Below are 57,671 nucleotides of genomic sequence, written 5' to 3' on the forward strand. Positions count from 1 at the left end.
GGCTAAGACAACTTTAGCCCCTTCTTTCGCATACAATATTGAAGTAGCACGGCCCATGCCAGAACCAGCTCCGGTAACAATTGCAACTTTGCCTTCTAATTTACCCAAAATGAATTCCTCCAAAAATCCATAATAATTTTATTGACTCACATTGCATTAATTAAATATTGTCTCTTCGAAATTAGTTTTCTGAAAAATCACTAATTTCAAGAAAACCATTACTAGTACAAAACCTACGCTCCGTTTGGCTAACATATATGAGGAAGCTAAACGGAGCGTAGGTTTCTATAGTTTACAGATTTTAGGAGTCGATAAGTAGTTTTAGAAATTGTAATGCTGCTTCCACTCTAAATCTATTGATAAGTTAGATTTATACCAGTTATGAAATGCTAGATTCCATTTTCAATAATTTTTAAATCCTCAGCAGAAAGACCTAAATATTTAGCTGGGTTTTCAAATAATATTTTTCTCTTGAGATCAGGAGGAAGTTTATTAAAAGCTGACGTTGGAGAATCAAACTCCCAATGCGGATAATCACTTGTGAAAATCAACCGATCCGTTCCAACCATTTCAATTAATTGAAGGATATTGTTATGGTCCTGTACTGACTCGATAAATGGTTGTGTTCCAAACCAAAAATGTTCGCGAACATATTCACTTGGATAACGTTTCACCCATGGTGTTTCTAGGCGTAAAGCCTTCCAATGAGTATCCATTGTATACATCATATTAGGTGCCCAGCCAAAACCGCCTTCAACAAAAGCGACTTTAAGATCTGGAAACTTTTCAAAAACTCCTCCAAAAATCATACTCGCCATTTGAGCCTGATACGTTAAGCAATTAAGAGATTGATATTCACCGTAGTACTTCTGTGCACCCGTAGCATGATACTTATTTTGCCCACCAGGAAGTGACACATGGAAAGTACACACTAAGTTGTTACGGACTGCAGCTTCCCAAATCGGATCATAAAATTCATCTCCATATCCTCTGTGAGGTGAGTGAATAGCTAGACCGACTTGAACCATTTGAGGATGCCCTCCAACGCGATCAATTTCACGTGCGGCAGCCTTTGGATCGGCAGCAGCAATCGAAACTGACCCCTTGAAACGAGGATCCTTTGATAACCATTGGTCAATTAACCAATCATTTAACGCAGCTCCAATTGCAGAAGCCCAATGGTCCTGAGGTAAACTGTTAAGGCAAAAAGTACTATTCGGGTATAATACAGCCATATTTATACGGTGTTCTTCCATCAGTTGTTTCTGCAAAAATTCAATAGACGTTCCTGGATAACCACCATCTGGAGTCCAAGAATCTTTTCTTACTCCTCCATTTGCCACAATTGCATAACTGATATTCATAATTTGTCTAAATTGAGAGGCAGAGTGCGCAAAATTTTTCCAGTGTGGATCCATATATTCAATCAATTCATCAAAAGAACGTTCTTGAACATGAACATCACAATCAATCACTTTTAATGAATTACGCTTATTAGTTAATTGTTCTTCTACCATTTCCATAATATAACCTCCTAATTTGTATAAATATATAAATATGATTAGCCATTAATCTAAAAACAAATTACTTTTACTTTAGTTGTGAATATTTCTTGGTTTCTGCTAAATTAGTTAAATATCAATTAATACATCTTCTTCTGAAACTTCAATAGTATAAGTTTTTAATTTATATTTAGAATCAAATAGCGATTCACCAGTTGTTACATCAAACTCATAATGATGCCAAGGACAAGTGATTATCTGGCTATCTTTCCCATAACAATAATGACCTACTTCCGCTGTTGTTAAATTGGTTCCCTTTAGTGTTCCTTCACCCATTAATGCTGCTTGATGTGGACAGATGCCACTCACCGCATGAAAATCATCCCCATTTCTAACCAAAACAATTTGCCGATTTTTAATTTTAAACGTTTTCATTTCTCCCGATTCCAGGTTATCTACCTTACAAACCCATTGTTTCATTCTTGAATTACACCCCTTTATGGCAAAGCCATCAATTTTAGAAAAACGAGTTCCATACCAAAGTCAACAAACTCGTTTTTTATAATTCTCCAAATACTACTTAAATTCAGGTGGCTTTCCCCACCCATTTACCTCGATTATACTTCTAACAATCGCTCTGCTGCCAGGGTCACACAAATACCCGACAACATCTGCAACATCTTTAGGATGCATCCAATCTGTTGTGTCAGCTTCGCTTCCGCTTGCTAAATCTGTGAGAATGTTGCCTGGACATAGTGCTATAACTCGAATCCGGTATGGGTGACATTCATCAGCCAAACATTTGCTCATTCCAACAAGTGCGTGTTTAGTAGCTGCATAAGCTGAACGTCCACTGGTACCTCGTAATCCCCAAATTGAGGCGATATTAACAATAAGCCCATTATGATTCTCCATCATATTAGGGAGTACCTTTTGGCTTAATAAAAAGGCACCTCGGACATTAACCGCAAATGTTTGGTCCCATTCAGATATGCTGTAGTCTACGAAGGATTTTAATTTACCAATGCCAGCATTGTTAACCAGTACATCGATTGCACCTAGTTTACTAGATATGGCTTCGTATGCTCGGATCACATCCTCCTCTTTAGAAATATCCGCTACTTCTGCAGCACATAAAACGCCTAATCCTTGAATTTCTTTACAGGTTTTGTGAACATCTGGTGAGATATCACATAATCCTACAGCAATCCCTCTTTCGGCAAGAGTTAGGGCAATTTCACGCCCGATACCTCTAGCAGCACCAGTCACTAGTGCAACTTTATATATACTTTTTTCATTAGTTGACATAATTTCTTTCTCACCTCCTTGAAATACGAAACTTAATTCTGAAGTGCTATTGAGTATTTTTGAAAAAATCATAATATTTCGAAAATATTAAAGAGAGGAATACAATAGTTGGTTGACGATAAATATAAATTACTATATTTTTAGGAGCATGTATGTTTCAAAACTTAGTGAAAAGTAGGATTTATTGATCATTCTACATGTAAAGTAATCTTCATTTTTTATTGTAAGTTGAATCACTTTTCACTTAACATTTTTAAAAAATGCCTTTTACTCAACAATATAAAAGGTTTAATATAGCGCTTTCATAATCTTTGTAAAGATTAATTTATGAATTGACCTTCAACTATATTTTATTACAAAACTTTATGCAGTGTCAATTTTTACCAAGAAAATTTAAAATTATCTAAAAATACACAATATACCAACTAAGAATAAAGACCGGTGTTGTTTTTGCTAATCCAAAATTGCAGAAGTTGACGTTATTACCTGTCCGGAAATTGCCAAGTATAATGACCTCGTATATTAACTCCGTTGTCAAAGTATACCTAACTAACATATTTTAAAAAGGAAATCTTCGTAGAAGATTCCCTCCACTTTATTACCTCTTTTAATTATTTTGTCCATTTCAAAGTGCGTAGTTTGTTAAATAACCGCTTTTTTAGTTGGTATATTTAGTATATAAAATTCTATTTTTTCTTGCTTGATAATCAGAATGAACGGTAGTATTTTATTCCATTTTTTTTCATTTCAACAATCTCTCTACGGTGTAAAAGTAAGTCTAAATGCCCCGCTGTTTCATACACAACTAGGATTAATTGCTCTTTAACGGTTTTAGTAGAAAATAATTCGTTTACTATGTCAAAACCGCTTTTGTCGTTATCTTTTATAATATCTTTAATACGGGCTGCACGATCGTCGATATCGCTTAAACGCTCACTGACAAGTTCGGGTAAATTCGTTACTATAGAACCGTGGCCAGTTAGTACCGTACTGGTTAGGATATTAGCACATTTTTTTAAATTATCCATGTACTGGATCAATGGTTTTACCCTTTCTTGATTCCGGGAGAGTGGCGGTTCAATGGATGCGTTAGAAGAAATGTGTTTAATGATATGGTCTCCTGCAATCCATAATTGATCTTTTTTGCGGTAGAGAGAAATATGGCTTTGTGCATGACCTTTTGTTTCAATGATTTGCCACTCGGACAATCCTGGAATGCTATCTCCTTCATTTAGTTCCAAAGTCAGTTCTACGTTATGACATGATAATGGCTGCAAATTATCGAAAAACTCTTTACCTGCTCCGCACAATTCAGCCGGTACACCAAATTCGCTGAGAAATTGCTGAAAAAATTCATGATGCCATTCCACAAACTGTATATCTGGCAACAACCATGGCCTGTTATTTGGATGACCCAATACAGGAACGGGATGCAATTCTAAAATTCGGTCTAATAGCCCAACATGATCAACATGATGATGTGTTAGCAATACCTGTTCAATATCATAAATTGTTAATTGACGTTCTTCTAAGGCTTTTATCAAGAGTTCCCAGTTTTTTTCTAAATTTGCCCCGGTATCAATGAGAGTTAGTTTTTCACCAAAAACTAAATACGTATTAACCCCGCCAACGGGTGAGCCTGTATCAAGTTCGATAAGATCAACACCCTGGTTGGTTATTTTGAACACATTAAGCCCTCCTATAGAAATAGTAAATGGGTAATCCTTATCATAATTATCGAAAAAGAAAAAATTAGGAGTTGTAGCTATAAAAACCCTTACCTGTTTTACAATTGCAGTTGTTCCATTCTTTAACGTCACTTCTAATGGCATGACTTCTTTATCCAATCGTCCTTCTTCTTGAGCTTTAAGTGCACGATTATGGTCTCTAATGAAAATTCATCTAACTGCCTACGGGTAAAGCCCCAGTTTTCTGCAATTCTTTCAGCAGATAGGCCTTGGTTGATAATTTCATAACGGGAGGTTAAGGTTTTATTCCAATCAACGTCTTGAAGAGATGATCCCATTGGAACACGGGTCATACTTTCAACTCCGCCCAGCAATCACAATATCCATGTCACACTCATAATTTTGCCTGAGCTGCAAAATGAATTGCCTGCTGCTGGCCAGAGCCACATTTGGCAATCTATTGTTGTTCCCGGAACATATGAATAGGGAAATCTGCTGTTAGAGCCAATATTATAAGTTTGTTCCCCAATGTGTGAGACACAACCTAATATTACATCTTGAACTAGACCTGAATCTATTCCGGCGCGATTCACTTATTCTCTTAGAACTTTAGCTTCTAAATCTTCCGGATGGAAAGTAAGAACTCCTTTTCGCTTTCCAACCGGTCTAACACCCGACAATTACAACTTCACGCATTTTGCTTCTTCCTAGTCTTCAGAACATTTTTAATGATGAGGGTATATAAGCTAAAGGAGTCATAGTATAGACTGCCAGAGAATTATTAAAGATTTTATAGTCCTATTCTCTTCGCAATAATTGTTTTCATAATTTCATTTGTTCCTGCATAAATAGAAAGTGCTTGAACGTCTCTAAATCTTCTTGCAATCTCATACTCTTCCATAAATCCATATCCGCCATGGAGTTGTAAACACCGAGCTGCTACTTTTTTCGTCAGATCCGTTGTCCACCACTTTGCCATAGATACTTGAGTCACTACATCTTTTTTCTCCATATGGTTAACAATTAAATCATCGACAAATGTTCTAGCAATTTGGATTTCTGTAGCCATTTCAGCAATTTTAAATTGGGTATTTTGAAGCTTGCTGATCGTTTTACCGAAAGCTTCTCTTTGTGTTACATAATCAATGGTAATTTCCAGCATTTTTTCAGATGTTGCAACAGCACCGACAGCTACAAGCAAGCGCTCCTGTTGTAGCTTTTCCATTAAATAGTAGAAGCCTTTTCCTTCCTCACCTAATAAATTTGCAGCTGGTACGCGCGCATCTTCAAAAATGAGTTCAGATGTATCAGAAGAATGCTGACCTACCTTTTCTAACTGTCTTCCTTTCTTAAATCCAGGAGTATCTTTTTCTACTACAATTAAACTAATTCCCTTATGAACCGGATCAGCTTTTAGATCCGTTTTACATGCAACAATAAACAAATCTCCAATAACACCACTAGTGATGAACGTTTTTTCGCCGTTTAAGATGTAGTAATCTCCATCTCTAACAGCTGTTGTTCTTAGGCTTGCAAGGTCAGAACCTCCGCCTGGTTCCGTCATGGCAATTCCTGTAATAATGTCCCCAGTTAAACAGCCAGGAATCCAGCGTTGCTTTTGTTCCTCATTTCCAAATGTATTGATGTATGGAACAACAATATCGTTATGGTTATTAATTCCTACTAGGCCTCCGCCCACTCTTTCTAATTCTTCGTTAATAATAACAGAAAAACCAAAATCAGCATTGACACCGCCGTATTTTTCATCAACCCATGGAGCAAGGAATCCTTGTTCACCCATTTTATTCCAAAAAGAACGCGGTACAAGTTTGTCTCTTTCCCACTGTTCAAAATTTGGTAAAGCTTCCTTTTCTAAAAACTTTCTTAATGCACTTCTGAAAATATTATGATCTTCTGTTAAGTATGACCGACTCATTATTCTACTCATTATTCCACTCCTTATCATTTTTTATGTTCTTAATCTATGACTCTATCTCTTTAGAATTGTTACACAAGAGTTTCCACCAGCACCTTCACTATGGCTAAGGGCAACCTTTGCTCCTTCTACTTGATTCGGACCGGACATTCCTCTTAACTGACGTGTAATTTCACAAATTTGGCCAAGAGAGGATGCTCCCACAGGTTCACCTCTTGAAAGGATTCCCCCACTCACATTTATCGGAATTCTACCGTCGATTGATGTTTCACCTTTTTGGGCACGTGAGCCGCCTTCGCCAATTGGGCAGAAACCAAGACGCTCAGAATAAATGATTTCTGATCCTGCATCTACATCTTGAATTTCAGCAACATCAATGTCTTCAGGTCCTACCCCGGCCATCTTGTAGGCAGATTGTGCAGCCCGTTCAGCTAGTGTTGGATAAGATGTTTTTGTTGGTGCTGATAAAGCGGGAACGAACATATCCCCTCTTTTTCTAGTTTCCAAGACTGAAGCGGCAATCGTGACATAATTTTTTGTGAATTTTTTAGCCGTTTTCTCACTACAAATAACAGCCGCTGCTCCTCCATCATTAGGCGCACATAGCATATAAAGCGTTAAAGGATCCGAAACCATTCTGGCATTTAATATTTCTTCAATCGATAGTTCCTTTCTATACATCGCAAATGGATTGTGGACAGCATATTTATGACTTTTATAAGTTATGTGAGCCAATTGCTCACGAGTTGTGCCATATTCAACCATGTGTTCATGAATGCTTAACGCAAAATACAATGGGTTTACTCCTAATCCAGTTGATTCCTGCCAAGGGTGCCATCCAGCTCCATGGAGGAAACCTCTTGGACTTTTTTCAAAGCCCACAACAAGAACAATATCGTAAACTTCTGATTTGACGGCTTGGTAGGCAAGGCGTAGGGCTGATGCACCGCTTGCACAGGCATTTTCTACATTAACAATCGGGATTCCCGGTAAGCCCAGCCTTTCCAACACGTTGTGACCAGATGATGAAACCTCATAAACATTGGCACAAAAGGCTGCCTGGACATCTTTGATTGTCATGTTGGCATCTTTCAAAGCACGCATTGCAGCTACAGCACCTAAGTCTCGGTAACTCTTATCATTAAATCTGCCAAACTCATGCATACCGATTCCGGCAATAGCGACCTCATCCATTAAATTCCCTCCTTTTATTTTGACGGTTTATATTTGTAGGTTACATATTCTTTTTCATCATCAGCGAAGGCTGTATTAATAATTACTTCTACTTCCATATTAGGAACCAAGCTCTCAACCGTATTCTCAGTTGTTAATCCTATAATTCTAATCCCTTCAGGAAATTCTACGATTCCAACTGTATATGGGATAGTCCCTTTAAAGCCCGGCGGTGGTGCAGTGATCTCTGTAAAACTTTTTAATTTTCCTTTCGAGGTAAGAGTGGTTGTTTCCATTGTTTCTGTACAGCATTCTGGGCAGTAGTCTTGCGTTGGGAAAACCAATTCTCCGCAAGTTGAACATTTAGAAACAATCAAACCATGAGGTTCTTCCGGCCAATTAAAGAGACCTGCTTGAACAGGTACCCTTTCATTAGAGTTCTCCAAGTTTCATTCCTCCCTTTAAGAATTTTGTAATGAATACGAACATACGTAAATGATTAGGGTCTGTCATATTCATATGTCTACTCAATAAGTGAATCACCTTTCAACTATAACAATAAAGATATTTAAAATATTTATCAATTTAATTATTTAATTTGACAGATAATTTGACAGAATAGAAGAGAGGAAACTCTCATTGCCTGCTCTTCTACTTTTAAATTTGTAAAAGTTAGTCGTTTTTAACGAATATTTCTTACATATTATATGGCAGCCATAGTGCAATCGAAGGAAACATAACCAAGAGGACTAGCAAGACCAATATTGGGACAATAAAACGCGCTGCACCTTTAAAAATATCCTCTAATTTCAAGTCAGGGACAGCACCCTTTAAAACAAAGCAATTCATTCCAACTGGAGGTGTAATGAGGGCCAACTCAATAATAACTACGATCCAAACTCCGAACCAAATTAAATCAAACCCTAATGCTTGGATGATTGGGGAAATAATCGGAATTGTTATAACAATCATTGCCAAGGAATCCATAACAGCTCCCAGTATAAAATACATAATTAAAATCATTAACATGATGACCCACCAAGGAACATCCAAAGATGAAATAAAAGATGCTAATACTTCTGGCAAGCCTGTTAATGCAAGAAAATAATTGAGAACAAAGGCCCCGATGATAATCGCAAAGATAAATCCAGTTGTTTTTACTGTTCTCTCTAATGCAAGAACCAATGTCTTAAAGGTTAACTTTCTTTTGATAAAAGCAAGAATTACTGAAACAGCTGCTCCAATTCCGGCCGCTTCAGTAGGGCTAAACCATCCTGCATACATACCGCCAATTACGATTGCAAATAAAACGATAATCCATATGGTTGATTTTATAGACAAGAATCTCTCTTTCCAGCTATATTTAATTGGATTATCTGGGGCTAAGGCAGGCTGAAACCTAACCGAAATATAAATCGTTATAATGAATAGCAAGGTTAAGATAATCCCTGGCATAATTCCAGCAATCAGCAACTTTCCGATGGATTGTTCCGTTAAAATTCCATAGATAATGAAGGCTCCACTAGGAGGTATTAATATACCAAGTGTTCCACCTGCAGCAATGGTACCGCTGCTAAATTTGTCATTATAGCCTGAACTTCTCATTTCTTTGGAAGCAATAACACCCATTGTGCCAGTAGATGCAACGCTTGATCCTGAAGCTGCTGCAAATAAGGCCGAAGCTCCGATGGTGGAGGTTGCTAAGCCTCCTTTAAAATGTCCAAGCCATTTTCTAAATGTATCATATAAATCTGTACTGATACCCGAAATAAACAACAGTTCACCCATTAATAGAAACATTGGGATAGTACTAAACGTGTAACTGAAGCTGTGTGTCCAAATGATTGATTCCAAGGCTGCTTCTATTGAGGCCCAACCACGGATGTATAGTACCCCTAAAAGCCCTGGTACTATAAGAGAAATGGCAATTGGAACTCTTAGAAACATCAATACAAACATTAATATAATTCCTAAAAGTCCTAAAACCTCAACTGACATTTTTGTCACTCCCTTCACTTTGTTGGTATATTTTCCCTGAAAACAATTCAATACTGCTATAGATAATTTTTAAAATGGACTCTAATCCCCACATATAAAATCCAATTCCTAATAAGAACTGAAATGGGTAGTGAGGGATGTGCAGTATAGATGTACTAACTAAAAATGTTGAGAGAGCATTTAGACCAGCGTTAAATTGTATTGTTCCAACTACGATACAGATTGTTGCAACTAGAATGTAGGATAAAATACCCAACAATGTTTGTGTTTTTCTGCTAAAACGTTCCACCAACAAATCAACTTTCACATGTGCATCAACCCGTTCTGAATAACCAAATCCTAATGCAACCAAGACAACCATCATTAATTGTACTAATTCATAATCGCCTACGATTGGTGTATTAAAAACACCTCTGGATATTACGGTAAAGGCAACTACCACCATCATGAGGAAAAGGGTGATAAGCGCCCCCCATTTTGTAATAGTTGTAAGCCCTTTTATTATCTTAGCTAGATATTGCATTTTCCCACCTCTATTCAATAAATGGTCATTCTCTTGAATTTTTCACTACAAGAAATTGCTTATAGGTTTTTTGATTCATATTCCTCAAGGCAAAAGATTGTGCCTTTAATCTAAAAAATCAATTCAAATGACTACACTTCGGACGGAGGTTCAACTCCTTCTTCTTCCATTATGCGCAGGAAACCATCCATTAGTTTTTTGCGGTTATAGCTTTTTTGTTTGCTTCTTCAATCCATTACTTCCAGACATCCTTAGCAGGTTCCATAAACCTTTTTACTTCATCTTCAGAAGGCTGGATGATTTCACCTTTACCTGCATCTTCTTGACCGTTTCCACCCAAAGTTAAGCTGCAAGTTTATTAATTGGATGTGCAGCAGGGACCGCCCTTCAAGATTAAATCAAAAGTTTCTTGTGCTGATTGCTTCCCACTGTCTGTTCCATTGCCGCTATTTGTTGTTTCATTCCCTCCGCAAATAGTAGGTTGGGTTTTTCGGCTCTATTTATTATTTATTGCCATTGTTTTTCACTAGAATAATTAAATATCAAATGGAGGCTCAACGCCCTCTTCTTCCATGATTTTTAGGAATCCATCCATTAATGCTTGACCGTCATAGCCTTTGCTATTAGCTTCTTCGATCCATTGCTTCCAAACACCTTCTGCAGGTGCCATAAAGCTTTCAACAGCATCAGCGGTGGGATCGATGACTTCTCCTTTTCCTTTAATTTCTGCAGCAAGCTTGTCTACTGCATCATTCATGGTGCTGAGGAAGCTTCCTTGCCATAATTCCATTAGCTTTGGAGCATACTCCTCATCTATTCTCTTCTGTAATTCTGGGGATAAGCTATTGTATTTATCAATGTTCATCATTGCAATCGCAGAAACGCCTGATATTGGAATGTTTGTAAAATATGGTGCAGGCTCGTAAATCTTTGTAGAATATGCACCTGCAGTCGCATATAAACTTACATCTAATGTACCTCGGTCAAGAGAAGTGTATAGATCTTCAATTGTTACTGAAACTGGTATGCCGCCCCATTCTTTAATAATTGGGGCCCAGTTAGCTCCTTGTTGGAGAATTTTCTTGCCCTTTAAGTCTTCAGCTGATTTAATTGGCTCTGTACTAAAAATTGCTAATGGGTCGCTGGAATAGACCCCCAGTAGTTTTATGCCCATTTTTCCAAATTCATCTTTTACAAATTCATCAACAAAACGTTGTGCAACTTTCACCTTTTTTTCGTAATGGTCCTCTGCGTTTACAAAGGCAAATGGTAAATCAAGTACTGTCATTTTGAACAATGGAGTATCAGGATAGTATTGAGCAACCGTGTACCCAATATCATACACTCCTCCACTAACATCTTGAAGTGTTGACTGTGATCCTCCTAACACTGATCCACCCTGAACAGCAACCTTTATAAGACCTTCAGTCTCTTCTTCAACTAATTTTGCCCAAGGCTCAAATGCATTGATTTGAGTATGGTGAGTCTCTGGTGTCCAAGAACCAAACTTTAATTCCACGGGCTTTTGCTCTTCAGTTGCTTGATTTTTGCTGCTGGTTGTCTCGTTTCCACCGCATGCCGCTAAAGCAAAGGACATGATGACTATCGTATTAATTGAAAAAAATGATTTAAGTTTCTTCTTCATATTGTGTTTTCCCCCCTTAATAACTCCATAAAATCTTGTATTTCTTCCTCTGAAGGATTGATAACTTCACCTTTACCTTCAACCTCTTTTGTAATTTTTTCGATGCTTAATTCTCTTGAATTTGCAAAACTGACGTTAACTAATCCAGATATTTTAGGTTAAAGTTTTCTGCTTGAAAATCAGGTAATAGACTATTAAATTTTTCTAGATTTATCATCAAATAAGAGGTGAGTCCAGAGATTGGGGGATTTGTAATATATGGTGCAGGTTCAGGCAGCTTTTGTCGCAATTGTAAAATAACATAGAAGTATTTTAAGGTTCTATTTCATAAAATGTCCTCCCAGTTTATTTGAATTTTGGTATGGTAGTTTTCCAAGCCAATTACCTCAATAGTGGTTCCAACAATTGCCTTACATTCAGTTATATAGTTACCTACAACATCTGTAGTTTCTTTAGGGGACAGTAAGATGGACTGCTGATATCCTTGTAAGTTTGTAAAAACAATTCAGGAAGTGTGCTTTACACTTTTTAACTGACAACATGATTGTTTTAATAAACCCTTGATCTTAGGTAGCGAGTGCACCTCCATCAATGGCTAGGGCATGTCCTGTAATATGGGTTGCAAAATCAGATCCAAGAAAAAGAACATTTTGTGCAATCTCTTGTACTTCAGCATACCTTCCATCCGGAATCGCCTTTGCTCGTTCTGAAACGACTGCTTCGGGATTGGATGAAGAAATTCCTTTTTCAATTGAGCGCATCATGCGGGTATTTACTGCACCAGGACAAATTGCATTAACCCGTATTCTTTTACGGGCTACCTCCAGGGCAGCTGTTTTTGTCATTCCGATTACGGCATGCTTGCTTGCTGTATATGCAATAAATCCAGGGGCACCTATTTTTCCTGCAACAGATGCAGTGTTTATGATCGCTCCGAATCCTTGTCTGACCATTTCTGGTAAAACAAACTTTAGTCCTAAAAAGACTCCTTTAACATTTATATCCATCACTTTATCAAAAACATCCTCTGGATAATCGGATATAGGTGTAACGACCCCCTCCCAACCTGCGTTATTAGCAAAGACATCAATCCTGCCAAACCGGGTCATTGATTGCTTAACATAGTTTTCTACATCAGAAGCAATAGAAACATCTGCATGGATAAAAATGCTTTTAGCTCCTTCTTTATTAACCAAAGATATGGTTTCTTCACCTGCATTTTGATCAATATCTACGCAAACGACAGAAGCACCTGCTTTCGCAAACTCTAAGCATATTGCACGACCAATTCCAGATCCCCCTCCGGTGACTAACGCCACTTTACCTGTAAAATCAATTTTCACTAGAATGCCTCCCTTTCTTAAAAAGAATTTTAACCACTATCTAGATTATTTCTATAAAATAGCGAATCATCAAATCAGCTAGTTTTGTGGTGGCTGAATGTGTCGGATATAGTCGATCACCCTCGTTTTTAAGATTAATAAACTAGTGTAGAATGCTGTTTAAGCACTATAACCACCGTCTACATTAATAATTTGACCACTTACATAGCTAGATGCATCAGATACAAGGAAATCCACTACATCTGCAATTTCTCGCGGCAATCCTCTTCGGGATAATGGAGTTTGTTCGAGATAGCTTGTAACTAAATTTCGTGTGATGTCATCAATGTCATAATTTTTATGTATACTGTAAGATTCGATAACCCCTGGTGCTACTCCATTGACCCGAATTCCATCAGGACCAAATTCACGTGCAGCCATACGAAGGAGACCTTCAACAGCCATTTTTGGTATTGATGACATTCCATCATATTCAATTGTTCGGTTGATCGCACTTGTAAGGAAAAGGACCACCGATCCTCCGCCCTGTTCCTGGAGCATTGGAATTCCACGCTTTAAAATATTAAAGCTGCCTATCGCATCTGTTTCCATAATGTAGCGAACAGCATGATCATCCATGTCTGTAATTTTTTTAATTCTAAAAGCAGTACCAGTAGCAGATACGATGGAATCAATTCCGCCCCATTGCTCTTTTACTAAGGAGAAAAATGAGCTGACTGATTCACCATCGGTGATATCCACATGGCCAATTTCAGCTCTACCGCCTGCATCACGGATTGCTTTGGCGGTTGCCTCTGCTTTTTCCTGATTGCTTCTAAACCCAATGGTAATGGCAGCATTCTCTGCAAGCTTCAACGAAATGGTATCGCCAAGCGCACCGCTTCCTCCAAAAATTGCAATCCGTTTTTGTTTTTTACTATCTTCCATGTGTTCTTTCATTTCTACTTCACCTCTAAATATGTTTTAAATAAATTTAATTTTCAGTAAATTATTTTCACATTTCTATTTTAAGAAATAAGCTGAATTGGATAGATAGTAAATTATTAAAATACGAACAGAAAGATACGAAGGATCAGAAATCATTAAACAGCTCAAGAAGCGACCTAGAGGAAATCCAGGTTATGGAAACAGCTTTATTCCTCTAGCATCTATTTAAGTTTAACGCTTCATAATACCGAATTTAATGAAATCCATTAACTCATCGATTAATTCGTCATCAACTTCCCTTTTATCCCATATCACCCATTTTAATCCGATGTAATTCGTAATCCCCATGAAACAATAGACTAACATTTCAGCGTCAAGCTTTCTAATTTCACCCTTTTCTATTGATTCCTCAAGACGTGATATATATGACTTTGTGAATTTTTCAAATATTTGGCGGTGGAGCTTTTTATCTACAAATTCAGCCTGAGGAAATAAACTATACCAGTAGGGCCGCTCTTTGAGGAATTCGAATAGTGCCTTTATTCCCTCTCTTTCCATTTGGATTCTGTCCGAGATTTCGGAGGTGCGTTTTTTAAGTAGACCGGTAAGTTCACTTTGCATATCCCAAAGCAGCGCTTCAAATATTTGATATTTGGATTCAAAGTAGGTATAAAAATTCCCTAGCGATACCCCTGCGTTTTGGGTGATTTCGACTATACTGCTTTGATGGTACCCGTTTTTTCCAAATATATATTCCGCAGAACGCAGGAGCTTATTCCTGGTTTGAATACCTCTGTTTGTTTTTGGCATTAAATGGTCGTTCGACATTTAAGGTCACTCCTTAAAATTCAAAAATTATAAATGAATCATGTTTCAATTATAATTATAGAGAAATGCCCCAAACAACTCAACAAAAAGATCATTAAGCGCTTTCATAAATCCAGAAAAATGATATTTGAATTGCTTTTTATCTTTGATTTTATTGTGAAAATTCAAAATCGTTTAAAACCTTAATAGTCTTCATTAAAAGTTTACTTTGTTTTAAGGTGTCCTTTACCATCTAGTTAATCTATAAAAATATATGATTAAGGAAAATCCGAACTTTAGAGGACCGCTTTTCAAACAACAACTTGTCCCCCTTTGTTCGGATTTAAAACTTTTTCATAAAATTTAGCGATGTGCTTTATATCCAACTAGCTCACGATCCCAAGTATCCGGAGTGATGCCTTCTTCGCGAAGTTTGTATTTTTGAACTCTTTGAGAAGGCGTCCGTGGAAACCTTTTTACGAATCTTACAAATCGCGGTAGAGCAAAGTATGCCATTCGCGGTTGACAGTAGTCTAGCAGTTCTCCTGGTGTCAGCTCTTCCCCTTCTTTTACAATAATAACAACCATAACTTCTTCTTCACCCAGCTCTGATGGAACGCCAACTGCTGCTGAATCAAGAACCTTTGGGTGTTCATTAATAACGACTTCCACTTCAAATGAGGAGATGTTTTCACCGCGTCTTCTGATGGCATCTTTTTTCCGGTCCATAAAATAAAAATACCCATCTTCATCCATGCGACCCCGGTCTCCTGTATGGAACCATAAATTTTGCCAGGTTTTAAGTGTTGCTTCCGGCATTCCGTAATATTCCGTGAACATGATGCCCGGGTCTTTTGGTCTGACTACAATTTCACCAGCCACACCTGGTAGGCATGGATTATCTTCTTCATCATGAATCTCTACTTCATAAAAGGAAGCAGCTTTTCCGCAAGAGCCTTTACGGAATGACTCAGCAGGGTTGTTGGTTACAGTTCCAAGCTCTGTTAAACCATATATTTCACTAATCTGAACACCGAATCGGTGTTGGAAATCATCATATAGGTCAAGTGGAGTTGGTCCCCCAAACGCTTTACGAACCAAATGATCTTTATCATTTGAACGTTCTGGCTGCTTCATAAGGATCGTGATAACTGAGCCCATAAAGTTAAATGCGGTTATTTTTTCCTCACGGCAAATATCCCAGAATCTTGATGCGGAGAACTTATCATGTAAAACTACATCGCAATCAGTTAATAGAGCAGAAAGAACTGTTGTATAGCGGGCATTTGCATGAAATAATGGAAACACTGTAAATAATCGGTCATTTGGACCATACTTCATTACATCACAGCAGTTTGATGCATTCTTAAAATTGGAACGATGTGTAAGTACAACACCTTTAGACGGCCCTGTAGTTCCTGAAGTAAAAAGGATTAGGGATGGATCAGTTGGTTTGATTTCAACATTTACAGGTGCATCACTAACGGTATCGAGAATATATTCAAAGAAATGAGTAGTTAATAGACTGGGAATTGCTTTATAATCATCTCCTACCACTATGACATGCCGAAGATGTGTTAGATCCCCTAGTATATCTAATAAACGATCAACCCATTGTGAAGAAATAACAATTGCTTGGCACTCAGCTTTATTAAGAATATATGTCAGTAGGTGTCCACGGAAAGCAACGTTAATAGGAACCTCAATTACACCAACCTTCGCCAAACCCAACCATGTATATAAAAATTCTGGACTATTTGGCAACATTACAGCACAGGTTGAGCCTTTTGTGAGTCCTAATTCGGTTATATAATTAGCAACCTTATTTCCATTACAATTAAATTGTTTATAGGTGACATCCGTATTTTCAAAACGGATAAATCTTGTGTAGGGTTTGGCTGCAGCGCGATGTTCAACTACTTTTCCAAATGTTTCTACTCCACTGTACATAGTTCTACTCCTTTTGTATTTTTTCTCTATATAATAATAACGTCTATTATTTTGTAACTATGTTTAATAGTCTAAGCCTTCGAAAATCCTAAGAAAGTTTGAGAACCTTTTTTATAGTAGGTAGCTTTAACAGGTATATCCGCATATAAATTTTTACTATCTTCACTAGGAATTAACTTTCCTAAAATTCTCGGACCTTCATCTAACTGAACGGTTAGGATTGTGTACGGAACATCGTCCGCAAATGAAGGATCAAAGGCACGGTGTATACCTACCCAAGAATAGACTTTTCCTAAGCCAGATACCTTCTTCCAATTCCAGTTTGTACTTGCACAGTAAGGACAACGGTGCACGGTTGGAAACCAATTCTTGTCGCATTCATTACATGCCTGTATATGAAGCTCGTGGTTATTAATTCCTTCCCACCAAAATTCACTTTCCGGAGTTTTTTCGATGGAAATTTCCATGTTTTCTATGCTTTGTTGTTGAGTCATCTTTAATCCCTCCTTAATAGTAATGCCGAACCGTCAACTTGATTTCCACTTGTTACAACGCCGATATTCGCTTTCGGAACTTGACGATCACCGCCACGTCCTTGAATTTGCAGGACTGCTTCGGCCAACGTATTCATACCGTGTACATATCCTTCACATAGAAGTCCACCGTGTGTGTTGACTGGAAGACGTCCATCAATGCCTGTCTCTCCCGCTCTAATGAGAGCACCTGCTTCCCCACGTCCAACAAGACCTAGTCCTTCCAAAGCAATTAAGACCGCACTAGAAAAACAATCATATAGTTCTGCAAAATCTACATCACTTGGTTTAAGTCCGGCGCTTTCAAATAATGGTTTGGATAAGATACTTGTGTAGTTTCTGGTAAGATCACCCCATAGTAAACTATCATTCATATCAAGACCGGATCCTGATCCGCAAATATAGGCGGCACCCTCAATAACTGCTGGTGTATGATTTAACTGGCGTGCATTCTTTAGTGAAGTTACTAACATTGCACAAGCGCCATCAACCTCAGGGGTACAATCTACTTTTCTGAATGGGTCTGCAATCATTGGACTGTCTAAGTAATCCTCGAATGTCAGAAGTTTTTTAATAATGGCTCGGTCATTTAGCATTGCGTATTTACGCTGTGCAATAGGAACAGCTGCGATGTCCTCTATTGTTGCCCCGGTTTCAATCATGTAACGTCTTGCCCACATAGCCGAATAAGCAGCCTGCCCGATGTAACCGATTGGATCACGGAATTGTGCTGCCTCCCCCGCAACATGCATGCCTCCGATCCTTTTACCACTTCTTCCATTAAGGGCTCGAAAAACTAATATATTTTCTGCCAATCCTGCTTCGATTGCCATCGCTGCCAGCATGACAGTATATGCCGGAGCCTGGCCGCCTGTATTTAAATTAAGAATATAATTTTGTTTTGGCAAACCTAGTGCTGTAGCGACTGATTCACTAGGTACGGAATCTCCTAGCACACTAAAACTGACAACTCCATCGATATCTTTCAGCTCCATCCCAGCATCGAACACTGCCTTTGAGCATGCTTCTGATGCCAAATCAAGCACCGATCTTCCCGATTGTCTTAAGAATTCTGTGTATCCTACCCCAACGATTGCTGTATTGCCTAAATAATCTAGTCGTTTTTTTGTCAAACAAGATTCCTCCAAACAGGATATTATAAGAAAGTGTTAGATTAAAATTTATTAAATATTCAATTAATTACAACTGTAAATATAGATTAAGTTACTTCAATTTTATTCTTCTAGCTTATTTCTTGTTTAAATACCTCTATCTGTCTTTAGGTTTATATTTGTCGTCGACAATTATTAGCCTCCTTATTAATCATTCACTTCCTTATTTTGTTGTTTATGATGAATTGTTAAGTTATAGCAAGAATTTTCTCTCAAAATGTATCAATGCTCATTCTGCTGTTACCCCGCCATCAATACAGATTGTTTGACCAGTTATAAAGTTAGATGCATCAGATGCCAAGAATAGGGACATAGTTGCGATGTCGGATGGTTGACCTAGACGTCTAAGTGGAATCATGTTCAGCATCTTTCCTACTAGCTCCTCATCTCCGATTTGTTCTGTATTAATATCAGTACTAATTAGTCCTGGAGCAATTCCATTAACCAAAATTCCATATCGTGCCCATTCAGAAGCAAGGGATTTCGTTAAATGAATAACTGCTGCTTTACTAGCTCCATATGGTGCGATACGTTTGAATGTCTTAATTCCACCCGCTGAAGAAATATTTATGATCTTTCCTTGCTTTTGCTCTTTCATAATCTTAGCAGCTTCCTGACAAGCAAAGAACAAGCCCTTGATATTAATATCAAACTGCATATCCCAATTTTCACCAGTAACTTCAAGTGAAGGTTTTGTGATACTTACACCAGCATTGTTAACCAGAATATCAAGCTTACCGAATGTGTCCATGATGACTTTGAACAGATTTGTAACGTCATCTAAATTAGCCATGTCACATCTTAAAGCCATTGCTTTTCCGTCCTCTTGAGTAATTTCATGGGCCACTTTTTTACAATCATCAAGATTTCGGCTGGCAATTACAACTGTAGCTCCTTGTGCAGCATAGGTTTTAACAATCTCTTTTCCTATACCACGGCTTCCTCCTGTAATTAATGCAATTTTCCCAGTTAAGTCCAAAAGTTCCAATTAAGTTACCTCCTTCAAATTGCAAAGCACAACTTAATATTCATTTCTATGTCATTCTTTGTATATAAATAGTTTCTTTATACTCTGCTTGTACGTTACTCAATTATATGATCTTACCCCAATACTATGGTAAAGTCTCAAAAACAATGTTTCATAACTTAACCTAGTAGTGGGTTCTTGCAAGAAACTATGAAAGAGCGATATTCCGTAGTTTAGAACTTCTTTGTCTCAATGATTTCATTTGAATATTCCATTAAACTTTTTATGGATTGATCAAGTGTCGCAAACCGGCTATCTTTTGTTTGCCCATTGAACCATCGATAATAGATTTGTTGCATCACAACCGCAATTTTAAAATAAGTAAACGCCATATAGAAATGAAGTGGAGGGATATCTTGTCCGGTCTTTAAAGAGTATCGGTGTATATATTCATCGCGAGTGATAAATCCAGGTGAGGTCGTCAAGGATGGTAAACTCTGTTTAACAGATTCCCAATCATTCGATTGGGTCCAATAACCCAAGGCGGCAGCTAAGTCGAATAAAGGATCAGCAATCGCAGCCAATTCCCAATCAAAAACTCCAACCACTTCCTCGACATTTTGTTTGGAGAACATCATATTGTTTAGTTTATAATCATTGTGAATGACTGTTGCTCTTTGTGAAGAAGGAATGTTCTCCGTAAACCATTTTCCTATTTTATCAAAGTATGGAATATCATGTGTTTTACTTCGTTCATACCGATTTATCCAATTGTGAACTTGTCTCTCAATAAAGCCTTCAGGTCTTCCGAAATTTTCCAAACCTACATTCTTATAGTCGATTTGGTGAAGTTGTGCCAGCGCATCAACTGCCGCAAAGGAAATTTGTTTGCATTTCTCGTCTGTAACTGTAAAATCTTGCGGGAATTTTTCATCGAATACATAGCCCTCTTTCCGTTCCATAATATAAAATGGAACCCCTATTATCGACTTGTCTTCACATAACAGGTAGGTTTTTGGTACATAAGGGAAAGCTGAATATAATTTCTCTAATAAAGAAAACTCCCGTTTCATATCGTGGGCTTTGGGAGGAAGAGGTCCTAAAGGGGGGCGCCGCATAACAACTTCTTCCTCCCCACACCGAATTAAATAAGTTAAATTGGAATACCCGGCTGAAAATTGAGTCACTTCAAGCGGTTCATTTGGCCACCAATTTAAATGTTTAAGCATATAGGAGTGAAAAGCTTCCCTATTAAAATCTTCCCCTTCACGAACGACTGATATCACATCGCTTTCATGGGATTTCATCTTATTACCGCCTTTCCGTCGATTTACCAGTTTATTTCCATTACTTGAAAACGTTTATGATAGGTGCACCTTACGACTTTATTAAGCATTCTAATGATTTAAAGTATACTTAGCCTCTTTTTGATTAAACTGTTTTAATTCTTGTTTTGCCACAGCTTCCCTGTGTACCTCATTGGGTCCATCCGCCAGTCGAACAATACGTGCATATGCCCAGTTTCTAGCAAGAGGAAAGTCTTGGCTAACTCCGCCTCCTCCGTGAACCTGAATGGCTCGGTCGATTATTTTCGTTGTCACTTCTGGTGCAATGATCTTTATCATCGCTATTTCTTTCTTCGCTTCTTTATTCCCTAATTTATCCATCATATATGCTGTTTTTAGAGTTAGTAGACGTGCTTGGTCAAGTTCAATCCTTGAATCCGCTATCCATTGCCGGATAACCCCTTTATCGGAGATAGCGCTTCCAAAAGCGACCCGAGTTTGTGCTCTCTCAATCATTGATTCCAATGCTCTTTCTGCCAAACCAATTAGGCGCATACAATGGTGAATTCGACCAGGCCCAAGTCTTCCCTGAGCAATCGCAAAACCTTTTCCTTCTCCCAATATCATATTTGAAGCAGGTACCCTTACATTTTCAAATAATACTTCTCCATGCCCATGAGGTGCATCGTCGTATCCATACACGTTGAGGCTTCGAAGAACTTTTACTCCTGGAGTATCAATCGGGACCAAAATCATGGATTGTTGCTCATAGGTTGGGGCATTGGGGTTGGATTTCCCCATAAAAATAAGAATTTTACATCGTGGATCCGGGGCGCCCGATGTCCACCATTTGCGCCCATTAATAACGTAATGGTCTCCATCTCTTTGAATGCTTGATTCAATGTTTCTCGCATCTGAAGAGGCCACTGCAGGTTCTGTCATCGCAAAGGCAGATCTGATTTTCCCCTCCAATAAAGGAATCAGCCAATCCTTTTTCTGTTGCTCCGTACCGTATCGTACCAACACTTCCATATTCCCTGTGTCAGGTGCACTACAATTAAAAGCTTCCGGACCAATGAAGGGAGAGCGGCCCATTATTTCACATAAAGGAGCAAACTCCGAATTAGTTAGTCCTGCTCCGTACTCACTTTCTGGAAGAAATAGATTCCATAGGCCCTTTTCCTTTGCTTTAATTTTCATTTCCTCAATGATTGGAGGGATTTCCCACCTCGATGTGCCTTCATTTAACTGTTGCTCATATACGGTCTCATTTGGATAAACATATTGTTCCATAAACTCCGTTACCTGATGTTGCAGATCCTTTACTTTATCCGAGAACTCGAAATTCATCCTAATACATCTCCCTTATTATTAAGATTTTTTATGAAAAGTCTTTCATTCCTGCAAAATTGATTAATTTATAATATTCGAATCACCTTTCAACTTTAATTGTAATAGACTGGATTTTGATTAGTCAATATATTTAGAATATTTTTAAAAAAATAAATTTTCTATCTCGTTTCTTCCTGTTAAAAAATGTTTTATGATAAATAATTATTCGAAAGTATTCTTAAAAATTACTCAAGCAAATGTTTAATCTGAATACCCCTTATTACTATTTCAAAAACACAAGGAATAGTATACTAATATTTTTTCACTATAATAGCTCATGCTCCCTCACAAACCACTTTCAATGTATATATTCATACTTTCATCCCTTAAATATTTTTATCCTTCCACAAAAAAAATTAGCGTTATTTTAAATATTCTGCTGCTGGTGTTTTGCAATTTTTAAAAGTAAATCTTAATTGTACCTACCACAAAGGACCTATTAGGGGGGGTACCATTTTATTTTTAAAAGAAGTAATTCAAGGAAAAAATCATCCATGCTTTCCTTCGGATTAATGGCGATTTGATTACAAATTGGTTATTTCATCCTAACCTCTCCATGTGATTTTTTGGAATAGGTAAAGCACCCGCTTTTATTCATCGTACCAGGAGGTGCTACGTATTTAACATTTAAATGGAACACTTAGTTTACTACATATTAAATGGGGCTGTCCCAAAGGGTTAATTAAGCCATAAACTGAGAGAGGCGGAAATGTTGATTTAACAACATTTCTGCCTCTTCAATTTTGCGCTATTTACTAGAAAAGGACTTATGAGACAGCCCCATTTAAACCGTGTATAGCAGTAATTTACCTTCACCGAAAATAAGCCAACTTATTTTTCTTCTCTAAATAGTAGGATGAACCATTAAACCTTAGTTTAAATTCATATTTTTCTTTGCAATGAAATTTCACACAAATCCCCACCAAGTGTTTTGCTTACCCTATTTTATAAAATAGTCTTCTCCAATTCTTCTTTCCCTGCACCGATCGTCGCATTCATGTCTACATTTTCTTGATTCACCGTGTGCGGGTATATATTTCGCTTACCTGAAAAGTTATCAAGCAAGTCTTTCACATCAATGCCTGAAGATTCCTTTAAGGACTCTTGTAGTGTGGACATTAGGTTAGTCGCGTAAGAGGTCACTTTGTTAGCCCCCCCATTTACACCGTTCCCACCCGTATCCACTACCGTTATTTTATCAATGTTACCCAGTGGAGAAGCTATTTGTTTTGCATACTCCGGGAGCATTTTCAGGATCATATCCATCACGGCCGCTTGACCAAACTGTTCAAATGCTTCAGCAATCTTCTGTTTTGCTTCGGCCTCTGCCACCCCTTTTAAACGGATGATATCGGCATCTGTTGTCCCCTGGGCCCTTTGTGCATCGGCTTTGGCAAGTCCATCCAACCGGATACGTTCCGCTTCCGCTTTTGCCATTGCTTCAATTTTATACTTATCTGCATCAGCTTCAGTTATTTGTTTCATCTTATTTGCCGAAGCCGCTTGCTCCACCGAATAACGGTCAGCATCCGCTTTTTTCTTCACTTCGGAATCATATTGCTTTTCTCGGCGAAGAATTTCTTTTTCTTCAAGCTCAATTTGCTTTTGCCGTTCAATAATCCTGATTTGCATTTCGTGTTCCATTACATCTTGCTTTGAACGGGCTGTTTCAAGATCATATGCTTGGTCTGCACGTGCTTTAGCAATGTCCTGCTCCCGGCGAAATTCTGCAACCTTTAACTTATTGATTTTTTCGGCTTCCGCTATTTCCGTTGCCCGCTCGAGTTCAGCACGTTGGGCCTCTTTTGAAGCTTCCGCCCGTTTAATCCTGGTTTCTTTTTCAGCATCAGCCGTTGCAATATCCGCATCCCTTTTTACTTGGGCAATTCTTGGCTTCCCTAGTGAATCAAGATAACCGTTTTTATCACGCACATCTTTTATTGTAAAAGACACAATGATCAGCCCCATTTTTGCTAAATCTTGAGAAGCGACCCGCTGAACTTCCTGTGAAAATTTTTCACGATTTTTATAAATTTCTTCAACGGTCATGGAGCCAAGAATAGATCTTAAATGTCCTTCTAGCACTTCACGGGCTTCCTGTTCACGATCGTCCTTGGTCTTTCCTAGAAATTGTTCAGCAGCTGTCGCTATATCCGTTATGGAACTACCGATTTTAATGATGGATACACCATCTGCCATAACTGGTACACCTTGTTCCGTATATACTTCAGGCGTAGAAACCTCCAGTTTACTCGATAGCAGGCTTAACGGTTCTGCTTGCTGGAAAACCGGAAGGACAAAGGCTCCTCCACCCCGGACAATTTTTATTTTATTTCCTGATTCATCGGCATGTACGTTTTTATTCCCCAAATAACTTCCAGTAATAATTAATGCTTCATCAGGACCAGCCGTACGGTACTTCGTAACAAAGACAGCAATAAGTGCAATAAGTAAAAAAGCAACAATAGCAATAACGATCCATATTAAACTTGTCATAAACATTCCCTCCTCAACCCTCTTTAATTATAATGGGGCATGACATAGACAACCCCATTTTTCACCTCAATGATCAAGACTTTAGTTTCTGAAGCGATTTGTTCATTTTTGAAACTTGCCGCAGTCTTAGAAATACTGCCGCTATTACTCTGTATTAACACTTCGCCAAACCCGTCTACCGGAACTGTCGTTAAGACAAGTCCCACCCTTCCCCTCAAATCATGATCATGAAAGGTTAAGCTTGACTCCGCCCTTGAAACGGGAATCAAAACAAACACATTCAATAATGTGACGGTTGTTAATGCCAGTAAAAAAGAAAGGCTTACAATCACACCGGCATGGAGATCTGTAACTGATTCAAACAGAAAGCCACTTGCAAAAAAAATCGTCAAAAAACTAAAAATCAAAGTAGGATTAAAAATATCCGGAAGTTCTAATCCAGAAAATACATCATTAAACAAAATGATTAAAAATGTCAGTCCTCCAGATAAAATTAATCCATATAGATAGACGGTTTCTAGTGGTACTCCATACAACTCCATATTTTCATCCCTTACATAAGGTTTTCTTCCCCACAAAAAATGAGCATCATTTAATTTAGCCGCTACCTCCTCTTTCTTTTCATTTGATACCATTTATATATTAGGGTTTAAACCCATATTATACTTTAATTACCATTAATACGAATGAAAGCAGGAAAGGTTTCACATTTATAATAAATACCCCTTAATTCGGACCTACTACAATTGCTCAATTTCGATAGGAATATAAAGTGTTCGTCATTTTTTTCAATATTCATTTTGAGGATACTATAGAAATAATGTACGGGGAAATTGTTTTATTTTATCGTGGCATAAATAAAGCACCTCCTATGATTAATTGTCCTCAGGAGGTGCTACGTGTTTAATATTCTCTTGTGAACTTCCTCACGTATGTTAGAAACTTCAACTTAACGGGGGCTAACCTCGATTTTAAACTTTGTTTGGGACGTATAACTTTCGCCTGCCAAAAGCAGAATATCTCCAAAACCTTCAAATTCCTCCGCTCCTGGAGCAGCTTGGGTTTCAAACGTTATTCCACCATGTTGACTTAATTTTTCTCCATGCATCAGTGGAACACCTTTCACAAAGTTTGCCGTGTAAATGACAACTGCAGGTTCATCTGTGTATACCTCGACTGTTATTTTCCCGTCAGGACTAATTAATTTGGCTGCAATTTGCTGAATTCCTGAAGAGGTAAGGAAAAATGGATGATCGATCCCTTGAACCTTTTCAACCTCTGCGTCAATAGCTTCAAAGGTTGAACGTAATTCCTTTGGCGTACGAAAGTCATAAGGCGTGCCAATCGTGCTTCGCTTTTCCCCAGTAACCGTGGTATCTTCATTTACTGGCGCAAACTCTTCAGAAAAGATTTGTAAGAAATGATTATCGATTGGATTGCTAGGGTGCCCTGTTAAGTTAAAATAGACGTGATTGGTCGGATTAAAAATTGTGTCTTTATCACTTTTTGCTTGATAGTTCACTGACCAAGTATTTAAGTTATCCAATGTATACGTCACACTTACTTTCAAATTCCCCGGAAAGCCATTTTCTCCATCAGGTGAGTGAGTTGAAAAAGTGATTGACGCACTTTCATCATTCTCCTTCACTTCATAATCCCATATTTTTTCATCGAATCCGGGATTGCCACCGTGTAATGTATTCCCTAATTGATTGACGGATGTTTTATAACGGGATTCACCAATGGAAAACTCACCATTTTTAATTCTCCCAGCCACTCTACCTATTGTAGCTCCATAATATGTTTCTTTTTGATAATCCTCTATCGTGTCAAATCCCAATACGATATTAGTGGGACCTGATTCCGTAAGAACGAAAAGATTGACGATTCTTGCTCCAAAGTTTGTAACTTCCATTCTTATACCATGATCATTTTCCATAGTAAACAGCAAAATATTATTTCCAAATGAGCTATGTGATACTTTCATAATATCGGCTCCTACCCTATTAAATTCTTTTTTATAATGATAAGTTAATTTTTTTAAAGTGAAAAGACAAAAGCCCGAAGTATTCACTTCGGCCTTTTGTTAGGAATCATAAAAGTTCATGATGTACCTATAGATTATAATGACCAGAGTACCATATGAATTCCTGATTTAACTGGCTCCAAAAATCATAGTTGAAATTTAAGCGCTTTCTCCCTTGGCTGGTTTTATTGATCCGTTTTTTTCAATTTCCTCTAAAGAATGACCTCGAGTTTCAGGAACACATGTCCGGATAAATAGAACACCAAGCAAACATATAACACCGAATATTGCAAAAACAGCTTCTTGAGAAATCGTTGCTGTCATGATAGGGAATAGTAATCCAACCAAGAAAGATCCAATCCAGTTAAATGATGAAGCTAACCCGGATGCACGCCCGCGAATCGCCAGTGGGAAAATTTCTCCAACGATAACCCATGTTAAAGGCGCCCACGTGAATGAATATAGCGCAACATAAATACTTAAAAAAACAACCATCATCATCGGATTTGCATCAGGAATTAATACATTCAATATTGCGGGCAAAATAAAGGATAGCCCCATAATAGTTCCGCCTATCGTTAATAAAGTACGGCGATTGAATTTATCAGCAATCATTAAGAATAATAATGAACCTAATACGAGTATAACCCCTTGAATAATTGGCCACATCAATACTGAGCTGGCTTCATGCCCTGTTGCTTTTTCTACAATCATAGGAATATAATAAAAAATTGCGTTTGCTCCCTGGAATTGTTGAAACGCAGCTACCCCGACCCCAGCAATTACTAGATAACGGTATTTACTGCTTAAAAGGGTTCCCCATGACGCTTTTTGATTTACTTTCGTTTCCTCTTTTGCAGTGTCTTGAATTTGTTTTATTTCAGAATCAATTTGTTCTTTGTTAGAGCGAATATAGCTCAACACTTTACGTGCTTCATTAATCTTATTATTCTTAATCAAAAAGCGTGGTGATTCCGGTAACCTTAACACCCCGATAAACAAAATTAAAGCAGGTACCGCAGCCAAACTTAGCATCAAACGCCATGCCATGGTACCTGGTAAGTCTTTCAATAGATAAGCAATAATGTACGAAAGTAACATTCCGGAAACAATCATTGTTTGATTAATTCCGGACAACCGTCCACGTAAACGGGCAGGTGCCATTTCAGACATATAGGCTGGGACTAAGGCAGAGGCAGCACCAACAGCTATCCCTAATAAAATACGAGCAACAATCATAAATAGAATCCCTTTATGAGGGGATACACCTGCTAAAATAGACCCAAAAGCAAAAATGATAGAAGATATTAAAATCATTTTGCGCCGTCCTAAACGATCTGAAAGTTGTCCAGCCAGGGCACCACCAAAAATAGCTCCAAACATCAAGGAAGAGGTGATCCAACCTATAGCACTAGGGTTGTTTTGAAGATTCCAATCATGTTGCAAAAAAGGCAAAGCACCCGTCATAACGCCGATATCATAACCGAAGAGAATGCCTCCAAATGCCCCAAAAAAATAAATGAATCCACTTGAGATTTTCTTTTCATTAACCATTAATGTTTCCTCCCAAAGGTTATAAAATTACATTCAAAAAATCCCTATACTATAAAAGTATTAATTTCTTTTTAAGAAACCCTAATAGTTTACAACTATTGCTTATAAGGATGAATTCTGTGTCATTATTCAGTCAATAAAACGCTTTCATCTTACCCTAAAAAATAAAGCACGCCTACAAAATAATTTCAGGATTTACGAATCTAATTTTCCCCTCCTCGGAAGCCAATCTCCCGAGGAGGGAAAAACATTACTTAATAATTACGTAATCCAAACCAACTAATTTTGCATAGGTTATGATTTGGTCTGTTGTTAAATTCAATGACACAACTGTATGGTGGCCCCCACCATTCTCGATCCAAGCTTTCACTCCATCTTGGAAGTTTGGCTTCACTTCCCAAAGTACACGGGCAACTGGAAGGTTTGGTGCTGGAACAGAAGGTTCAAAAGCAGAAACTTCATTAATTAAAAGTTTATAATTTGTACCAAAGTCAGCCATGGAAACAACGACACCGTCTCCCGCTTTACCATCGAATACTAAACGTGCCGGATCTTCACGATCGCCTATACCTAATGGAGATACGACCATTTTCGGTTTATTGCTTGCTAAAGTTGGATCGACTTCAAGCATATGTGACTGTAGGATTGATTCTTGTCCGGCAGCTAATTCATATGTGTAATCCTCCATAAAGCCAGTTGATTGGTTATGGCTCATCACTTTCAGTAAGCGATCAAGTGCTGCCGTCTTCCAATCTCCTTCACCCGCAAAGCCATATCCCTGCGCCATCAAACGTTGGACGGCAAGACCAGGAAGCTGTTTCATTCCATATAAGTCTTCGAAATTCGTTGTGAATGCCGTATAACCACCGTCATCAAGGAAACGTTTAATTGCAATTTCATAGCTTGCCTGTACCTTTACGCTCTTTTCCCAATCTTCCCTACTGTATGTACCATATTCAAATTCATAAAGTCCTTCATATTCTGCAAATAATGCATCAATTTCTTCATCCGTAACTGCATTTACATATTGAACAAGATCCCCTATTCCAAAATAGTCAACTGTCCAGCCAAATTGGATTTGTGCTTCAATTTTATCCCCTTCAGTTACGCCAACGTTTCGCATGTTATCTCCAAAACGAGCGACCTTAATGTTGAAGCTCTCGTTATAAGCAACCGCTACGTCCATCCATTGTGCAATTTGTTGTCGCACTTCAGGACGCTCCCAATAACCTACAACCACTTTGTTTTGTTTGTTCAGACGGGCATTGATAAAACCATATTCACGGTCACCATGAGCGGATTGGTTTAAGTTCATAAAGTCCATATCTATCGTAGCCCATGGAATGCTTTCGTTGAATTGAGTGGCTAAATGAAGTAATGGTTTTTGTAATAATTTTGTTCCACGAATCCACATTTTCGCAGGTGAAAAAGTATGCATCCAAGTAATGACTCCGGCAACTTCATCACGATAGTTGGCTTCTTTCATGATGTTTGTTATTCTATCTGCACTAACAGCTAGATCTTGCAAAACAATTGGGTAAGGCAGAATGCCGCATTCATTTAATGCATCGGTTATCGTTTGTGCATGCGCCTTGACTTGCGCTAACGCATCTTCTCCATATAGATGTTGTGATCCAACGACAAACCAAAATTCCTTTGTTTCTGTTGTTAACATAATAACCCTCTTTTCTTAATCTACTGGTTTGATAACTTGGTAGAGTTAAATCTTACTTTTGACCATAATAAGCATTTTTTCCATGTTTTCGTAAATAATGTTTATCCAAAATATTTTGTGGTAATTCTTTCGCAAAATGATTTAATTCCCTTGTGAATAAATTCATTTTCGAAACTTCATCCAAGACCACACTGTTCATGACAGCGGATTTTGCATCTTTACCCCATGTAAACGGTCCATGACCATGAAGTAATACGCCAGGAACGGCTAAAATGTCCAACCCACGCTCTTCGAATGTTTCGATGATTACCTTCCCAGTCTCCACTTCGTACCCACGATCAATTTCCTCTTGTGTTAGATAGCGCGCACAAGGGACCGATCCGTAAAATGTATCTGCATGAGTAGTCCCCATCGCTGGAACATCAAGGCCTGCTTGAGCCCAGATTGTCGCCCAAGTTGAATGAGTATGAACAATGCCGCCAATTTCTTGGTAATATTTATAAAGTACTGCGTGAGTCGCTGTATCTGATGAAGGCCTCAGCTCTCCCTCAACAACATTGCCATCTAAATCGACAACTACCATATCGCTGGCTTTCATTGTTTCGTAATCAACACCACTAGGTTTGATAACAAATAAACCACTTTCACGGTCAATGGCACTTGCATTTCCCCATGTATATTTCACGAGACCATATTTAGGCAAGTCTAAATTTGCTTGATATACCTCTTCTTTCAGTTGTTCTAACACGCCAACCCCTCCAGTTTTCCAACTCATAACATCAAATTGTCAACAGCTGCCTGCTCAATTACTAAGCCCTTCCTGTATCTTTCAATAAATGTTTCATATCCTTCAATATCTACTTGGTCAGGATAAATTTCTTGCCCATCCATATCTTTGAATACTTTTTGGTCGAGGAAGTCTTCTAAACTTTCTTTTTGATTTTTATTCAACATGTAAGAGGCAAGAATCGCCATTCCCCACGGTCCACCTTCACCTGCTGTCGACATTACCGATACTGGCGTATTCATTGCAGCGGCAACGATTTTTTGTACAACAAGTGGGGTTTTAAATAAACCACCGTGAGCTAAAATACGATCAATCGCAACATTTTCTTCCTTTGTCAAAATACCCATTCCGATATTTAAAGCACCGAAAGCAGTAAAAAGGTGAGTCCGCATGAAGTTCGCTAAATTGAAACGACTCTCAGGCGAGCGTACAAATAGTGGTCGTCCTTTTTCAAATCCTGTAATATTTTCACCTGAGAAATAACCGTAGCTAAGCAAACCACCACCATCTGGATCCGCTTCCAGAGCTTTGTTCAACATTACTTCAAATAATTTATTTGTCTCAACCTTTTGTCCCATTGCCTCAGAAAATTCACGGAACAATCCCAACCATGCATTGAGGTCACTTGAACAGTTATTCGCGTGGACCATCCCAACTGGACTTCCGTTTGGTGTAGTTACCATATCAATTTCTGGATATACTTTTGAAAGCTCTTTCTCTAGTACAATCATGGCAAAAACGGAAGTTCCTACTGAGACGTTGCCGGTACGTTTTTGCACACTATTCGTAGCAACCATTCCCGTTCCAGCATCGCCTTCTGGTGGGCAAATCGGAATGCCTGGTTGTAAATTCCCGGACCTATCCAGGATTTTCGCTCCCACTTCGGTTAATTCTCCCGCTTGCTCACCTGAAACGTAAACTTTAGGAAGGATCTCTTTAAGCATCCAAGGATAACCTTTCGTAGCAATCAATTCATCAAAACGCTTGATCATTATCTCATTGTAATCATGCGTTGATTCATCAATTGGGAACATCCCTGAAGCATCCCCAATGCCAATTGCTTTATTACCAGTCAATAACCAGTGAATGTATCCAGCCAAAGTCGTAATACAATCAATACGCGGCAAATGCTTCTCTTCATTTAATATTGCTTGATAAAGATGGGCAATACTCCATCGTTCAGGGATATTGAATTGTAATTGATCAGTTAATTCTTTTGCTGCCACACCAGTTGTTGAGTTACGCCAAGTTCGAAACGGAACAAGTAGCTCCCCTGTATGGTCAAAAGCCATATAACCATGCATCATTGCAGAGAATCCAATAGATCCAATTTTCCGAATTGTTATGCCGTAATTTCGTTCAACTTCTTGCTTCATTTCACTATAAGCTGTTTGCAGACCGGTGATTATATCCACTAAATTGTATGTCCAAAATCCATCTTCCAGAAGGTTTTCCCACTCATAACTTCCAGATGCGATTGTTTCATAACGTTTATCTATCAACACCGCTTTTATACGTGTTGAGCCAAATTCGATTCCAAGTGAAGTATCACCCTCGTTAATCGCTTGTATAATTTCTAATCGATTCGATTGCACGTTAATCCCCCTTTCGATAGCGCTTTCAATATACAGGAGGCGCTTGAATTCATTTATGAATATATTATATTTTTTGTACGTACATTTGTCAATAAACAATATTAATTATACTCACAGCTTTTAAGTTGAACCGTCATCCTCACTTCAAAGGCAGTGAATCTAGGATATTAAGTGAATAGGGATAGGGAGTAAAGGATATGGTAAAAAATCAGGTATTAATAGCTTTATCCAAAACATATACACAAACTGAGGTAATTTGTTTTAATCCACTCAGGCTTATGTTAAAATGTGTACGTACAAATATAAAAGGAAAATAAATAAGAATGCAAACAACCGAAACGAGGTGAGGTTTAATGAAACCAAAGTATCAGGTAATCGTCGATCATTTAAAAAATAAAATCCTTACAGGTGAGTATAGTATAGGAGAACAAATTCCTACTGAGTCCGTTATGCAAGATATGTACAACGTTAGCCGACACACTGTAAGAAAGTCCATTTTAGAATTAGCAAACGAGGGATTCTTAAGAAGTGAAAAAGGTTCTGGGACATATGTTAGTAATCAATATCAACTAAAGTCTGGTGGGAATTTCAAATATAAAACGATTGGTGTCATCACGACCTACATATCGGATTACATTTTCCCTTCTATTATCCGCGGAATTGAAAAAAGATTAAATGAAAATAATTATTCCTTACTATTGGCCAGTACAAATAATGACGTCGAACAAGAAAAAAAAGCCTTGGAAATGATGTTATCTTTTGGCGTAGATGGTTTGATTGTTGAACCTACAAAAAGCAATCTATACAATCCCAACATTGCTTACTACCTAACATTTAAGGAACAAGAGGTACCATTCATCATGATTAACGCTTATTATGAAGAATTAGAAGTTCCTTTCTTTTGCCTAGATGATGTGCAGTCGAGCTATCTCGCGACAAAAGAATTAATTTCCAATGGACACACCCAAATTGGGTTCATATCAAAAATGGATGATTTACAAGGAAAATATCGAATGAAGGGATATATAAAAGCACTTGGAGAAGCAAAATTACGCTTTCAACCCGAACAATTGCTTTCATATACTACAGAAACGAAGCTAGACTTGCACAAGAACTTGAAGCGGTTCTTAAACGAAAATAGAGACATGTTGACTGCCATTGTTTGCTATAACGACGAGGTAGGGTTAGAAGTAGTAAATGTATGCAGACAACTTGATATTTCCATTCCGGAACAATTATCAATTATTGGCCAGGACAATTCTTATATTGCGAAAAATGCTAATATCAAATTAACGACTTTAACACACCCACAAGAACAAATGGGTCATGATGCAGCTGATTGGTTGATCAAGAAATTACAAGGAAAGAAGGACTTACCCAATGAAAACTATTACCAACCAGTCTTAGTTGAAGGGGAAACTGTAAAAAAGCTAGATATAAAATAAATCTAGTCTGGTTTAAATGATTGACTATCTTCACATGGGCTCTGATTATTCCTATGTGAAGGCAGTCAAATGATGAAATCCATTTTTCTGCTCTTTCAAGATTCCATCCTCATTTACAAAGTGGTGACCATACAGCTATACCTGTATTATTGATAATTGTTCAAGTTAAGCTAAATATCAGGCTTATAAAACCCTATATAATTTACACTCCCCCCTAATTCCAACCTACTTGTAATCCGATCTTTAACCCTCAAACTAATAAACAAAAGATATTGACAGTATTTACATCCTATAATAAAATTTTATTTGTTAACCAAATAAAAAATTAGTTTACATTAGGGGGAAACGCTATGAATACGAGTCATGAAAAATTAAGAATGATGATAATCACAGCCTTATTTGCAGCTATTATCGGAATCCTTTCCCAACTAACCATTCCACTCCCGCTCGTGCCTATTACAGGACAAACTCTGGCCGTTGGACTTGCCGCTACGATCCTGGGTGCTCGTTATGGTACTTATTCAGTAGTTTTGTACTTATTCATTGGTGCAGCTGGTGTTCCTGTCTTTGCAGAAATGTCTGGAGGACTGGCAAAGATTTTCGGTCCTACCGGTGGCTATTTATTGTCTTATATCCCTACTGTTTTCATTACCGGCTGGATTTTGGAAAAAACCCGTTTTACATTTCCGATTGCTTTCATAGCTAATATCATTGGCATGATGATAACATTAACCATTGGAACAATATGGTTAAAATATGCAGCTTCATTAACTTGGACAGCTGCCATTGCTAGTGGATTCGCACCATTCTTAATCGTAGGTATCCTGAAAGCCCTCCTAGCATCCTGGTTAGGTGTTTCCATTCGAGCTAGACTTGCTTCAGCTAAAATGCTTCCGAAAAAAAATATCTCTATTTCCTAATAGACAAAATAAAGACAGGTAGATACCATGGATTTGGTACCCCCTGTCTATATCGTTTAATTATATATATTTAAAGTCGGGCTTTATTTTCCAGAAAATAAAAAAAGACTCTTTTTAGAAAAAAGACTCTTTTTTTATATGTATTTACTACGGTCCTATCCCCATAAGCCCGAATTAAATAGCATAGTAAAAGTATGATAAACCCCTTTGTTTACCTACACCATTTTACTATAACAATTAAGATTTGACAACTCTTGAATATATTCTATCACGATTGTTTTTATTTATTAACGACTTTATATACCTTTGTTTTTCCATCGCTATACGTAACTTCCAATTCGAACTCTTGGTAATCCTCTTTTAAGTTAAAGGCTTTAGTCACTTCTTGTACGACCTCATCATCCGTAGAGTCTTGGGTGAACGTCAACTTTTCTAAAATTGGCGTCAATTCTTCCATCGCTTCATCACCATGTACTTCATGTTTATTGGATTCATCATCGATAGAAGCTTCCGTTTGAGCACCCATGGTATCATATTCCGCTTCATAGTCATTGTTATTCCCTTTATAATCTACTTCTAGGTTAAAGGCTTTGAAAGTAAATGGAAGCTTTTCATTGGTTTCTGTTCCCTTTTCAGGATTTGTTTCCGCTTGGTTTTCATTTTCTTGTACCGGCGGATTCTTTACCTCGTCATCTTCTCCACATCCTGCTAATACAAGCATAGCAGCAAATGGGACCGAAAGTACTTTTAAAGATTTCTTCATATGGTTTCCTCCTAAATCTCTTTTCTTATCTATTACCTAAATGGTAGAATTTAAAACACGAATTTATTTATATAAGGAAAATCCCTCTAGTTATAGAGGGATAATATAAAGTAAAACTACAAAGAAGTGTGCCACAGATCCTGCTAGCACGAAGAGATGCCATACAGCATGGTGAAAAGGAAAACCACGCCATACATAAAAGATGGCACCGAAAGTATAAAGTAATCCTCCTGCTATAAGTAATTGTATGCCTGCTGCTGGCATGGTGTTGGTTAGCGGGCCCCATGCCAGTACAATCATCCACCCCATTGCGATATATAAAATCGTGGATAGATAAAGAAACTTCTTAACAAAGAAAGCCTTGAAGATGACTCCTACCACTGCCACACCCCATACAACTCCCAGTAGCGTCCATCCTAAAGCCCCTTGAATGACGAGCAGCATGATTGGTGTATACGTGCCCGCAATGAATATATAAATGGCCGAGTGATCAAAAATCTCAAAAAGGTCTTTCAATTTCCCCTCAGGAAAGCTATGCACTAAAGTAGAAGCTACATATAAAAGGAGCATAGAAACTCCATAAATGATCGAAATCACAATGAGTGAAGCCGATCCTTGTTGAGCAGAGAAAATTATTAATAAAACAAGAGCGGCAATGCTTAATAAGACACCAATTCCATGGGTGATTGCATTGAATACTTCCTCTTTTTTTGTATAAACGTGCGTATTAGCCATCTTACAACTCCTTATTCATTGAACCACTTTTCAATTTCCTTTTCAATTATATCCTACTTCCAGAATGCATTAAAGTAAGTAATTCCATTCATCAGCCCTTTTCGACTATAACGTTTTTGAGGAAATACTCTTTTATTGAAAAAGGCCTGACCGTAGACGGTCAGGCTTCATGATCAAATGGCAAAATGGTGGCCACCGATAATTTTAACCACTTCTAATTTTTCCATCCACACACTGTCGGATATACTTGGATTCCAAAAATATAATGCATCATTCGTATAGCCGTGAATGGCTATTGCTTCATTTACTGCCCGTACTGCATCTTCTCCAGCAGGTTTGTTAATGCTACCATCATCAACAGGAGAGAATTGATTTTTTTGATAAATCACTTCTCTTACTGTTTCAGGGAATTCGCCACTATCAAGACGATTTAACACGACTCCTGCTACTTCTACCTTGCCTCTATATGGCTCACCTTTTGCCTCAGCATGAACCAATCTAGCTAATAATTCTTTATCGGTTTCATTCATGAAATGCGGAATAATCAATGTTTTGCCTGGTTCAGCAACATTATTCTTGTTATTATTGACTTCTTTTAACGTTTGAATTGGAACTCCATGCTGCTTAGCGATATCCCATATCGATTCACCTTGTTTAATAACATGTTTTTTAGCACCATTCGAAGCCTTGCTTGTGGTTTCCCAAGGGAATGCTAGTCCAAGTATGATGACACTAAGAGTTATGATCATCGGTAATACAACTGATAATTTCATCCTTTAACCTCCTCGTTAAGCACCTCCCTAGAATAACAGAATAAAAAAGAGAAAACAGCGTCAAATTATTCCCAAGGTAATCCAGGTGTTTTTTTACATTTTTAAAAAAAGTGATTATCGTTCATTCATTTCTCGCTTGCCATTCTTCACGTAACATCCCCATCTTGATGGAATCGTAGTAAATCCCATCGTGATAAATGCATTTCCTTATTCTACCCTCAAGTTGCATTCCTACTTTTTCAGCGACCGTCATCATTCGTTCATTTCCAGACCACGTCGTCAATCCTATCCTTTCAATGGTTAAATTTTGAAATAAATAAGGAATGAATAGGCTAATGGCTTCCGTTCCATAACCGCCATTCCAATATCTTGGTTCATATATGGTAATTCCGATTTCTAGCCATCTTGCTGGTTCATTCTCCCAATAATAAACAACCGACCCGATTATTTGGTGTTCCCTTTCTATTAATAATTCAGAGAAAACACCTAATTTTTGATCGTATCTCCGTAGTTTCATCTCATTGTTAATGTACGTAGGATAATCCATAATTTCATTAGCTGAGTATGGTGTATCCCATTTTTTCCACAAAGGATTTTCTTCTCCATACCTTAAACTCCATAAGGTTTTCAAATCGTCCTGTTGGACATTCCTCAACCGTACTTTTTTTCCTGTAATCAAAACATCTATCAAAATTGCTTCCCCCTGCATATCCTTATCTTACTCAATCAGTTTGATGAAGTAATGACGATCTCTAGGACCATCAAATTCACAGAAATATATACCCTGCCATCTACCAAGGACCAAACTACCTTTATGGATAATAACTTGTTGTGACGACCCTACAGTGCTGGACTTTAAATGAGCAGCAGTGTTCCCTTCCATATGTAAATCCAACGTATGATTCCATGGATAAAGCTCATCCCATCTCCTAAGCATATCTTTTTTAACATCTGGATCCGCATTCTCATTAATTGTAATGCCTGCAGTAGTATGTGGACAATATACAAGCGCTATACCTTCTTGTATTCCCCTTTCCGTTACAAATGCCTGCACTTCTGTCGTAACATCTATCATATCATCTCTTTTGATGGTTTTTAGTGTGTTTTTCTTCAACAAGGTCATCCTTCTCCTTTTTATGTTATTTATATTCTCTACCCAAAAACTAGGGGAAACATCCTTTTTTATGTCTCTATCAATGGCTTATTATTCGTCATATAAAGACTTTTTAACCAATCTATAATATGGCCGAGGAACAACCTTCCCCAAAAGTGAATCATATGGAATCTTTGTACGATTAAAAAGTCTGGAAAATTGAAAAGACGGATTCAAGATTCTTGAATCCGCCAATCTTCAGTTCTGTTTTCTTTTCCAGAATCCCAAGATAAGTCCAGAGATGAGTGAGCCTATTAAAATGGCCAACAAATATAGAAATGGATGGTTAACTAATGGTATTACAAACACGCCCCCATGAGGTGCCGGCAATGTGACATTGAATGCCATCGTTAGAGCACCCGCCGTTGCTGCTCCAATCACACTACTGATAATGACCCTAAACGGATCGGCTGCCGCAAATGGAATCGCTCCCTCTGTAATGAAAAAGGCTCCCATAAAGTAATTTGTCAATCCAGATTTCCTTTCTGTATCGTTAAATTTACTTTTGAAAAATGTAGTCGCAAAGGCAATGGCAAGCGGAGGTACCATACCACCCGCCATAACTGCTGCATGAGGGCCGAAGCTTTGTGCTTCAATAGCCGCAATCCCAAAGGTAAAGGCAGCTTTATTGATAGGGCCCCCCATATCTACAGCCATCATGCCTGCAAGAATCATCCCTAAAAGAACGGCGTTTGTCCCTGATAGGCCCTGAAGCCAATTCGACAAACCTTGGTTGAGAGCAGTCACCGGTTCATTAATAACGAATAGCATGATCAAGCCTGTTATTAACATTCCGAACACCGGATAAAGCAATACCGGTTTAATCCCTTCGAAAGCCTGTGGCAAATTAGAGAATAATTTCTTCAATCCTAAAACAACATACCCGGCAAGAAAACCTGCAATCAGGCCACCTATGAAGCCAGCATTGGCCTGGGCTGCCAACAATCCTCCCACCATACCTGGGGCAAATCCTGGACGATCGGCGATACTTGAGGCAATGAAGCCTGCCAGGACTGGGACTAGAAAGAAAAAGGCCCCGCTTGTACCTCCCCCAATATCACTTAATGCTTTGGCTATCGGATTATATTCCGGTTTCGTCGGATCGGATGCATCTAATCCAAAAAAGAAGGATAGTGCAATTAAGATTCCTCCACCTACAACAAATGGAAGCATATTACTTACGCCATTCATCAGATGCTTATAAATATCGATTTTCCCTTTTGTTGAAGTTTCACCTTCTCGACTTTCCTCTTTAGATCCTTTGTAAATGGGTGCGTCCCGGTTAACAGCCCGTTTAAGTAACTCCTCCGGCTTCCTGAGCCCATGAGCAACGGGAACGATGATAACCCGCTTACCGTCAAAACGGTCCATCTCCACTTGTTTATCCGCTGCAACAATAATGACATCCGCATTGGCAATTTCCGCTGGATTCAACCTATTTTTTACACCTGTCGATCCATTGGTTTCAACTTTGAAATCAAGACCCATTTCTTTCGCCTTAGCCTTTAAAGCATCCGCTGCCATATAAGTGTGGGCTATTCCTGTCGGGCAGGCCGTAACGGCCAAGATTTTTGCAGCATCCCTAATCTTACTTGTTTCCTGTTCTTCATTTTCGTTTTCGTCTTGATCTGCTTCTTGTTCTTTTTGATTGATAATCTCCAACACTTCTTCAGCTGATGTGGCAGAAACCAATTGAGACCTGAATTGAGCGTCCATTAATAATGAAGACAATCGAGATAGGGTCTCTAAGTGAACCTGATTAGCTGCTTCACTTGCCGCAATCATGAAAAATAAATGAGCTGGCTGCCCATCAAGCGATTCATATTGAATACCTGAAACTGATTTTCCAAAGCAAATGGCCGGCGTTTTCACAGCACTCGTTTTTGCATGTGGGATGGCGATTCCCTCACCTATCCCTGTCGTACTTTGCTCTTCACGTTTCAAAATGGCGGCCTTGAAGCCACCTTCATCATGTAAACGTCCAGCTTGTGCTAACTTGGCGGATAATTCTTCTATCACCCCAAGCTTTGTCTCGCTTTGCAAATCTATAAGAATGGTATCCAATTTTAACAAGTCTGTAATTTTCATAGAGTTACCCCCCTTTTATCTCACTGACACTAACCTGCGGCAATACTTTTTCTATTAATTCCCACGTACAAAGGTCCGATGAAAAAGCTGTCGCACTTCCCGCGGCGACACTATATCGAAAAGCGGTTATAACATCTTCCGTTTTTTCATACATTCCGATAAATCCGGCCACCATGGAATCTCCGGCCCCCACTGAGTTGATGACCTTTCCTTTCGGTATATTTGCAACATAAGATTTATCTCTTGTGATAAGTACAGCCCCATCTCCTGCCATCGAAACGATTACGTTTTGAGCACCTGCTTCCAACAATTTCTGCCCATACTTATTTGAATCCTTCACATTTCTGATTTCAGTCGAGTAAAGACTCGCTAATTCGTGATGATTAGGCTTCAGGAGAAAAGGCTCATAATGAACGACTTCCAATAATTCTTTCCCACTAGTATCAACCACCACCTTTACTTTCCTCCCCGAACATATTTTCATCATCGTTTCGTACACATCACGTGGGAGGCTTGTTGGAATACTACCAGATAAAACGAGCCAATCATTTGGCTTGAGTTCACCAATTAAACTAAGTAAATGATGATAATTCTCCATGGATACTTCAGGACCATGACTATTAATTTCAGTCTCCACTCCTGTTTTTAATTTAATATTGATTCTCGTATCACCTGTTATTTCCGTGAAATTAGTCCTAATATGATCTTTTTCTAAACAGGCTTTTACAAATTCCCCAGTTTGGCCACCTAAAAAGCCTAAAGCAGTCGTATCGTTTCCTAGCCTTTTCAATACACGTGATACGTTAATTCCTTTGCCCCCCGGATATTTCTTATCCATGCATGATCTGTTCACCAAGCCCATTTGGAAGTTTTCAACCTCGACCAGGTAATCTATTGAGGGGTTAAGCGTTACGGTATAAATCATTAAATCGTCACGACCTTTATCTTGGGATTTTTCAAGAGCTGTTCGACGGCAGCTTCATTATTGTTATCCGTCAGCAAAATGACTTCACTTACATCTGCCACTTTTGCGAAGGTGACTTCATTTAATTTTGAACTATCTGCAAGCACATAACTTTGATTGGAAAGCCTTATTGCCGTCTTTTTCAATAGCGCTTCTTCAGGATCTGGTGTGGTCAAACCTAATTCAGGATGAATGCCATTGATCCCTAGAAAACATTTATCGAATCGGTAATCACTTAAAAAATCGACAGCTGTACTACCTACAACCGCATTGGTGGAAGCCTTGATGGTTCCACCAACGATAACCGTTTTTATTTCCAATTCCATCAACTTTTGTATATGCATGAGACCGTTGGTTAAAACGGTTACATTTTTATCTTTTAAATAAGGGATCAGTTCAGAGATGGTCGTACCTGCATCAAGATAAATACAGTCATCATTCTCGATAAAAGTTGACCCCAGCTCTGCTAGGAGCTTTTTTTCGGATAACGCTTTGTTTTGCTTCTCCAAGGTTGTCGGTTCCATGCCTTTTCTTTGAAGCAAGGCAGCTCCACCATGAACACGTTTTAAAAGCTTAAGTTCCTCAAGTTGGACTAAATCACGCCGTATGGTAGATTCTGAAGCTTGCAAATGATCGACAAGTTCTTGCATCTTTATAATGCCTTTTTTCTTAATCAACGTAAGGATTACGTCATGCCTCTCGGTTGTCAACAATTACCTCACCCCCAATATATTTCCATAATAACTTCATTTTTCAGATTAATCAATCATTATCGTTCACTTTTATTCAAAAACATTCATTTATATTAAAAAACCAATCATATTCCTGCAAGTGATGATATGATTATCTCTTTATCTATGAACTTTTCTACAAAAAAAAGCCCCCATCACCATGACAGGGGCTTTTTCATTATATAGGATTTATTAATTTTGTAATAAAAGTTGTTCAGGATCTTCAAGCATTTCTTTGATTGCCACTAGGAAACCAACTGCTTCTTTTCCATCAACGATACGGTGATCATAAGATAATGCAAGGTACATCATTGGTCTGTTTTCGATTTGATCGCCAACAGCAACAGGACGAGTCTTGATAGTATGCATACCTAGAATACCAACTTGTGGTGCATTCAAGATAGGTGTCGATAATAGGGAACCGAATGTACCACCATTTGTGATGGTAAAGGTACCACCAGATAAATCTGATAGCGCTAATTTGTTGTTACGTGCTTTAACAGCTAGGTCCGCAATGTTTTGCTCGATTTCAGCGAAACTTTTACGATCAGCATCTCTTACAACTGGAACAACTAAGCCTTCTTCAGTCGATACGGCTACACCGATATCATAGAAGTTCTTTTTAAGGATATGATCTCCTTTGATTTCAGCATTCAATAAAGGATACTTTTTCAATGCCCCAATGACTGCTTTTGTAAAGAATGACATGAAACCAAGTTTAACGTCATTAGCTTTAACGAATGATTCTTTATGACGGCTACGTAATTCCATAACTGCAGAAAGATCGACTTCGTTGAAAGTTGTAAGCATTGCCGCTTCAGATTGGACTTGAACTAAACGTTTAGCAATGGTTTGACGACGGCGTGTCATTTTCACTACTTCTATACGGTCATCGTTGGCTTCAATAGGAGCTGCCGCTTGTTTAGTAGCTGCAGGTGCTTTTGGAGCTGCTGCAGGTGCTTTACTTGCTGCTTCCACGTCTTGTACACGTACACGGCCTAGTGGATCAACAACAGGTACTTGAGTTAAGTCAATTCCTTTTTCACGAGCTAATTTTCTAGCAGCTGGTGATGCAATAACTTGTTGAGTGGAAGATGCTTCTTTCGTTTCAGCCTTTGGAGCTTCTTTGGCAGGTGCTGCTTGTTCCACTTTAGCTGGTTCTTGTTTCACTTCTTCAGCTTTTGGAGCTTCCTTAGCAGGTGCTGCTGCCGATCCATTTTCATCCACGATGGCAATAGCTTGTCCAACTTGAACAGTGTCGCCTTCTTCAGCTAAAAGTTCAGTAAGGGTCCCAGTGTAATCAGAGATGATTTCCACGTTTACTTTATCTGTTTCCAGTTCAAGGACATAATCTCCCTTTTCAACATGGTCACCAGGTTGCTTTAACCATTGCGCAATAGATCCTTCAGAAATTGATTCTGCTAATTCAGGCACTTTTACTTCAGCCATTTTATTTATCCCCCTCATTATTGCGTGTAATTGCTTGACTCATAATCCGTTGTTGTTCATTTTTATGGACAAGTGGATCTCCCTCAGCCGGGCTTGATCTACGTTTTCTACCGATATACGTTACAGAAAGATTTCCAGGAGCAGCCGCATTTAAGCGAGGTTCAACAAATGTCCAAGCTCCCATGTTTTTCGGTTCTTCTTGAGCCCAGTAGATTTCTTTAAGGTTCGTATATTTTTTCAATGCTTCTTGAACGCCAGTGAACGGGAATGGATAAATCTCCTCGATACTGATGATTTGCAACCAATCGGTATTTTGTTCAGTAGCTACTTTATCACGTAGTTCTACAGCTAATTTACCGCTTGCAAATACAATGCGCTCAACAGCTTTAGGTTTTTTGCCTAGCGTTTTCGTTTCAATGAATGATTCAAAACTTCCTGTGCTGAACTCTTCTGGAGTAGATGCCATCACTTGGTTACGAAGCATACTCTTCGGTGTCATGATAACAAGCGGACGCACTTGTTCCTGATCAAGTATTTTAGCTTGTCTTCTAAGGACATGGAAATACTGAGCTGCAGAACTTAAGTTAGCAACTGTCCAGTTATTTTCAGCTGCTAATTGAAGGAAACGTTCCAGGCGAGCACTTGAATGTTCTGGTCCTTGTCCTTCGTATCCGTGTGGAAGTAGCATAACAAGTCCAGATTTTTGACCCCATTTTGCACGGCCTGCCGCAATGAATTGGTCAAAGATTACTTGTGCCGTATTGGCGAAATCACCGAATTGGCCTTCCCAAAGTACAAGTGTTTCTGGAGCAAAAACATTATATCCATATTCATAAGCAAGTACTGCCGTTTCAGTAAGCGGACTGTTATGGACAGCGAAAGATGCTTTGGCAGATTCAAGAGTATGAAGCGGTGAATATGTTTTGCCGTTCACGCTATCATGCAGCATGATGTTACGTTGTGCGAATGTTCCACGTTCTGAATCTTGACCAGTTAAACGGATTGGTGTGGCATCATTTAAAATCGTTGCAAATGCAAGCGTTTCAGCATGTGCCCAGTCAATTTTACCGTTTTCACCAAACGAATCCAGACGACGGGACAAGATTTTACCTAATTTTTTATTAGGCGTAAATCCTTCTGGCCATTTCACAAGTTGTTCATTGATTGAAATAAGTTCTTCCTTAGATACAGCTGTATCAATCGTAGGAATGCCTTTTTCAATTATTCCCGGAGGATTTACTTCTTTGGAAGCTTCCGGTTTGTTTCCAGAAATTTTGGCATAGGCTTCTGCAAGTTTAGTATCCACTTGTTTTGCCATTTCTTTCACTTCATTTTCTGTAAACTCTCCAGATTCAATCAGTTGTTTACCGTAAATTTCTTTAACTGTTGGATGCTTATGAATCAAAGCATACATTTCAGGTTGTGTGACCAATGGCTCATCCATTTCATTATGGCCGAAACGTCTGTAACCGATTAAGTCAATCAAGAAATCTTTTTTGTATTTTTCACGATATTGGATGGCAAGATTAACTGCAGCCATACATGCTTCGGGATCATCAGCATTAACGTGGACGATAGGTACTTCAAAACCTTTTGCAAGATCACTCGCATATCTAGTTGAACGTGAATCTTCACTTTCGGTAGTGAAACCAATCGTGTTATTAGCGATGATGTGGATTGCCCCACCAACTTGGTAACCGCGTAGACGGCTTAAGTTAAACGTTTCAGGTACGATACCTTCACCTGGGAACGCAGCATCACCATGAATAAGGATTGCTAGCGACTTTTCAATATCTTGCACTGGGAAGCCTTTTGCTGTCCTGTCTTCTTGAGCCGCACGAGAGTAACCTTCAACGATTGGGCCAACTACTTCCAAGTGACTTGGGTTATTGGCAAGCGTAATTCTTGCTTTCTGTACGCTTTCTTTTGTAATTTGTTTATCCAAACCTAGGTGGTATTTAACATCGCCAGTCCAACCATAATTAATGCCGGTTGAGCCTTCTGATGGGACTAAATCCTTATTAGGTGAGTGTTGGAATTCAGAGAAAATCACTTCATATGGTTTTCCAAGGACATGTGCCAGGACATTAAGACGTCCGCGGTGAGCCATGGCAATATTCACATTGCTCGTTCCATTTTGGACAGTCTGTGAAATCATCTCGTCTAACACTGGAACCAATGCATCTAGACCCTCAATAGAGAAACGCTTTTGCCCTACAAATGTACGATGTAGGAACTTTTCAAATCCTTCAACTTCATTCAGACGTTTTAGCATTAATGCTTTTTTCTCTTTTGAAACTTCAGGGAACATTTTACCAGATTCGACCATATCAGTAAGCCATTGCTTTTCATCCAAGTCATTTACATGGTGAAATCCAAAGGCTATTGTTTTTGTATAAAGTTGTTTAAGATATTGGAAAGCTTCGTATCCGTCTTTTACGTTTTCAGGTGATTGCGCACAAATAAGATCAGCCGGTATTTTCCGTAAATCCTCAACCGTCAAATCGTATTTTTCAAAGTGGATTTGCTCTGTGTCTGGCTTGTCTTCAATCAATGGATAAATGCTTGAAGCAAGATGTCCATATGCACGAATATTTTCTGCCAATTTTACTGCAGACATAATTTTCTTCATTGAAAGGACTTCACCAGTCTGTGGTGCACTTTCCATTACAGTGCCTGCCTCTACTTCAAATGAAGGAGGACCAGCAACCTCAAAAAAGTTTTTCAGTTCCGGATCTACTTCTTCCGGATTAACTTGAAATAAATCGTATTGCTCCATGACATACCCAAGGTTTGGACCAGAAAAAGATTTCCATGGGTCGTAAGCCTTAGCATCCTTGATGGTCATTTTTGTAAACCCCCAAATTTTTCTCATAATTTCGTTTTATCCATCCCCAAATTCCTTCTTCTAACATTTCCCCAAATAGATAATTTATAATAAATAACTTGGTCATTGAATAATAAAATTTTAAAGGATAAAACGTTTTCAGATGCTATATTAACATGTTTTTGTCGAAATATCCAAGGGTTTCACCTCTTTATACACCCTTTTTCAAACTATTATTCTGTTTAATTCGTCTTATTTCGTCTTAAATAGACCTTTTATCTTTTTTAAGTCTATTTCTTCTAAAAAAAGATTTTTCTATTTTCGTATATTAATTCAAACAAGCTAGATTTCGCACGATTGAAAACCCTTTCAACTCAAGCAAACTCCCAAGCTGTCAAACTTAAGTTTCCATACTGAAAACTACGATGCAACATTTTTGCCTTTTTATTGGAATCTCCTGCTCCCATCGCAATGATCAAGGGAATGAAGTGACCTTTAAATGGCACCGCTTCGGAACTATATGGTCCTATTCTTTCATAATCAAACAAGGATTCCAAATCCCACTTCTCTACCTGTTCTTCCACCCAGTTTTCAAAACGGATTGCCCACCCCTCCGCAACATGCAGGTCTGGCTGAATCTGGTTAAAATTATGCACAATCCCACCGCTACCAATTATAAGGACGTTATTCCGTTTGAGAGCCCCCAGCATTTTCCCGATTTCATACTGTTTTTCAAACGGTAGATCGGAACTGATCGATAATGAAACGATCGGTATATCAACTTTAGGATACATGAGATGCAACAGCCCCCATGCCCCATGATCGAGAGGACGCCTTTCATCAAGCTCCCCCCATATGCCAACTCGTGACAACAGGGTTAAAATCTTATCGGAAAGCTCCAAATTTCCTGAAGCGGGATAGGATACCTGGTAAATTTCTTCCGGAAAATCGATATAATCATAAAGGATTTCATGCTTCTTGACAGCTGAAACCAACTGTTCATCACTTTCCCAATGGGCTGACAGAATGACTATTGCAGTTGGCTTCTCAATTTCTTTTGTATAAGCTTTTAAAAACTCGGTGTAGCTATTCTCTTCTAAGGCTAATAATGGCGTTCCATGTGATAAAAACAACGATGGCATCATAAAAACTTTAAATCCTTTCCAAACTATGATCTTTAAATTAAAATCCAATTACCTTTAATTTACTATAGTTGAGCTTCGCTTTCACTAATTAAATTGAACCTTTGGGGTTGTCTCATCTATCGTATCAAAGATATAGCCTTCTTTTTTTAGGATTTCTATTATCTTCGGCAGCGCTTTAACGGTATTTTTCATACTGTTGATATCATGCAGCAGGATATTAGCCTGTTTTTGATTTTCCAAGCCTCTTTGCACGGATGTGATGATTTGATGTTCGCTTATAGTAGGACTGATTCCATCCGTTGAATCTATATTCCAATCTGTATATATATACCCTTTATCCGTTAGCTGTTGAAGTATTCCATTAATGACTGGTTTTGTGCTTGCTTGTTGTCTCAGACGATTTCGTGATCCACCGGGAAGACGAACGATTCGGCTTTTTATTCCATAATCTTTTTCTAACATCGTTTCAAGACGATTTAAATCCTCAAAAAAACTATTCGTGGAACGATACACGATTGAATAGTCATGTGTATAGGAATGTAAGGCAATTTTGTGGCCTCTTCCTATTATTTCTTCATAGCATTTTTTTGCATATGGCTCTTCATTACCTTTAACAAAAAATGTTGCCTTTACTTGATACCGGTCTAAGATGTCCAGGATATCCATTGTATTCGTAGAAGGCCCGTCGTCAAAAGTTAAATAAACTGTCTTTTGGTTTTCTTTACTTTTGACGAGCGGAGTTATTTCTTCCGGAATTATTGCATGTACGGGTCCGGCAAGTGTTTCACTTAGGATCATTGAAAAACAGAATACTATCGTATATAAGTGCAATAATTTCTTCATAATTATATCTCCCCCTTGCTTTTTACCATTAAGGTGTACTATACCAGGGGTTTCATGCATCAATTTTTTTTAGAATATAGGCATGGAATTATGGTCTTTAACAACTTCACTTTCTGTATCAGGAATTTATCACCATACTATTCTTAATGTGCTCTCGAAATTAACTCGCCATAATCAATAAGACAGCGGATTTAACCGCTGTCTTACTTATCTATCGACATTAAAATATCTAGCTTCAGGGTGTGCAAACACTATGGCGGAGACAGATGCCTCCGGTTCCATCATGAAACCTTCAGTCAATTCTACCCCAATATCCTGAGGCTGTAATAAGCGGAAGAGTTTTTCCTGGTCTTCCAGATTCGGGCAGGCTGGATACCCGAAAGAAAATCTTTGACCAATATACTTGGCAGCAAATCTCTCTTTCATGGTCATTTCGATAGAATCGCTAATTCCCAAATCGTCACGCATCATTTGATGGATTCTTTCAGCAAATCCTTCAGCGGTTTCGAGAGCAAGGGATTGTAGGGCATGATTTTTCAAGAAATCTCCCTCTTTCTTGAACTCTTCAGCCCACTTTCTAATGCCTCTTCCTGCTGTAACCAGGAAGAAACCAACATAGTCCATTTCGCCAGAAGAAATAGGCTTCGCAAAATCAGCCAGACAAAGGTTTGGACTTGTATCTTGCCTTGGAAAATCAAAAGTTTCCAATACTTCCTGATGATCCTCGGGATTGTATACCACTAATTTGTCACCATCACTTTGGGCGGGGAAAAATTGATAAACTGCATTTAATCCATATTCAGGTTCGGATTTCAGGAATTCAATCAGATCGTCAACCAAATCATTCAATTGTATAGCTTTATCGTTACCCTCCTTCAGTAATTCAGCCACCTTCCCTTTTAGACCCAGATGATGCCCAATCAACATCTGTCTATTGATATAGGGCTGAATGACTTCGAGTGGATATTTTTTTAGTATATGCCTTTTGACATCATGAGGTTTTTGAACCGGTACATTCCTTAGTGGAACCGCACTTACTGGCTTACGTTCCGGTTTTTCAATTAATGCGGCGATGGCAGCATTGGCTTTTGCCTTTTCACGTTTATTTTTCAGTTCCTCTAGGTAAACCATTTTTCTGTTCGTATCATGTAGGATATTCGTAACGGCCAAACCATCCATCGCATCCTTAGAATATAGAACAGGCCCATCGTATTCGGGTGAGATTTTAAAATCGGTGAACTTACGGGATAATGCGGCACCACCCACCAAAATTGGGGTGTCAATCCCAGCCTGTTTCAAATCCTGTGCTGTTAAGATCATTTGCTGAGCTGACTTTACAAGCAGGCCCGATAAACCGATAATGGTAGGTTCATGCTTCCGTACTTCCTCAATGATTTGCTGTGGTGCAACCTTAATTCCAAGGTCCACTACTTCATAACCATTATTGGAAAGAATGATATCGACAAGGTTTTTACCGATATCATGGACATCCCCTTTGACAGTGGCCAAAAGAATTTTGCCTTTTTTAGCATGATCCTCTGAATTTTCCATAAGCGGTTCAAGATGTGAAACAGCGGCTTTCATTGCCTCGGCACTTTGAAGCACTTCTGCCACAATAAGTTGGTTATCATTGAATAACCGCCCCACTTCGCTCATTCCATCCATCAATGGTCCATTAATGATTTCCAGTGGAGCATCACCACGCTCTATGGCTTCATTCAAGTCCTCGATCAATCCTTCTTTTGTACCCTCGATTATGTAGTTACCTAACCTTTCATCTAATGGAAGAATAATTCCATCATCTTTCTTTTCAGCTTTTTTACCACGATAAAATTCAGTGAAGGTCGCCAGTGTTTCTGTTGAGGTATCAAATAAAAGTGCTTCAGCAAGCTTCACTTCCACTTCTGGTATTAAAGCAAACCGTTCGAGTTTTTCCGTATTCACAATCGCGTAATCTAGTCCAGCTTTCGTACAATGATAAAGAAAAACGGCATTCAATATTTCCCTTCCACGTGAAGGCAAGCCAAACGAAACATTTGAAATCCCAAGAATCGTCAAACATTCAGGGAATTTTTCCTTGATTGCTTTAATTCCTTTTACTGTTTCCAATGCGGAGCCAATATATTGTTCATCTCCTGTACCGACTGGAAATACAAGCGGATCAAAAATCAAGTCACTTTTCTTTAGGCCGTATTTGTTTACAAGTAAATCCACTGAGCGAGTAGCTACTTCTATTTTTCGTTCGGCGTCTACCGCCATACCAATTTCATCAATCGTTCCTACTACGACAGCCGCACCGTATTGATGAATAAGTGGAACGATTTTTTCAAACCTTTCTTCACCATCTTCGAGATTGATTGAGTTTATGATGGACTTCCCTTGGGAATGTTTCAAGGCTTGTTCAAGAACGTCTTCATCAGTTGTATCGATGACTAAAGGGACCTTAACCTTTTTGACGACCTCTTCAATGAATTCTTTCATGTCACCGAACTCATCTCCATCAGGGTCTGCCAGACAGATATCAATGACATGCGCACCTTTCTTAACTTGTGCCCGGGCAATCTCCGCTGCTGGTTCGTATTTCTTAGCACGAATCAATTCCTTGAATTTACGAGATCCAATGACATTCGTTCGCTCTCCGACAAACAGGGGTCGCATTGAGTCGTCATAAATAAGCGGCTCGATGCCAGATACGGCATGACCATGTGCAGCCTCAGGTAATTTCCGTGGTTGAATATCTTTAAGTACTCTTGAGAGCTCTTTAATGTGTTCAGGAGTGGTACCACAACAGCCACCAATGATATTGACCCAGCCTTTTTCTGCAAATTGTTTCATTTTCTCGGCTAGGGAAGTGGGAGATTCATGGTAATGCCCCTCCTCATCAGGCAATCCTGCATTTGGATAACAGCTAATCGCATTGTCGGATAGATCTGCTAGAGTACGGATATGGTCAATCATAAACTCTGGGCCTGTCGCACAGTTCAAACCGACAGCCAGAGGGTTCATATGCTCTACCGATAAATAAAATGCCTCTATGGACTGACCGGCTAACGTCGTTCCCATCGGCTCGATTGTTCCTGAAATCATTATCGGTACTTCCTTGCCAGTTTTAGCGATGGCCGATCTAATTCCAGAAAAGGCCGCCTTTACATTGAGCATATCTTGACAGGTTTCCACGAGTAATAAGTCTACCCCACCGTCTATAAGGCCAAGTGCCTGTTCCTCATATGAATCGGTCAATATATCGAAAGTCGTTCCACCTGTAACAGATAAAGTTTTTGTCGTTGGTCCCATGGAACCCGCTACATACCTGGGCCAATTATCACTTGAATATTTTTCACATGCTTTTACGGCAAGCTCTGCCGATACTTTATTAAGTTCATATGCAAGCGTGCTTAATTGATATTCTTCCAACACTAAGCTTGTGGCACCAAAGGTATTAGTCTCTATAATATCGGCACCTGCCGCTAAATATTTTTCATGGATGGTTTGAATGATTTCAGGACGGGTTAACGATAAATACTCATTACACCCTTCGTATTGTTCTCCACCGAAATCCTCGGCCGTTAAATCTTCAGCTTGAATCATGGTGCCCATTGCTCCATCAAGAAGAAGAATCTTTGATTGTAATTGCACATTAATTTCCCTTTTACTCATGTCCTGCCACCTCAGATGTTTGTTTACGATCATGATCCTTAATATATGTAGTAAGTTCCGCTGTCATTTCATAGCGTAAGAAAGGCGTTATTAAGTAAATTCCCTTGAACCTCTCTTGGGCTGCGTCTACCAATTCCCTTGCTATATTTATAGCTTCAATCCTTGATTTTACTGGATCAGCTCCCGCTGAGGCCATTGCTTTCCGTACACTGTCAGGTAATTTAATCCCCGGTATTTCATTATGGATGAATTCGGCATTCCTCGTACTGGTAAGGGGCATTATCCCCATGAAAATCGGTGTTTCCAAATGTTTTGTCGCCTGATAGACTTCTTCTATTTGTTCTACTGAATAAACTGGCTGTGTCAAAAACGAATGAGCACCGCAAGCGATTTTCTTTTCCATTCTCTGAACAGCCTTATCGAGATATTTCACATTTGGATTAAAAGCTGCGGAAATCTTGAAATTAGCCCGTTTCCCTAGACTTTGTCCGGAATAGGAGTAGCCCTCATTGAATTGCTTAACCAGACTTATCAAATCGAATGAAGATAAATCATAGACAGACGTTGCCCCCGGGAAATCACCAATCTTAGAAGGATCACCAGTGATAACTAAAACTTCATCCAGCCCGACTGTATGCAACCCCATTAAATGGGATTGCAATCCAATAAGATTTCGGTCCCTGCACGTAATATGGACCATCGGATTCACCCCTAATTCAGCCTTTAATAAATTGGCTAAGGTCGAATTCGATATCCTTGGTGAAGCAAGTGAATTATCAGCTAAAGTAATGGAATCCACCCCAGCTTTTTTCAAGGCTTCAGCTCCTGCCATAAACGTTTCGATTCCTAACTTTTTCGGTGGATCAAGCTCAACTAGGATCGTTCTATCCGTTTTTGCCTTTTCATGAAGAGCTAATTCTTGTTTTTGGTTATTCACTTCAATAATTTCTATATGTCGAGCTTTCGTAATTTTTTCCTTGACTGGCGCTAAAGTGCCAATCATTTCGTTCACAGCTTGTATATGTAGTGGTGTCGTACCACAGCAACCCCCTATAATGGTTGCTCCTTGTTTTCGTAATTCGAGTGCACTTGAACCGAAATATTCTGGTTCCGCTTTATAGACCAGTCTCCCATCCACATAATCTGGAAGACTTGCATTAGGATAGATGGCAATCGACGTCTGCATAGGCAATTTCACTTCTTCCAGTGCCCTTATCATATGATGGGGGCCCAGACGGCAATTCACCCCAACCACATCTGCACCTAGGTACTCTAGCTTTTGAAAAGCTTCATTCAAATGAAATCCATTTTGAAGATTTCCAAGTTCATGCATCGATACATTTGCAATAATCGGCAGGTCCGTTTCCTTTTTAGCAATTTGAAGTACCGTTTCAAGCTCTTCAAAATCATAGAATGTTTCAAGAAGAATTCCATCGGGATCTTCCAGAAGCAAACTGTATAATTGTTCTCGAAAACCCCGTTTTATTTCTTCTATACTTAAATCCGATTTACGTATACTACGCTGGGCCCCAATTGTACCAAAAACATAAGCCTTCCCTTTCGCTACTTGTTTAGCAATGCTGACTCCTTGGCGATTGATCCGACTGACTTCTTCCTCCAGCCCATACCGTTTCAATTTATTGAAATTGGCACCATATGTATTGGTTTGCAGAATATCTGCACCCGCTTCTAAATAGGCCCTATGTATAGACTCAATTTTATCAGGATTGGTGCAATTTATTTCCTCATAACATTGATCGATTCCATAGGAGTACAACAACGTACCCATCGCGCCGTCTCCAACTAGCATTCTTTCTTTCAATTCACTACGAAAATCCAATTAGTACACCCTCTCTTAAAAACACTATGGTTTTTGTCAGTTTCTATGAGTGTGAGAGTAAAGAAAAAAAACCTTCTCAAAGAAGAAGGCTTTTTTCGAAACATTCTCCTCATCTATCAAGCTCTGCTTGCTGGATTTAGCACCTTTGCCTAGGCTGGTTGCTGAGGTTTCATCGGGCCAGTCCCTTCACCTCTCTCGATAAGATTTATTAAGTTTAATTTTCTAAACATTTCAAAATTTATTTATATTTAATTTACATGAATCATCTGATAATTTCAAGAGTATATTTATCATTTTTTCATTTTCTTCAGACTTTTTAACGATACATCCTTTTAGAAAGCAAGGCTCCCCATTCTTCCGACAAGGATTCAATGGAAAGCAAGGACATTGCCCCCTCCTCCCCATCACGCTTATGAAGGATGACATCCGTTGCATAAAGTACCGTAACCTTATCTTGAAGCCGATCCAATAACACGATATCATCTTGTTGGCCAATTACCCCTTCTTGTATAACCCTAGCAAAATAGCCAGTTAGATTAGTGTCCATCACCAATTTCAAAAACTCTGGCTCTTTGTTAAAGTGGGAGATGGTCGAGCAAGGAATACGCCCCTGTGTAATCTGAATAACGGTCCCGCCAATGCTATAGATATCGCCTATAAACGTTTGACGTTCAGTCATTCCAGCAATCGTCAAATTCTCCCCAAATGCAGGGATGGAAAGCTGCTTATTGAATGTTCGATTCCATAAATCATAATGCTCAAAGGGATAAAAACATAGAGCACGGTCAGGCCCTCCATGGAACTTTCTGTTACCCACTCCATCCCTATCAATCCCTGATTTTGTTACGGTGATATAGTCGATGGCCTTCTTATCCATTGCCGTTTTGATCTTTACCCCCGAAAGCTCCTCCTCTTTTGGCATCCCAATTTGAAGAGACATGATTTTACGATTTTCCATTGGACATCTTCCATTTCTTTTAAATTTCCAGATTGCAATAAAGAAACATTCTTTATATTCAATCTATTCAATTATTTGATTATACCAAAAAAAAAGCAATAACCTCTTTACTAGGTATAAAATTCGATGTGAAAAGAGAATGATATAAAAATAATCCCTTTGTTTTAGTAATTTAGTTGCTATTTCCAAATTAATTATGATAGAATACGAACACAATATATAGTCGAAAAAGACAATCCGTCGCCTATATGTTGATTCACGATTAATTTCCTCATTGTCGCTCTTTAGGGGGCGAATTTTTTTGTCTCCTTTTAAAAAGGGTGGAAAACTGTATCCTTACTAATTATTTATACCTAACAAGTAACTACCAAATTGAACAGGAGATCTTCTTTTAATGAAAATTTATAGGTGCGATCATTACTTTCCTCACAGTGCACCACTTTTTTGATAATTTTGGTGATTTTCTTATGCCTTCATTTTCCCCTTAGCTTCTATTTTTTCGCCCCTTGTATTCCAGGTATCGTAACAGCCATGCCGATATCGTTAGCCAAGCAGCTCCGGCAACAAAACCTGCCACAACATCGCTCGGGTAATGCACCCCTAGATAAATGCGGCTCCATCCAATGACCAATGAAGCCAAAAAAGCCAAAAACCATATAATGCCGTTCATATATTTACTTTTGACGATTCGTAAACATACAACTGCAATGCTTCCGTAAACGATAACCGAAGCCATAGAGTGACCACTAGGAAAACTATATCCGGAAACGGATAATAATGGAGCGATATCGGGTCTTTCCCTTTGAAAAAGATATTTTAGCCCCCAATTAAATACCCCACCCATTGCTGAAGTGATTATTAAGTATAAAGCAAGCTGTTTTCTTCTGTATAAGGCCAAAATCAAGGCAAATATACCAATTAGTACGACTATCCATGTCACCGACCCAAAAAATGTGAGCGTAGTCACAAAGCTGATAAATTGTTCACTAAAGGGCACTTGGATGAAATTGATAAGGATTTTATCAAATTCGATTAACTCCCCTTCCTTCAGTTCTTCCACAATTTCAATAAAAATGAAAAAATAAACTAGGATTAAACCAGCCATCATGGCAATATAAAGAAGTTTTTTTGAAATATGTATGCTAAAAAAGTTATGCATTCTCGGACACCACCTTTTCCCTCATTTACCACACTACCTCTAGGATAAAACAAAAAAAGCCTAAGCGATATGACTTCGCTCAGGCTTTTTTTACGCTTGTTTCTTTTTAGGCTCCGCTCTTTTGCGTGTCGTCTTTTTCTTTACAACCATTTTCTCCGGCTTCGTCCTGTCAATGGACGCTTGTAAAGCTGCCATTAAATCCGTCACATTATTGGCCACGGGTTCTTTAGATTTTGCTGTAATGGTTTTCTCGCCAGTTTTCTTTGATTCAATCAATTCAAGCAAAGCTGTTCGATAATCATCTTTGTATTTAGTCGGATCAAACGTCGATGTCAACTGATCAATTAATAATATGGCCGTATCGATTTCTTTTTTTGCAATGGCATCATTAGCAGGAATATTAGGAACGTCGGTTGCAGAACGAACCTCATCAGGGTAATGAATGGTTTCCATCAACAATGTGTTATCCACGATCCGAAGGATAGCCATTTGTTCTTTGGAACGAATGATGATTTTAGCGAGACCAACCTTGCCTGACTCCAAGAGTGCTTCCCTCAAAAGAGAATAGGCTTTTGTACCGCCATCGTTTGGAGACATATAATAGCTTCGGTTGAAATAGATTGGATCAATTTCCTCTATTTTAACAAAATCAATGATTTCCACTGCCTTATCTTCATTTTGTTTTTTTAATTGCTCAAGTTCATTGTCTTCTAGGACAACAAACTTTCCTTTTGTATACTCAAACGCACGAACAATATCATCCTTGCCTACTTCTTTCTGGCAAACTGGACAAACCTTTTCATATTTTATCGGTGAATGGCATTCCTTATGCAAAGTTCGTAAGGATATATCCTTATCTTCCGTTGCCGCATGAAGCTTTATCGGGATATTCACCAAACCAAAAGAAATGCTGCCTTTCCATATTGTATGCAAATTCCTCACCTCATCGTTGATTAATTGATTCACTGTTATTATCATTCCCATTTCTTTCAAAAAAATTATATCTCAACTCTTAAAATTAAGATTTTATGGGGAAAATACTAATAAACGCAATGAACGGAGGGAAAAAAGTGATAAAACCAATGTTGCCCACCTATCATCCAGAAGCTCCTTGTTCTAAGGAATGGATATATGAAGTCAAATATGATGGCTTTCGGGCCATTTTAACGATTGAAGAAAGTAAAGTGGCAAAGCTGACGAGCCGGAACGGAAAAGAGTTGCTGCCTCTTTTTCCGGAAATCGGTGAATTCCTAGAAACCTTGAACCTCGAAGGTATACTTCCCCTTCAACTAGATGGAGAACTAGTTTGGCTAACCAATGAAGCCAAGGCAGACTTTTCCGAGATACAGTGGCGTGGACGTTTGAGAAACCAAACATTGATATCCGAGGCTTCCACCCTCTCCCCATGCCGATTCATAGTGTTTGACTTACTAACCTTAAATGGAAAAGACATTACCAAACAAAACTTGTCGGAACGGAAAGCTATGTTGAAGGGCTTAGGAAAGAAACTTCATTTACCAGAAAATCCCAGCATCCATGAAGAAAGCTCAATCCAACTGATTGGAAACTATGATACTGCAAATGAAGCGATGAACAAGGTCATTCTCATGGATGGGGAAGGGATTGTAGCCAAGAACATCAACAGCATATGGCACGAAAAACGGTCAACCTCCTGGATCAAGGTGAAAAATTGGAGGGTATTCCCCTGCTTTATCACCGCTCTTCATAAAGAAAACGGATATATTTCAATTTCCGTTTATAAAGACGGTGTAATTACCCCGATTGGGAGCGTCAAAAATGGCATGAGTGCCCAGGATAAAACCATTTTACACGAATTGATTAAAAAAAATGCCGTCGAAGAGAATGCGAAGTTCTTTTACCTCCATCCTTCCATTTGTATCGAAGTGCAATTTCTGCATGTTCATGAAGAAAATGAAT

48 protein-coding genes and 1 riboswitch (2 of these 49 cut by a window edge) are annotated in these 57,671 nt (G+C 38.6%); of the genes, 3 read left to right on the forward strand and 45 right to left on the reverse strand.

Going from position 1 to position 57,671, the window contains the following annotated elements:
• The 28 genes from AC503W_RS10920 to AC503W_RS11055 form a co-directional block, all read right to left on the reverse strand.
• On the reverse strand, nucleotides 1–108 hold the 5' end (the start) of the coding sequence (locus AC503W_RS10920; RefSeq protein ID WP_427688766.1) for an SDR family NAD(P)-dependent oxidoreductase. It extends 660 nt beyond the left edge of the window; 108 of the gene's 768 nt are visible here — the first part of the coding sequence; its start codon is at nucleotides 106–108; its stop codon lies off the left edge, out of view.
• A gap of 281 nt (nucleotides 109–389) precedes the next feature.
• On the reverse strand, nucleotides 390–1,523 hold the full coding sequence (locus AC503W_RS10925; RefSeq protein ID WP_427688768.1) for an amidohydrolase family protein: 1,134 nt from the start codon (nucleotides 1,521–1,523) through the stop codon (nucleotides 390–392).
• 108 nt (nucleotides 1,524–1,631) lie between these two features.
• Nucleotides 1,632–1,982 (reverse strand): Rieske (2Fe-2S) protein, encoded by a 351-nt coding sequence (locus AC503W_RS10930; RefSeq protein ID WP_427688770.1) that lies wholly within the window; start codon nucleotides 1,980–1,982, stop codon nucleotides 1,632–1,634.
• 96 nt (nucleotides 1,983–2,078) lie between these two features.
• Nucleotides 2,079–2,810 carry an SDR family NAD(P)-dependent oxidoreductase gene (locus tag AC503W_RS10935; RefSeq protein WP_427688772.1) on the reverse strand — a complete coding sequence of 244 codons (732 nt, stop codon included), beginning with the start codon at nucleotides 2,808–2,810 and terminating at the stop codon, nucleotides 2,079–2,081.
• Nucleotides 2,811–3,517: 707 nt separating this feature from the next.
• Nucleotides 3,518–4,657 (reverse strand): MBL fold metallo-hydrolase, encoded by a 1,140-nt coding sequence (locus AC503W_RS10940; protein ID WP_427688774.1) that lies wholly within the window; start codon nucleotides 4,655–4,657, stop codon nucleotides 3,518–3,520.
• Nucleotides 4,633–4,851, reverse strand: coding sequence for a hypothetical protein (locus tag AC503W_RS10945; protein WP_427688776.1), 219 nt, complete (start codon nucleotides 4,849–4,851; stop codon nucleotides 4,633–4,635). Before AC503W_RS10945 ends, AC503W_RS10940 begins: the two co-directional genes overlap by 25 nt.
• A 437-nt stretch (nucleotides 4,852–5,288) precedes the next feature.
• Nucleotides 5,289–6,434 carry an acyl-CoA dehydrogenase family protein gene (locus AC503W_RS10950; protein WP_427688858.1) on the reverse strand — a complete coding sequence of 382 codons (1,146 nt, stop codon included), beginning with the start codon at nucleotides 6,432–6,434 and terminating at the stop codon, nucleotides 5,289–5,291.
• 54 nt (nucleotides 6,435–6,488) lie between these two features.
• The gene (locus tag AC503W_RS10955) at nucleotides 6,489–7,628 is read right to left on the reverse strand and encodes a thiolase family protein (protein ID WP_427688778.1); all 1,140 of its coding nucleotides are present in this window, start codon (nucleotides 7,626–7,628) and stop codon (nucleotides 6,489–6,491) included.
• Nucleotides 7,629–7,642: 14 nt separating this feature from the next.
• Nucleotides 7,643–8,053: a Zn-ribbon domain-containing OB-fold protein gene (locus tag AC503W_RS10960; RefSeq protein ID WP_427688780.1), complete on the reverse strand. Its 411-nt coding sequence runs from the start codon at nucleotides 8,051–8,053 to the stop codon at nucleotides 7,643–7,645.
• Nucleotides 8,054–8,303: 250 nt separating this feature from the next.
• Nucleotides 8,304–9,605: a TRAP transporter large permease gene (locus AC503W_RS10965; RefSeq protein ID WP_427688782.1), complete on the reverse strand. Its 1,302-nt coding sequence runs from the start codon at nucleotides 9,603–9,605 to the stop codon at nucleotides 8,304–8,306.
• The gene (locus tag AC503W_RS10970; protein WP_427688783.1) at nucleotides 9,595–10,128 is read right to left on the reverse strand and encodes a TRAP transporter small permease subunit; all 534 of its coding nucleotides are present in this window, start codon (nucleotides 10,126–10,128) and stop codon (nucleotides 9,595–9,597) included. The genes AC503W_RS10965 and AC503W_RS10970 overlap by 11 nt, the downstream gene beginning before the upstream one ends.
• Before the next feature lie 535 nt (nucleotides 10,129–10,663).
• A complete protein-coding gene (locus AC503W_RS10975) occupies nucleotides 10,664–11,773 on the reverse strand; it encodes a TRAP transporter substrate-binding protein (RefSeq protein WP_427688785.1) in 1,110 nt (369 codons plus the stop codon).
• Nucleotides 11,774–12,339: 566 nt separating this feature from the next.
• Nucleotides 12,340–13,116: an SDR family NAD(P)-dependent oxidoreductase gene (locus tag AC503W_RS10980; RefSeq protein ID WP_427688787.1), complete on the reverse strand. Its 777-nt coding sequence runs from the start codon at nucleotides 13,114–13,116 to the stop codon at nucleotides 12,340–12,342.
• Between the two features lie 159 nt (nucleotides 13,117–13,275).
• Complete coding sequence (locus AC503W_RS10985) at nucleotides 13,276–14,055, reverse strand: SDR family NAD(P)-dependent oxidoreductase (protein ID WP_427688789.1); 780 nt, start codon at nucleotides 14,053–14,055, stop codon at nucleotides 13,276–13,278.
• Nucleotides 14,056–14,274: 219 nt separating this feature from the next.
• Nucleotides 14,275–14,871 carry a TetR/AcrR family transcriptional regulator gene (locus AC503W_RS10990; protein WP_427688791.1) on the reverse strand — a complete coding sequence of 199 codons (597 nt, stop codon included), beginning with the start codon at nucleotides 14,869–14,871 and terminating at the stop codon, nucleotides 14,275–14,277.
• A 342-nt stretch (nucleotides 14,872–15,213) separates the two neighbouring features.
• Nucleotides 15,214–16,800, reverse strand: coding sequence for an AMP-binding protein (locus AC503W_RS10995; protein ID WP_427688793.1), 1,587 nt, complete (start codon nucleotides 16,798–16,800; stop codon nucleotides 15,214–15,216).
• Nucleotides 16,801–16,871: 71 nt separating this feature from the next.
• Nucleotides 16,872–17,294 carry a Zn-ribbon domain-containing OB-fold protein gene (locus AC503W_RS11000; RefSeq protein ID WP_427688795.1) on the reverse strand — a complete coding sequence of 141 codons (423 nt, stop codon included), beginning with the start codon at nucleotides 17,292–17,294 and terminating at the stop codon, nucleotides 16,872–16,874.
• Nucleotides 17,295–17,296: 2 nt separating this feature from the next.
• Entirely contained in the window at nucleotides 17,297–18,466 is a 1,170-nt protein-coding gene (locus AC503W_RS11005; protein ID WP_427688797.1) for a thiolase C-terminal domain-containing protein, read from the reverse strand.
• A 268-nt stretch (nucleotides 18,467–18,734) separates the two neighbouring features.
• Entirely contained in the window at nucleotides 18,735–19,493 is a 759-nt protein-coding gene (locus tag AC503W_RS11010; protein ID WP_427688799.1) for an SDR family NAD(P)-dependent oxidoreductase, read from the reverse strand.
• Between the two features lie 212 nt (nucleotides 19,494–19,705).
• On the reverse strand, nucleotides 19,706–20,779 hold the full coding sequence (locus AC503W_RS11015; RefSeq protein WP_427688801.1) for a phosphotransferase family protein: 1,074 nt from the start codon (nucleotides 20,777–20,779) through the stop codon (nucleotides 19,706–19,708).
• A gap of 90 nt (nucleotides 20,780–20,869) precedes the next feature.
• Nucleotides 20,870–22,108 carry an acyl-CoA dehydrogenase family protein gene (locus AC503W_RS11020; protein WP_427688803.1) on the reverse strand — a complete coding sequence of 413 codons (1,239 nt, stop codon included), beginning with the start codon at nucleotides 22,106–22,108 and terminating at the stop codon, nucleotides 20,870–20,872.
• 987 nt (nucleotides 22,109–23,095) lie between these two features.
• A complete protein-coding gene (gene floT, locus AC503W_RS11025) occupies nucleotides 23,096–24,646 on the reverse strand; it encodes a flotillin lipid rafts scaffold protein FloT (RefSeq protein WP_427688805.1) in 1,551 nt (516 codons plus the stop codon).
• 23 nt (nucleotides 24,647–24,669) lie between these two features.
• A complete protein-coding gene (locus tag AC503W_RS11030) occupies nucleotides 24,670–25,188 on the reverse strand; it encodes an NfeD family membrane protein (RefSeq protein ID WP_402988312.1) in 519 nt (172 codons plus the stop codon).
• Nucleotides 25,189–25,595: 407 nt separating this feature from the next.
• Nucleotides 25,596–26,633: an aldose epimerase family protein gene (locus AC503W_RS11035; RefSeq protein ID WP_427688807.1), complete on the reverse strand. Its 1,038-nt coding sequence runs from the start codon at nucleotides 26,631–26,633 to the stop codon at nucleotides 25,596–25,598.
• A gap of 198 nt (nucleotides 26,634–26,831) precedes the next feature.
• A complete protein-coding gene (locus tag AC503W_RS11040; protein WP_427688809.1) occupies nucleotides 26,832–28,226 on the reverse strand; it encodes a sugar porter family MFS transporter in 1,395 nt (464 codons plus the stop codon).
• 250 nt (nucleotides 28,227–28,476) lie between these two features.
• Nucleotides 28,477–29,901, reverse strand: coding sequence for an L-arabinose isomerase (araA, locus tag AC503W_RS11045; RefSeq protein ID WP_427688811.1), 1,425 nt, complete (start codon nucleotides 29,899–29,901; stop codon nucleotides 28,477–28,479).
• A 52-nt stretch (nucleotides 29,902–29,953) separates the two neighbouring features.
• Entirely contained in the window at nucleotides 29,954–30,649 is a 696-nt protein-coding gene (locus tag AC503W_RS11050) for an L-ribulose-5-phosphate 4-epimerase (protein WP_402956933.1), read from the reverse strand.
• A gap of 23 nt (nucleotides 30,650–30,672) precedes the next feature.
• On the reverse strand, nucleotides 30,673–32,283 hold the full coding sequence (locus tag AC503W_RS11055) for a xylulokinase (RefSeq protein WP_427688813.1): 1,611 nt from the start codon (nucleotides 32,281–32,283) through the stop codon (nucleotides 30,673–30,675).
• Between the two features lie 353 nt (nucleotides 32,284–32,636).
• On the opposite strand from AC503W_RS11055, the gene AC503W_RS11060 reads away from it, so the two are divergent.
• Nucleotides 32,637–33,728 carry a GntR family transcriptional regulator gene (locus AC503W_RS11060; RefSeq protein ID WP_427688815.1) on the forward strand — a complete coding sequence of 364 codons (1,092 nt, stop codon included), beginning with the start codon at nucleotides 32,637–32,639 and terminating at the stop codon, nucleotides 33,726–33,728.
• A gap of 350 nt (nucleotides 33,729–34,078) precedes the next feature.
• A complete protein-coding gene (locus tag AC503W_RS11065; RefSeq protein WP_427688817.1) occupies nucleotides 34,079–34,648 on the forward strand; it encodes a biotin transporter BioY in 570 nt (189 codons plus the stop codon).
• Between the two features lie 280 nt (nucleotides 34,649–34,928).
• On the opposite strand, the gene AC503W_RS11070 is transcribed toward AC503W_RS11065, so the two are convergent.
• The 17 genes from AC503W_RS11070 to ku all read right to left on the reverse strand — a co-directional run bounded on the left by AC503W_RS11070 (nucleotide 34,929) and on the right by ku (nucleotide 56,666).
• Nucleotides 34,929–35,411: a YusW family protein gene (locus AC503W_RS11070; protein ID WP_407408357.1), complete on the reverse strand. Its 483-nt coding sequence runs from the start codon at nucleotides 35,409–35,411 to the stop codon at nucleotides 34,929–34,931.
• A gap of 90 nt (nucleotides 35,412–35,501) precedes the next feature.
• Nucleotides 35,502–36,146: a PAQR family membrane homeostasis protein TrhA gene (gene trhA, locus AC503W_RS11075; RefSeq protein ID WP_427688819.1), complete on the reverse strand. Its 645-nt coding sequence runs from the start codon at nucleotides 36,144–36,146 to the stop codon at nucleotides 35,502–35,504.
• A 173-nt stretch (nucleotides 36,147–36,319) separates the two neighbouring features.
• Nucleotides 36,320–36,919: a cell wall hydrolase gene (locus AC503W_RS11080; protein ID WP_402868856.1), complete on the reverse strand. Its 600-nt coding sequence runs from the start codon at nucleotides 36,917–36,919 to the stop codon at nucleotides 36,320–36,322.
• 121 nt (nucleotides 36,920–37,040) lie between these two features.
• Entirely contained in the window at nucleotides 37,041–37,610 is a 570-nt protein-coding gene (locus tag AC503W_RS11085) for a GNAT family N-acetyltransferase (RefSeq protein WP_403079447.1), read from the reverse strand.
• Between the two features lie 27 nt (nucleotides 37,611–37,637).
• A complete protein-coding gene (locus tag AC503W_RS11090) occupies nucleotides 37,638–38,042 on the reverse strand; it encodes a secondary thiamine-phosphate synthase enzyme YjbQ (protein WP_402868860.1) in 405 nt (134 codons plus the stop codon).
• Nucleotides 38,043–38,270: 228 nt separating this feature from the next.
• A complete protein-coding gene (locus AC503W_RS11095; RefSeq protein WP_494914174.1) occupies nucleotides 38,271–40,160 on the reverse strand; it encodes a PTS fructose transporter subunit IIABC in 1,890 nt (629 codons plus the stop codon).
• 4 nt (nucleotides 40,161–40,164) lie between these two features.
• On the reverse strand, nucleotides 40,165–41,085 hold the full coding sequence (gene pfkB / locus AC503W_RS11100) for a 1-phosphofructokinase (protein WP_494914175.1): 921 nt from the start codon (nucleotides 41,083–41,085) through the stop codon (nucleotides 40,165–40,167).
• The gene (locus AC503W_RS11105) at nucleotides 41,085–41,837 is read right to left on the reverse strand and encodes a DeoR/GlpR family DNA-binding transcription regulator (protein WP_402868866.1); all 753 of its coding nucleotides are present in this window, start codon (nucleotides 41,835–41,837) and stop codon (nucleotides 41,085–41,087) included. The genes pfkB and AC503W_RS11105 overlap by 1 nt, the downstream gene beginning before the upstream one ends.
• A 210-nt stretch (nucleotides 41,838–42,047) precedes the next feature.
• The gene (gene odhB, locus AC503W_RS11110; RefSeq protein WP_402988282.1) at nucleotides 42,048–43,304 is read right to left on the reverse strand and encodes a 2-oxoglutarate dehydrogenase complex dihydrolipoyllysine-residue succinyltransferase; all 1,257 of its coding nucleotides are present in this window, start codon (nucleotides 43,302–43,304) and stop codon (nucleotides 42,048–42,050) included.
• 1 nt (nucleotide 43,305) lies between these two features.
• Nucleotides 43,306–46,152 (reverse strand): 2-oxoglutarate dehydrogenase E1 component, encoded by a 2,847-nt coding sequence (locus tag AC503W_RS11115; RefSeq protein WP_494914176.1) that lies wholly within the window; start codon nucleotides 46,150–46,152, stop codon nucleotides 43,306–43,308.
• 353 nt (nucleotides 46,153–46,505) lie between these two features.
• Entirely contained in the window at nucleotides 46,506–47,276 is a 771-nt protein-coding gene (locus AC503W_RS11120) for a dioxygenase family protein (RefSeq protein WP_402956915.1), read from the reverse strand.
• Between the two features lie 84 nt (nucleotides 47,277–47,360).
• Nucleotides 47,361–48,119, reverse strand: a complete 759-nt coding sequence (locus AC503W_RS11125; protein ID WP_494914177.1) for a polysaccharide deacetylase family protein — start codon at nucleotides 48,117–48,119, stop codon at nucleotides 47,361–47,363.
• Between the two features lie 207 nt (nucleotides 48,120–48,326).
• Entirely contained in the window at nucleotides 48,327–51,776 is a 3,450-nt protein-coding gene (metH, locus tag AC503W_RS11130) for a methionine synthase (protein WP_494914179.1), read from the reverse strand.
• Complete coding sequence (locus tag AC503W_RS11135) at nucleotides 51,769–53,616, reverse strand: bifunctional homocysteine S-methyltransferase/methylenetetrahydrofolate reductase (RefSeq protein WP_494914181.1); 1,848 nt, start codon at nucleotides 53,614–53,616, stop codon at nucleotides 51,769–51,771. Before AC503W_RS11135 ends, metH begins: the two co-directional genes overlap by 8 nt.
• 106 nt (nucleotides 53,617–53,722) lie before the next feature.
• A riboswitch (SAM riboswitch) is annotated at nucleotides 53,723–53,821 on the reverse strand.
• Nucleotides 53,822–53,932: 111 nt separating this feature from the next.
• Complete coding sequence (locus AC503W_RS11140; protein ID WP_427688831.1) at nucleotides 53,933–54,574, reverse strand: MOSC domain-containing protein; 642 nt, start codon at nucleotides 54,572–54,574, stop codon at nucleotides 53,933–53,935.
• Nucleotides 54,575–55,058: 484 nt separating this feature from the next.
• Entirely contained in the window at nucleotides 55,059–55,733 is a 675-nt protein-coding gene (locus AC503W_RS11145) for a phosphatase PAP2 family protein (RefSeq protein ID WP_427688833.1), read from the reverse strand.
• A gap of 90 nt (nucleotides 55,734–55,823) precedes the next feature.
• Nucleotides 55,824–56,666, reverse strand: coding sequence for a non-homologous end joining protein Ku (gene ku, locus AC503W_RS11150; protein ID WP_494914183.1), 843 nt, complete (start codon nucleotides 56,664–56,666; stop codon nucleotides 55,824–55,826).
• A 137-nt stretch (nucleotides 56,667–56,803) separates the two neighbouring features.
• Between ku and ligD the strand changes: the two genes are divergently transcribed.
• Nucleotides 56,804–57,671, forward strand: partial view of a DNA ligase D gene (ligD, locus tag AC503W_RS11155; protein ID WP_494914185.1) — the start only. The gene runs 995 nt beyond the window's last position; 868 of the gene's 1,863 nt are visible here — the first part of the coding sequence; it begins with the start codon at nucleotides 56,804–56,806; the stop codon falls past the right edge of the window.

The sequence above is a fragment of the Peribacillus suis genome (assembly GCF_059384845.1).

What these genes read in the sequence shown, in the direction of transcription:
- AC503W_RS10925 (WP_427688768.1), bottom strand. Translation starts at nt 1,523, where the DNA reads ATGGAAATGGTAGAAGAACAATTAACTAATAAGCGTAATTCATTAAAA.
- AC503W_RS10930 (WP_427688770.1), bottom strand. Translation starts at nt 1,982, where the DNA reads ATGAAACAATGGGTTTGTAAGGTAGATAACCTGGAATCGGGAGAAATG.
- AC503W_RS10935 (WP_427688772.1), bottom strand. Translation starts at nt 2,810, where the DNA reads ATGTCAACTAATGAAAAAAGTATATATAAAGTTGCACTAGTGACTGGT.
- AC503W_RS10945 (WP_427688776.1), bottom strand. Translation starts at nt 4,851, where the DNA reads ATGACCCGTGTTCCAATGGGATCATCTCTTCAAGACGTTGATTGGAAT.
- AC503W_RS10950 (WP_427688858.1), bottom strand. Translation starts at nt 6,434, where the DNA reads ATGAGTCGGTCATACTTAACAGAAGATCATAATATTTTCAGAAGTGCA.
- AC503W_RS10955 (WP_427688778.1), bottom strand. Translation starts at nt 7,628, where the DNA reads ATGGATGAGGTCGCTATTGCCGGAATCGGTATGCATGAGTTTGGCAGA.
- AC503W_RS10965 (WP_427688782.1), bottom strand. Translation starts at nt 9,605, where the DNA reads ATGTCAGTTGAGGTTTTAGGACTTTTAGGAATTATATTAATGTTTGTA.
- AC503W_RS10970 (WP_427688783.1), bottom strand. Translation starts at nt 10,128, where the DNA reads ATGCAATATCTAGCTAAGATAATAAAAGGGCTTACAACTATTACAAAA.
- AC503W_RS10975 (WP_427688785.1), bottom strand. Translation starts at nt 11,773, where the DNA reads ATGAAGAAGAAACTTAAATCATTTTTTTCAATTAATACGATAGTCATC.
- AC503W_RS10985 (WP_427688789.1), bottom strand. Translation starts at nt 14,055, where the DNA reads ATGAAAGAACACATGGAAGATAGTAAAAAACAAAAACGGATTGCAATT.
- AC503W_RS10990 (WP_427688791.1), bottom strand. Translation starts at nt 14,871, where the DNA reads ATGTCGAACGACCATTTAATGCCAAAAACAAACAGAGGTATTCAAACC.
- AC503W_RS10995 (WP_427688793.1), bottom strand. Translation starts at nt 16,800, where the DNA reads ATGTACAGTGGAGTAGAAACATTTGGAAAAGTAGTTGAACATCGCGCT.
- AC503W_RS11000 (WP_427688795.1), bottom strand. Translation starts at nt 17,294, where the DNA reads ATGACTCAACAACAAAGCATAGAAAACATGGAAATTTCCATCGAAAAA.
- AC503W_RS11015 (WP_427688801.1), bottom strand. Translation starts at nt 20,779, where the DNA reads ATGAAATCCCATGAAAGCGATGTGATATCAGTCGTTCGTGAAGGGGAA.
- AC503W_RS11020 (WP_427688803.1), bottom strand. Translation starts at nt 22,108, where the DNA reads ATGAATTTCGAGTTCTCGGATAAAGTAAAGGATCTGCAACATCAGGTA.
- floT (WP_427688805.1), bottom strand. Translation starts at nt 24,646, where the DNA reads ATGACAAGTTTAATATGGATCGTTATTGCTATTGTTGCTTTTTTACTT.
- AC503W_RS11030 (WP_402988312.1), bottom strand. Translation starts at nt 25,188, where the DNA reads ATGGAGTTGTATGGAGTACCACTAGAAACCGTCTATCTATATGGATTA.
- AC503W_RS11035 (WP_427688807.1), bottom strand. Translation starts at nt 26,633, where the DNA reads ATGAAAGTATCACATAGCTCATTTGGAAATAATATTTTGCTGTTTACT.
- AC503W_RS11040 (WP_427688809.1), bottom strand. Translation starts at nt 28,226, where the DNA reads ATGGTTAATGAAAAGAAAATCTCAAGTGGATTCATTTATTTTTTTGGG.
- araA (WP_427688811.1), bottom strand. Translation starts at nt 29,901, where the DNA reads ATGTTAACAACAGAAACAAAGGAATTTTGGTTTGTCGTTGGATCACAA.
- AC503W_RS11060 (WP_427688815.1), top strand. Translation starts at nt 32,637, where the DNA reads ATGAAACCAAAGTATCAGGTAATCGTCGATCATTTAAAAAATAAAATC.
- AC503W_RS11065 (WP_427688817.1), top strand. Translation starts at nt 34,079, where the DNA reads ATGAATACGAGTCATGAAAAATTAAGAATGATGATAATCACAGCCTTA.
- AC503W_RS11070 (WP_407408357.1), bottom strand. Translation starts at nt 35,411, where the DNA reads ATGAAGAAATCTTTAAAAGTACTTTCGGTCCCATTTGCTGCTATGCTT.
- trhA (WP_427688819.1), bottom strand. Translation starts at nt 36,146, where the DNA reads ATGGCTAATACGCACGTTTATACAAAAAAAGAGGAAGTATTCAATGCA.
- AC503W_RS11080 (WP_402868856.1), bottom strand. Translation starts at nt 36,919, where the DNA reads ATGAAATTATCAGTTGTATTACCGATGATCATAACTCTTAGTGTCATC.
- AC503W_RS11090 (WP_402868860.1), bottom strand. Translation starts at nt 38,042, where the DNA reads ATGACCTTGTTGAAGAAAAACACACTAAAAACCATCAAAAGAGATGAT.
- AC503W_RS11095 (WP_494914174.1), bottom strand. Translation starts at nt 40,160, where the DNA reads ATGAAAATTACAGACTTGTTAAAATTGGATACCATTCTTATAGATTTG.
- pfkB (WP_494914175.1), bottom strand. Translation starts at nt 41,085, where the DNA reads ATGATTTATACCGTAACGCTTAACCCCTCAATAGATTACCTGGTCGAG.
- odhB (WP_402988282.1), bottom strand. Translation starts at nt 43,304, where the DNA reads ATGGCTGAAGTAAAAGTGCCTGAATTAGCAGAATCAATTTCTGAAGGA.
- AC503W_RS11115 (WP_494914176.1), bottom strand. Translation starts at nt 46,152, where the DNA reads ATGACCATCAAGGATGCTAAGGCTTACGACCCATGGAAATCTTTTTCT.
- AC503W_RS11120 (WP_402956915.1), bottom strand. Translation starts at nt 47,276, where the DNA reads ATGATGCCATCGTTGTTTTTATCACATGGAACGCCATTATTAGCCTTA.
- AC503W_RS11125 (WP_494914177.1), bottom strand. Translation starts at nt 48,119, where the DNA reads ATGAAGAAATTATTGCACTTATATACGATAGTATTCTGTTTTTCAATG.
- metH (WP_494914179.1), bottom strand. Translation starts at nt 51,776, where the DNA reads ATGAGTAAAAGGGAAATTAATGTGCAATTACAATCAAAGATTCTTCTT.
- AC503W_RS11140 (WP_427688831.1), bottom strand. Translation starts at nt 54,574, where the DNA reads ATGGAAAATCGTAAAATCATGTCTCTTCAAATTGGGATGCCAAAAGAG.
- AC503W_RS11145 (WP_427688833.1), bottom strand. Translation starts at nt 55,733, where the DNA reads ATGCATAACTTTTTTAGCATACATATTTCAAAAAAACTTCTTTATATT.